This is a genomic window from Streptomyces sp. NBC_01689, assembly GCF_036250675.1.
GTDB lineage: Bacteria > Actinomycetota > Actinomycetes > Streptomycetales > Streptomycetaceae > Streptomyces.
Genome location: NZ_CP109592.1, coordinates 2,992,747 through 3,049,939, shown reverse-complemented (window position 1 = coordinate 3,049,939; position 57,193 = coordinate 2,992,747). Strand labels below are relative to the sequence as shown.

The 57,193-nt window shown below is 72.6% G+C and carries 51 protein-coding genes (1 of these 51 cut by a window edge); 21 read left to right on the top strand and 30 right to left on the bottom strand.

Features of this window, described 5'->3' with window-relative positions:
- The first annotated feature begins 69 nt into the window (after window positions 1–69).
- The 7 genes from OG776_RS12895 (at window position 70) to OG776_RS12865 (ending at window position 10,128) form a co-directional block, all read left to right on the top strand.
- Window positions 70–1,269: an ROK family transcriptional regulator gene (locus OG776_RS12895; protein ID WP_148013248.1), complete on the top strand. Its 1,200-nt coding sequence runs from the start codon at window positions 70–72 to the stop codon at window positions 1,267–1,269.
- Between the two features lie 133 nt (window positions 1,270–1,402).
- On the top strand, window positions 1,403–2,500 hold the full coding sequence (locus OG776_RS12890; RefSeq protein ID WP_187285967.1) for a substrate-binding domain-containing protein: 1,098 nt from the start codon (window positions 1,403–1,405) through the stop codon (window positions 2,498–2,500).
- A 181-nt stretch (window positions 2,501–2,681) separates the two neighbouring features.
- Window positions 2,682–3,473, top strand: a complete 792-nt coding sequence (locus OG776_RS12885) for an ATP-binding cassette domain-containing protein (protein WP_187285960.1) — start codon at window positions 2,682–2,684, stop codon at window positions 3,471–3,473.
- A complete protein-coding gene (locus tag OG776_RS12880; RefSeq protein WP_148013245.1) occupies window positions 3,470–4,762 on the top strand; it encodes a sugar ABC transporter permease in 1,293 nt (430 codons plus the stop codon). The genes OG776_RS12885 and OG776_RS12880 overlap by 4 nt, the downstream gene beginning before the upstream one ends.
- 224 nt (window positions 4,763–4,986) lie before the next feature.
- Complete coding sequence (dxs, locus tag OG776_RS12875; protein ID WP_148013244.1) at window positions 4,987–6,918, top strand: 1-deoxy-D-xylulose-5-phosphate synthase; 1,932 nt, start codon at window positions 4,987–4,989, stop codon at window positions 6,916–6,918.
- Between the two features lie 147 nt (window positions 6,919–7,065).
- Window positions 7,066–8,574, top strand: a complete 1,509-nt coding sequence (locus OG776_RS12870) for an amino acid permease (protein WP_148013243.1) — start codon at window positions 7,066–7,068, stop codon at window positions 8,572–8,574.
- 87 nt (window positions 8,575–8,661) lie between these two features.
- Window positions 8,662–10,128, top strand: a complete 1,467-nt coding sequence (locus OG776_RS12865) for an ArnT family glycosyltransferase (protein ID WP_148013242.1) — start codon at window positions 8,662–8,664, stop codon at window positions 10,126–10,128.
- Between the two features lie 329 nt (window positions 10,129–10,457).
- Here OG776_RS12865 and OG776_RS12860 read toward each other — a convergent pair whose 3' ends face one another.
- Window positions 10,458–10,865 carry an NTP pyrophosphohydrolase gene (locus OG776_RS12860; protein ID WP_329320717.1) on the bottom strand — a complete coding sequence of 136 codons (408 nt, stop codon included), beginning with the start codon at window positions 10,863–10,865 and terminating at the stop codon, window positions 10,458–10,460.
- 88 nt (window positions 10,866–10,953) lie between these two features.
- Between OG776_RS12860 and OG776_RS12855 the strand changes: the two genes are divergently transcribed.
- Window positions 10,954–11,970, top strand: coding sequence for a hypothetical protein (locus OG776_RS12855; protein WP_148013240.1), 1,017 nt, complete (start codon window positions 10,954–10,956; stop codon window positions 11,968–11,970).
- Between the two features lie 193 nt (window positions 11,971–12,163).
- Here OG776_RS12855 and OG776_RS12850 read toward each other — a convergent pair whose 3' ends face one another.
- The 5 genes from OG776_RS12850 to OG776_RS12830 form a co-directional block, all read right to left on the bottom strand.
- The gene (locus tag OG776_RS12850; RefSeq protein WP_329320715.1) at window positions 12,164–14,302 is read right to left on the bottom strand and encodes a 3-hydroxyacyl-CoA dehydrogenase NAD-binding domain-containing protein; all 2,139 of its coding nucleotides are present in this window, start codon (window positions 14,300–14,302) and stop codon (window positions 12,164–12,166) included.
- Window positions 14,299–15,516 (bottom strand): thiolase family protein, encoded by a 1,218-nt coding sequence (locus tag OG776_RS12845; protein WP_329320712.1) that lies wholly within the window; start codon window positions 15,514–15,516, stop codon window positions 14,299–14,301. The genes OG776_RS12850 and OG776_RS12845 overlap by 4 nt, the downstream gene beginning before the upstream one ends.
- Before the next feature lie 530 nt (window positions 15,517–16,046).
- Entirely contained in the window at window positions 16,047–17,321 is a 1,275-nt protein-coding gene (locus tag OG776_RS12840) for a ribonuclease D (protein WP_148013237.1), read from the bottom strand.
- A 147-nt stretch (window positions 17,322–17,468) separates the two neighbouring features.
- Window positions 17,469–18,131 (bottom strand): response regulator transcription factor, encoded by a 663-nt coding sequence (locus OG776_RS12835; RefSeq protein ID WP_019073943.1) that lies wholly within the window; start codon window positions 18,129–18,131, stop codon window positions 17,469–17,471.
- Window positions 18,132–18,526: 395 nt separating this feature from the next.
- On the bottom strand, window positions 18,527–19,153 hold the full coding sequence (locus tag OG776_RS12830) for a DUF3000 domain-containing protein (RefSeq protein ID WP_187285959.1): 627 nt from the start codon (window positions 19,151–19,153) through the stop codon (window positions 18,527–18,529).
- Between the two features lie 213 nt (window positions 19,154–19,366).
- Here OG776_RS12830 and hemE point away from each other — a divergent pair, with 213 nt between their 5' ends.
- Window positions 19,367–20,437, top strand: coding sequence for a uroporphyrinogen decarboxylase (gene hemE / locus OG776_RS12825; RefSeq protein ID WP_148013235.1), 1,071 nt, complete (start codon window positions 19,367–19,369; stop codon window positions 20,435–20,437).
- An 18-nt stretch (window positions 20,438–20,455) separates the two neighbouring features.
- Here the strand turns inward: hemE and OG776_RS12820 are convergent, their stop codons facing one another.
- Complete coding sequence (locus tag OG776_RS12820) at window positions 20,456–21,274, bottom strand: rhomboid family intramembrane serine protease (protein WP_148013234.1); 819 nt, start codon at window positions 21,272–21,274, stop codon at window positions 20,456–20,458.
- A gap of 201 nt (window positions 21,275–21,475) precedes the next feature.
- Between OG776_RS12820 and OG776_RS12815 the strand changes: the two genes are divergently transcribed.
- Window positions 21,476–21,811 (top strand): hypothetical protein, encoded by a 336-nt coding sequence (locus tag OG776_RS12815; protein WP_148013233.1) that lies wholly within the window; start codon window positions 21,476–21,478, stop codon window positions 21,809–21,811.
- Window positions 21,812–21,950: 139 nt separating this feature from the next.
- Here OG776_RS12815 and OG776_RS12810 read toward each other — a convergent pair whose 3' ends face one another.
- Window positions 21,951–23,378, bottom strand: a complete 1,428-nt coding sequence (locus OG776_RS12810; RefSeq protein WP_148013319.1) for an FAD-dependent oxidoreductase — start codon at window positions 23,376–23,378, stop codon at window positions 21,951–21,953.
- A 33-nt stretch (window positions 23,379–23,411) separates the two neighbouring features.
- Window positions 23,412–24,407: a DUF4349 domain-containing protein gene (locus tag OG776_RS12805; protein WP_329320707.1), complete on the bottom strand. Its 996-nt coding sequence runs from the start codon at window positions 24,405–24,407 to the stop codon at window positions 23,412–23,414.
- Window positions 24,408–24,566: 159 nt separating this feature from the next.
- Between OG776_RS12805 and hemG the strand changes: the two genes are divergently transcribed.
- Together hemG and hemQ are read left to right on the top strand one after the other, a co-directional pair.
- Window positions 24,567–26,036 carry a protoporphyrinogen oxidase gene (gene hemG, locus OG776_RS12800; RefSeq protein WP_329320705.1) on the top strand — a complete coding sequence of 490 codons (1,470 nt, stop codon included), beginning with the start codon at window positions 24,567–24,569 and terminating at the stop codon, window positions 26,034–26,036.
- 4 nt (window positions 26,037–26,040) lie between these two features.
- A complete protein-coding gene (hemQ, locus tag OG776_RS12795) occupies window positions 26,041–26,760 on the top strand; it encodes a hydrogen peroxide-dependent heme synthase (RefSeq protein WP_148013230.1) in 720 nt (239 codons plus the stop codon).
- Window positions 26,761–26,785: 25 nt separating this feature from the next.
- Here hemQ and OG776_RS12790 read toward each other — a convergent pair whose 3' ends face one another.
- The 8 genes from OG776_RS12790 to OG776_RS12755 all read right to left on the bottom strand — a co-directional run bounded on the left by OG776_RS12790 (window position 26,786) and on the right by OG776_RS12755 (window position 35,262).
- Complete coding sequence (locus OG776_RS12790; protein ID WP_148013229.1) at window positions 26,786–28,438, bottom strand: alpha/beta hydrolase; 1,653 nt, start codon at window positions 28,436–28,438, stop codon at window positions 26,786–26,788.
- Window positions 28,439–28,558: 120 nt separating this feature from the next.
- On the bottom strand, window positions 28,559–29,341 hold the full coding sequence (locus OG776_RS12785; protein WP_148013228.1) for a TIGR04222 domain-containing membrane protein: 783 nt from the start codon (window positions 29,339–29,341) through the stop codon (window positions 28,559–28,561).
- Window positions 29,342–29,516: 175 nt separating this feature from the next.
- The gene (locus tag OG776_RS12780; RefSeq protein ID WP_329320701.1) at window positions 29,517–30,977 is read right to left on the bottom strand and encodes a DUF692 domain-containing protein; all 1,461 of its coding nucleotides are present in this window, start codon (window positions 30,975–30,977) and stop codon (window positions 29,517–29,519) included.
- 179 nt (window positions 30,978–31,156) lie between these two features.
- The gene (locus OG776_RS12775; protein ID WP_148013227.1) at window positions 31,157–31,885 is read right to left on the bottom strand and encodes a peptidyl-tRNA hydrolase; all 729 of its coding nucleotides are present in this window, start codon (window positions 31,883–31,885) and stop codon (window positions 31,157–31,159) included.
- Window positions 31,886–32,072: 187 nt separating this feature from the next.
- A complete protein-coding gene (locus OG776_RS12770) occupies window positions 32,073–32,252 on the bottom strand; it encodes a hypothetical protein (RefSeq protein WP_148013226.1) in 180 nt (59 codons plus the stop codon).
- A 30-nt stretch (window positions 32,253–32,282) separates the two neighbouring features.
- Complete coding sequence (locus OG776_RS12765; protein ID WP_329320699.1) at window positions 32,283–33,149, bottom strand: polysaccharide deacetylase family protein; 867 nt, start codon at window positions 33,147–33,149, stop codon at window positions 32,283–32,285.
- A gap of 245 nt (window positions 33,150–33,394) precedes the next feature.
- On the bottom strand, window positions 33,395–34,219 hold the full coding sequence (locus OG776_RS12760) for an SDR family oxidoreductase (RefSeq protein WP_148013225.1): 825 nt from the start codon (window positions 34,217–34,219) through the stop codon (window positions 33,395–33,397).
- 143 nt (window positions 34,220–34,362) lie between these two features.
- Entirely contained in the window at window positions 34,363–35,262 is a 900-nt protein-coding gene (locus OG776_RS12755; RefSeq protein ID WP_410093334.1) for a PPK2 family polyphosphate kinase, read from the bottom strand.
- Between the two features lie 724 nt (window positions 35,263–35,986).
- On the opposite strand from OG776_RS12755, the gene OG776_RS12750 reads away from it, so the two are divergent.
- On the top strand, window positions 35,987–36,292 hold the full coding sequence (locus tag OG776_RS12750; protein WP_329320697.1) for a hypothetical protein: 306 nt from the start codon (window positions 35,987–35,989) through the stop codon (window positions 36,290–36,292).
- Window positions 36,293–36,409: 117 nt separating this feature from the next.
- On the opposite strand, the gene OG776_RS12745 is transcribed toward OG776_RS12750, so the two are convergent.
- Together OG776_RS12745 and zapE are read right to left on the bottom strand one after the other, a co-directional pair.
- Window positions 36,410–37,306, bottom strand: coding sequence for a slipin family protein (locus OG776_RS12745; protein WP_148013224.1), 897 nt, complete (start codon window positions 37,304–37,306; stop codon window positions 36,410–36,412).
- A gap of 163 nt (window positions 37,307–37,469) precedes the next feature.
- Complete coding sequence (gene zapE, locus OG776_RS12740) at window positions 37,470–38,573, bottom strand: cell division protein ZapE (RefSeq protein ID WP_148013223.1); 1,104 nt, start codon at window positions 38,571–38,573, stop codon at window positions 37,470–37,472.
- A 37-nt stretch (window positions 38,574–38,610) separates the two neighbouring features.
- Between zapE and OG776_RS12735 the strand changes: the two genes are divergently transcribed.
- The 4 genes from OG776_RS12735 (at window position 38,611) to msrB (ending at window position 41,982) form a co-directional block, all read left to right on the top strand.
- Entirely contained in the window at window positions 38,611–39,456 is an 846-nt protein-coding gene (locus tag OG776_RS12735; protein WP_148013222.1) for a pyrimidine reductase family protein, read from the top strand.
- 132 nt (window positions 39,457–39,588) lie between these two features.
- Complete coding sequence (locus OG776_RS12730) at window positions 39,589–40,062, top strand: indole-3-glycerol phosphate synthase (protein WP_148013221.1); 474 nt, start codon at window positions 39,589–39,591, stop codon at window positions 40,060–40,062.
- 98 nt (window positions 40,063–40,160) lie between these two features.
- Entirely contained in the window at window positions 40,161–41,546 is a 1,386-nt protein-coding gene (gene murC / locus OG776_RS12725; protein ID WP_148013220.1) for a UDP-N-acetylmuramate--L-alanine ligase, read from the top strand.
- 28 nt (window positions 41,547–41,574) lie between these two features.
- On the top strand, window positions 41,575–41,982 hold the full coding sequence (gene msrB / locus OG776_RS12720) for a peptide-methionine (R)-S-oxide reductase MsrB (RefSeq protein WP_148013219.1): 408 nt from the start codon (window positions 41,575–41,577) through the stop codon (window positions 41,980–41,982).
- A gap of 55 nt (window positions 41,983–42,037) precedes the next feature.
- Here msrB and OG776_RS12715 read toward each other — a convergent pair whose 3' ends face one another.
- The 3 genes from OG776_RS12715 to OG776_RS12705 are packed head-to-tail and all read right to left on the bottom strand — an operon-like array spanning window position 42,038 to window position 46,064.
- A complete protein-coding gene (locus OG776_RS12715; protein WP_187285957.1) occupies window positions 42,038–42,964 on the bottom strand; it encodes a hypothetical protein in 927 nt (308 codons plus the stop codon).
- Between the two features lie 5 nt (window positions 42,965–42,969).
- The gene (locus OG776_RS12710) at window positions 42,970–45,420 is read right to left on the bottom strand and encodes a CHAT domain-containing protein (RefSeq protein ID WP_329320692.1); all 2,451 of its coding nucleotides are present in this window, start codon (window positions 45,418–45,420) and stop codon (window positions 42,970–42,972) included.
- On the bottom strand, window positions 45,414–46,064 hold the full coding sequence (locus OG776_RS12705) for a hypothetical protein (RefSeq protein WP_329320690.1): 651 nt from the start codon (window positions 46,062–46,064) through the stop codon (window positions 45,414–45,416). The genes OG776_RS12710 and OG776_RS12705 overlap by 7 nt, the downstream gene beginning before the upstream one ends.
- Window positions 46,065–46,303: 239 nt before the next feature.
- On the opposite strand from OG776_RS12705, the gene OG776_RS12700 reads away from it, so the two are divergent.
- On the top strand, window positions 46,304–46,861 hold the full coding sequence (locus OG776_RS12700; protein WP_148013215.1) for a cysteine hydrolase family protein: 558 nt from the start codon (window positions 46,304–46,306) through the stop codon (window positions 46,859–46,861).
- A 28-nt stretch (window positions 46,862–46,889) separates the two neighbouring features.
- Here OG776_RS12700 and OG776_RS12695 read toward each other — a convergent pair whose 3' ends face one another.
- From OG776_RS12695 to OG776_RS12675, 5 genes are all read right to left on the bottom strand, one after another.
- A complete protein-coding gene (locus OG776_RS12695; RefSeq protein WP_148013316.1) occupies window positions 46,890–47,426 on the bottom strand; it encodes a GTP-binding protein in 537 nt (178 codons plus the stop codon).
- Between the two features lie 157 nt (window positions 47,427–47,583).
- Complete coding sequence (locus OG776_RS12690; RefSeq protein WP_148013214.1) at window positions 47,584–47,940, bottom strand: DUF742 domain-containing protein; 357 nt, start codon at window positions 47,938–47,940, stop codon at window positions 47,584–47,586.
- Between the two features lies 1 nt (window position 47,941).
- On the bottom strand, window positions 47,942–48,370 hold the full coding sequence (locus tag OG776_RS12685) for a roadblock/LC7 domain-containing protein (RefSeq protein WP_148013213.1): 429 nt from the start codon (window positions 48,368–48,370) through the stop codon (window positions 47,942–47,944).
- An 11-nt stretch (window positions 48,371–48,381) separates the two neighbouring features.
- Complete coding sequence (locus OG776_RS12680) at window positions 48,382–50,943, bottom strand: sensor histidine kinase (RefSeq protein ID WP_329320687.1); 2,562 nt, start codon at window positions 50,941–50,943, stop codon at window positions 48,382–48,384.
- Window positions 50,944–51,132: 189 nt separating this feature from the next.
- Complete coding sequence (locus tag OG776_RS12675) at window positions 51,133–52,146, bottom strand: substrate-binding domain-containing protein (protein WP_148013211.1); 1,014 nt, start codon at window positions 52,144–52,146, stop codon at window positions 51,133–51,135.
- Window positions 52,147–52,413: 267 nt separating this feature from the next.
- Between OG776_RS12675 and OG776_RS12670 the strand changes: the two genes are divergently transcribed.
- Complete coding sequence (locus OG776_RS12670; RefSeq protein ID WP_148013210.1) at window positions 52,414–52,599, top strand: hypothetical protein; 186 nt, start codon at window positions 52,414–52,416, stop codon at window positions 52,597–52,599.
- Between the two features lie 297 nt (window positions 52,600–52,896).
- Here the strand turns inward: OG776_RS12670 and OG776_RS12665 are convergent, their stop codons facing one another.
- Together OG776_RS12665 and OG776_RS12660 are read right to left on the bottom strand one after the other, a co-directional pair.
- Entirely contained in the window at window positions 52,897–53,316 is a 420-nt protein-coding gene (locus OG776_RS12665) for a DUF6114 domain-containing protein (protein WP_148013209.1), read from the bottom strand.
- On the bottom strand, window positions 53,316–53,975 hold the full coding sequence (locus OG776_RS12660) for a DUF6230 family protein (protein ID WP_148013208.1): 660 nt from the start codon (window positions 53,973–53,975) through the stop codon (window positions 53,316–53,318). Before OG776_RS12660 ends, OG776_RS12665 begins: the two co-directional genes overlap by 1 nt.
- A 654-nt stretch (window positions 53,976–54,629) precedes the next feature.
- Between OG776_RS12660 and OG776_RS12655 the strand changes: the two genes are divergently transcribed.
- Window positions 54,630–55,280 carry a Tat pathway signal sequence domain protein gene (locus OG776_RS12655; RefSeq protein ID WP_329320683.1) on the top strand — a complete coding sequence of 217 codons (651 nt, stop codon included), beginning with the start codon at window positions 54,630–54,632 and terminating at the stop codon, window positions 55,278–55,280.
- A gap of 34 nt (window positions 55,281–55,314) precedes the next feature.
- On the opposite strand, the gene OG776_RS12650 is transcribed toward OG776_RS12655, so the two are convergent.
- The gene (locus OG776_RS12650; RefSeq protein ID WP_329320681.1) at window positions 55,315–56,256 is read right to left on the bottom strand and encodes a lytic polysaccharide monooxygenase; all 942 of its coding nucleotides are present in this window, start codon (window positions 56,254–56,256) and stop codon (window positions 55,315–55,317) included.
- A gap of 213 nt (window positions 56,257–56,469) precedes the next feature.
- On the opposite strand from OG776_RS12650, the gene OG776_RS12645 reads away from it, so the two are divergent.
- Window positions 56,470–57,193, top strand: partial view of a damage-control phosphatase ARMT1 family protein gene (locus OG776_RS12645; protein WP_329320679.1) — the 5' portion only. 470 nt of this gene lie beyond the right edge of the window; 724 of the gene's 1,194 nt are visible here — the first part of the coding sequence; its start codon is at window positions 56,470–56,472; its stop codon lies off the right edge, out of view.

The following is a 57,193-nucleotide window of genomic DNA, read 5'->3' as shown; positions in this document are numbered from 1 at the left end:
CGCTGCTGTGACCCGGATCACACGGGCGGCATCGGGGCCGTCCGGCTGAGGGCAGGAGTGGATGAGTCGATGGAGACTCCGGGGTCGCAGTCGTCGCTGCACCGAGCCAATCTGGAGCGCGTCGTGCGAGCGGTGCGCCTTGCCGGATCGCTCACGCAGGCGGAGATCGCGAGGACGACGGGCCTGTCCGCCGCGACCGTTTCCAATATCGTCCGGGAGCTGAAGGACAGCGGAACGGTCGAGGTCACACCCACTTCGGCGGGTGGCCGCAGGGCCCGCAGCGTGTCCTTGAGCGGTGACGCCGGCATCGTCATCGGCGTGGACTTCGGTCATACGCATCTGCGCGTCGCGGTCGGCAACCTCGCCCACCAGGTGCTGGCCGAGGAGTCCGAACCGCTGGACGTCGACGCGTCGGCCGCCCAGGGGTTCGACCGGGCGGAAGAGCTGGTCAGCCGCCTGATCGCGGTGACCGGAGTGGACCGTACCAAGATCGCCGGCGTGGGGCTCGGGGTACCCGGCCCGATCGACGTCGAGTCGGGGACCCTGGGGTCCACCTCGATCCTGCCGGGCTGGACCGGCGCACGGCCCGCCGAGGAGCTGCGGGGGCGGCTCGGCGTGCCCGTGCACGTGGACAACGACGCCAATCTGGGCGCGCTCGGGGAGCTGGTCTGGGGCAGCGGCCGCGGGGTCAGGGACCTCGCGTACATCAAGGTCGCGAGCGGTGTCGGGGCCGGTCTGGTGATCAGCGGGAAGATCTACCGGGGGCCGGGGGGCACGGCGGGTGAGATAGGGCACATCACGCTGGACGAGTCCGGTCCCGTCTGCCGATGCGGCAACCGCGGCTGCCTGGAGACCTTCGCGGCGGCCCGTTACGTGCTGCCGCTCCTGCAGTCCAGTCACGGCACCGATCTGACCATGGAAGGCGTGGTCAGGCTGGCGCGGGACGGCGACCCCGGCTGCCGTCGGGTGATCGCCGACGTCGGACGTCACATCGGGAGCGGTGTGGCGAATCTCTGCAATCTGCTCAACCCGAGCAGAGTGGTGCTCGGCGGCGATCTCGCCGAGGCCGGGGAACTCGTCCTGGGGCCCATCAGGGAGTCCGTGGGACGCTATGCGATCCCCAGTGCCGCCCGTCAACTGTCGGTGCTTCCAGGGGCACTTGGCGGCCGCGCGGAGGTCCTCGGGGCGCTCGCGCTCGCGCTCAGCGAGATGGGCGATTCAACCCTTTTGGATGGATCGCTGTCCGCCGTTACCCCTGCCTTCACTTAGAGAACGCATGGCACCGTTGCCATCTCGTTAAGTATTTACTTCTTGACGTCGCACGTGTGGCCGAGTTGACTTCCAGCCACCTCGGCCGCAACGACGCGGCCTCGTCAGGGAGGTTTCTGAAGTGAACACGCGTATGCGTCGTGCCGCCGTTGCCGTTGCCGCTGGTGCGATGGCCGTCTCGCTGGCCGCCTGTGGCAGTGCCAAGGAGTCCAGCGACAAGAGCGACAGCTCAAGCTCCGCCAAGAAGGGCGACGCGATCAAGGTCGGTCTGCTGCTTCCCGAGAACCAGACCGCGCGTTACGAGAAGTTCGACAAGCCCCTGATCGAGAAGAAGATCAAGGAGCTCACGAACAACAAGGGCGAGGTCGTCTACGCCAACGCCAAGCAGGACGCCAGCACGCAGAACCAGCAGGTCGACACGATGGTCACCAACAAGGTGGACGTCCTGATCGTCGACGCTGTGGACGCCGCTGCCATCAAGAGCTCGGTCCAGAAGGCCAAGGACGCCGGCATCCCGGTCGTGGCCTACGACCGCCTCGCGCAGGGCCCGATCGACGCCTACACCTCGTTCGACAACACGACGGTCGGCAAGACCCAGGGCCAGGCGCTTCTCGACGCCCTCGGCGCCAAGGCCAAGTCCGGCAAGATCGTGATGATGAACGGCTCGTCCACCGACCCGAACGCCGCCCAGTTCAAGGCCGGAGCCCACTCCGTCCTCGACGGCAAGGTGAACGTCGGCAAGGAGTACGACACCAAGGACTGGAAGCCGGAGAACGCCAACGCCAACATGGAGGGCGCCATCACCGCCCTTGGCAAGAAGAACATCGTCGGCGTCTACTCCGCCAACGACGGCATGGCCGGCGGTATCATCACCGCCCTCAAGGCCGCCGGCATCTCCGTCCCGGTCACCGGCCAGGACGCCGAGCTCGCGGGTGTGCAGCGCATCCTCGCGGGTGAGCAGTTCATGAGCGTCTACAAGCCGTACGCCCCCGAGGCCGACGCCGCCGCCGAGATGGCCGTCGCGCTCGCCCAGGGCAAGTCGCTCTCCACGGTCGCCAAGGACAAGGTCGACAGCCCCACCACGAAGGCCGTCCCCTCGGTGCTCGTCCCGGTCACCTCGCTGACCAAGGACAACATCAAGGACACCGTCATCAAGGACGGCGTCTACACGGTCGACGAGATCTGCACGGGCGCCTACAAGGCCAAGTGCGACGCTCTCGGCATCAAGTAAGCCGCCGCAGGTCTCCAACCGCGCAAGGGAATTCGGACCTGAATTCCCTTGCCGGACCTGCGTGACCGAAAGCCCCTCCGGCGCCCCGCATCCATCAGCCCCGCAAAGCTAGGGCGGGGCGCCGGACGGAACACTCCACAAACTTCTGCACAACCTCCCGCCGGGTCAGGCGGCGAAGGAGATGGTTCACGTGTCCGCTACGCCTGTTCTGGCGTTGCGCGGGGTCTCCAAGCGATTCGGTGCCGTCCAGGCGCTCACCGATGTCGAGCTTGAGGTCCACGCCGGCGAAGTGGTCGCCCTGGTGGGCGACAACGGTGCTGGAAAGTCCACGCTGGTGAAGACGATCGCCGGTGTGCACCCCATCGATGAAGGCGCCATCGAGTGGGACGGCAAGGCCGTCCAGATCAACAAGCCGCAGGACGCCCAGGGTCTCGGTATCGCGACCGTTTACCAGGACCTCGCGCTCTGCGACAACATCGACGTCGTCGGCAACCTCTACCTGGGCCGCGAGCTGAAGAAGCGCGGCATCCTGGACGAGGTCGAGATGGAGCGCCGCTCGCGCGAGCTGCTGGACACGCTGTCCATCCGCATTCCCAGCGTCCGTATCCCGATCGCCTCGCTCTCCGGCGGTCAGCGCCAGACGGTGGCGATCGCCCGTTCGATGCTCGGTGAGCCCAAGCTCGTCATCCTCGACGAGCCCACCGCGGCTCTCGGCGTCGAGCAGACCGCCCAGGTCCTCGACCTGGTCGAGCGGCTGCGCGAGCGCGGCCACGCGGTCATCCTCATCAGCCACAACATGGCGGACGTCAAGGCCGTGGCCGACAAGGTCGCCGTCCTGCGCCTCGGGCGCAACAACGGCATCTTCGAGGTCAAGTCGACCTCGCAGGAAGAGATCATCTCCGCCATCACGGGCGCCACGGAGAACGCCGTGACCCGTCGTGCGGCGCGCAGCAATGGGGAGGCTCAGAAGTGAGCATCGACAAGACCTCTGAGACCCCCGAGGACCACGCCGTGGAGAACCCGGAGGCGGCCGCCGCGGCGGTCACCGTGGTGGACCCCCGGCTCCTCGTCCGCGAGCAGGGCCTCGCGGGTTACGTGTCCGAGTTCAAGCGCAAGATGAAGGCCGGTGACCTCGGCTCGATGCCGGTCGTCGTCGGTCTGATCATCATCTGGATCATCTTCCAGAGCCTGAACTCCAACTTCCTCACCGCGGGCAACCTGTCCGACATCTCCGTCGCCATGGTCGGCACGGGCATGATCGCGGTCGGTATCGTCTTCGTCCTGCTGCTCGGTGAGATCGACCTGTCGGTCGGCTCGGTCTCCGGTGTCGCGGGCGCCGCCTTCGCGGTGCTGAACGTGACGCACGGCATGAACGAATGGCTGGCCTTCGTGCTCGCCATCCTCACCGGCACGGTGGCCGGCGCGATCCACGGCTTCGTGTTCGCGCGCATCGGTGTGCCGGCCTTCGCCGTCACCCTGGCGGGTCTGCTGTTCTGGAACGGCTTCATGCTCCAGATCCTCGGCAGCAGCGGCACCATCAACCTGGACAGCGAAGGCCTCGTGGCCAAGCTGACCAGCTACTACTTCACCGACGTGGCCGCCGCCTACGTGCTCGCCATCGCCGTGACCGTGGTGTTCTTCCTGTCCTCGTTCTACGGCAACAAGCGCCGCGAGGCCGCGGGCGTCCCGTCCCGGCCGCTGAGCGAGACGATCCTGCGCACCGTGCTGCTGGCGATCGTCGCCTTCGCCGTGGCGATCATCTACAACCAGTACAAGGGTCTCCCGCTGGCCGTGGTGATCTTCATCGCGGTGCTCCTGATCACGGACTTCGTGCTGCGCCGCACCGCGTACGGCCGGAAGATCTTCGCGCTCGGTGGCAGCGTCGAGGCCTCCCGCCGTGCCGGTATCAACGTCGAGATGGTCCGGATCTCGGTCTTCGCGATCTCCGGCACCTTCGCCGCCGTCGGCGGTCTGTTCATCGCCTCCAAGATCGCCTCCGCCAACCAGGGCGCGGGCGGCGGTGACCTGCTGATGAACGCCATCGCGGCGGCCGTCATCGGTGGCACCAGCCTCTTCGGCGGCCGTGGCCGCACCTGGAACGCGCTGCTCGGTGTGCTGGTCATCGTCTCGATCCAGTACGGCCTGGCCCTGCAGGGCATCGCCTCGCCGGTCCAGTACATGATCACCGGTGGTGTGCTGCTCGCCACCGTCGTCATCGACGCGGTGACCCGCAAGACCCAGAAGTCGGCCGGTCGCGCGTAACGGCTGACGGGGCGGGCCCGTCACCGCGGCCCTCCTCGGCCTGTGCCCGGCACCAGCGATGGTGCCGGGCACAGCCGTGTCCTCACCCGCGTACCGTGTCCCCCGCCCGGATACGCCGAACGGGTGACATGGACCCCCGGGGCCGGGCGCCGGGCGAAAAGGCGGAACATTAGACTCGACAGGCCCGGCAAAGCTCGAACAGCTCTACCTGCAAGGAGGCACGGGTGCCGCTGCTGACCCGCATCACGGGACCGCGCGATCTGGACCGGCTCAGCCTGGAGCAGCTGGATCAGCTGGCCGGCGAGATCAGGACCTTCCTCGTCGACGCGGTCTCCAAGACCGGCGGCCACCTCGGCCCCAACCTCGGTGTCGTGGAGCTCACCATCGCGCTGCACCGCGTCTTCGAGTCGCCCAAGGACAGGGTGCTGTGGGACACGGGTCACCAGTCCTACGTCCACAAGCTGCTCACCGGCCGGCAGGACTTCTCGAAGCTGAAGATGAAGGGCGGCCTGTCCGGCTACCCCTCGCAGGGAGAGTCCGAGCACGACGTGATCGAGAACTCGCACGCCTCGACGGTCCTCGGCTGGGCCGACGGCCTGGCGAAGGCCAACGAGGTACTCGGCAGGAACGACCACGTGGTCGCCGTCATCGGCGACGGCGCGCTCACCGGCGGCATGGCCTGGGAGGCCCTGAACAACATCGCGGACGCCAAGGACCGCCCGCTGGTGATCGTCGTCAACGACAACGAGCGGTCGTACGCCCCCACGATCGGCGGCCTCGCCAACCACCTGGCCACCCTGCGCACCACGGACGGCTACGAGCGCTTCCTCGCCCGCGGCAAGGACCTCCTGGAGCGCACCCCGGTCGTCGGCAAGCCGCTCTACGAGACCCTGCACGGTGCCAAGAAGGGCCTCAAGGACTTCATCGCCCCGCAGGGCATGTTCGAGGACCTCGGCCTGAAGTACGTCGGGCCGATCGACGGCCACGACATCGAGGCCCTGGAGTCGGCGCTCGCCCGCGCCAAGCGCTTCGGCGGCCCGGTCATCGTGCACTGCCTCACCGAGAAGGGCCGCGGTTACCAGCCCGCCCTCCAGGACGAGGCCGACCGTTTCCACGCCGTCGGCAAGATCCACCCCGACACGGGGCTGCCCATCGCCTCCTCCGGCGCCGACTGGACCTCCGTCTTCGGCGAGGAGATGGTCAGGCTCGGCCAGGAGCGCAAGGACATCGTCGCCATCACGGCCGCCATGCTCCAGCCGGTCGGCCTCGACAAGTTCGCCAAGGCCTTCCCCAAGCGGGTGTACGACGTCGGCATCGCCGAGCAGCACGCCGCGGTCTCCGCGGCCGGCCTCGCCACCGGCGGCCTGCACCCCGTCTTCGCCGTCTACGCGACCTTCCTCAACCGCGCCTTCGACCAGGTCCTGATGGACGTGGCGCTGCACAAGTGCGGGGTCACCTTCGTCCTGGACCGCGCGGGCGTCACCGGCACCGACGGCGCCTCGCACAACGGCATGTGGGACATGTCGATCCTCCAGGTCGTCCCCGGCCTGCGGCTCGCCGCGCCGCGCGACGCCGACCAGGTCCGGGCCCAGCTGCGCGAGGCCGTCGAGGTCGACGACGCGCCGACGGTGGTCCGCTTCTCCAAGGGCGCGGTCGGCCCGGCCGTCCCCGCCGTCGGCCGGATCGGCGGCATGGACGTCCTGCGCGAGTCCGGCACCGACATCCCGGACGTCCTGCTCGTCTCGGTCGGCGCGCTCGCGCCGATGTGCCTGGAGATCGCCGGCCTCCTCGACAAGCAGGGCATCACCACGACCGTGGTCGACCCGCGCTGGGTCAAGCCCGTCGACGAGGCCATGGCCCCGCTCGCCGAGCAGCACCGGGTGGTCGTCACCGTCGAGGACAACTCGCGCGTCGGGGGCGTCGGTTCGGCCGTCGCGCAGGCCCTGCGCGACGCGGGCGTCGACGTCCCGCTGCGCGACTTCGGCATCCCGCCGCGCTTCCTCGACCACGCCTCGCGCGCCGAGGTCATGACGGAGATCGGCCTGACCGCCCCGGACATCGCCCGCCAGGTCACCGGCCTCGTCTCCAAGCTCGACGGGCGCTTCGAGCGCACGGCCGCGCACGCCGTGGACTCGGTCGAGCCCGCGCGCGACTGACGGCCGGACCGCAGGCCCATCGGGCCGGTTCCAGCACCCTGTACGGGTGGTGGAACCGGCCCGTTCGCGTGAACCCGTCCGCGCCGGGGCATGCGCGGTACACGCCCCCTCGATCATGTCGAGGACGTCAAGCGTGGAGGTAGGCCCGTGAGCAGCAACCTCTTCAGGACCAAGAGGATCGAACAGTCGATCCTGGACACCGAGGAGCCGGAACACGCACTCAAGAAGTCGCTGTCCGCTCTGGACCTCACCGTCTTCGGCGTCGGTGTCATCATCGGCACCGGCATCTTCGTCCTCACCGGCAAGGTCGCCAAGGAGAACGCCGGCCCCGGGGTGTCACTCGCGTTCGTGATCGCGGGCGTCGTCTGCGGCCTGGCCGCGCTGTGCTACGCCGAGTTCGCGTCCACGGTCCCGGTGGCGGGGTCCGCGTACACCTTCTCGTACGCCTCCCTCGGCGAACTGCCCGCCTGGATCATCGGCTGGGACCTGGTGCTGGAGTTCGCGCTCGGCACGGCGGTGGTGGCGGTCGGCTGGTCGGGTTACGTGCGCTCGCTCCTGGACAACGCCGGCTGGCATCTGCCCGACTACCTCAGCGGGCGGGACGGCGCGACCGGGTTCGGGTTCGACATCCTCGCTGCCGCGCTGGTGCTGGTGCTCACCGCCATCCTGGTCATCGGCGTGAAACTGTCCGCCCGGGTCACCACCGTCGTCGTCGCCCTCAAGGTCACCGTGGTGCTGATCGTGATCGTCGCGGGCGCGTTCTTCGTCGTCGGCGACAACTACGAGCCCTTCATCCCCAAGGCGCAGGCCCAGCCCGCGGGCAGCAACCTCCAGGCCCCCCTCATCCAGCTGCTGTTCGGCTACACCCCCACCAACTTCGGGGTGATGGGCATCTTCACCGCGGCCTCCGTGGTGTTCTTCGCCTTCATCGGCTTCGACGTCGTGGCCACCGCCGCCGAGGAGACCAGGAACCCCCAGCGGGACATGCCGCGCGGCATCCTCGGCTCCCTGTTCATCTGCACCGCGCTCTACGTCGCCGTGTCGATCGTCGTCACGGGCATGCAGAAGTACACCGCGCTGTCCATCGACGCCCCGCTCGCCGACGCCTTCAAGGCGACCGGACACCCCTGGTACGCGGGCGTGATCAGCTTCGGCGCCGCCGTCGGACTGACCACGGTCTGCATGATCCTGCTGCTCGGCCAGACCCGGGTCTTCTTCGCGATGAGCCGCGACGGGCTGCTGCCGCGGTTCTTCTCCCACGTCCACCCGAGGTTCCGCACGCCGCACCGGCCGACCATCCTGCTCGGTGTGATCATCGCGATCCTCGCGGGCTTCACGAGCCTGAGCGAACTGGCCGAACTGGTCAACATCGGCACGCTCTTCGCCTTCGTCGTCGTCGCGAGCGGCGTCATCATCCTCCGCCACACCCGCCCCGACCTGCACCGCGCCTTCCGCACCCCGCTGGTCCCACTGGTCCCCGCGCTGTCGGTGCTCGCCTCGCTGTGGCTGATGGTCAACCTGCCGGCGGAGACCTGGCTGCGGTTCCTGATCTGGATGGCGGTCGGCTGCGTCGTCTACTTCCTGTACGGACGCTCGCACAGCCGTCTCGCGCCGGCCCGGAAGGACACGGAGGGCGGCGCGCGGAAGACGCCGTGACCTTGCCGACCGTGACCGGCGGTTCGGTGGCTCCCGCCCCGTATGTCCCACCCGGTGGGCGATGCGGGGCCGGATAACGTGCACGGTATGCGCGCCGGGCTCCTGGTCACACCACGCACCGTCACCGGGTCCCGGGCAGCGGACGACGGGTACTGGAGACGGCTGCTGCCCGTCCTCGCGGTGCTCGTCGCCCTCACCCGGGTCCCTTCGTTCGTACGACCCCTGTGGAGCCCGGACGAGGGCTATCTCGCCGTGCAGGCACGGATACTGGCGGCCGGGGGAGAGCTGTACCGGACCGTCGTGGACCGCAAGCCGCCGCTCGTGCCGTGGCTGTACGAGGGCGCGTTCGCGGTGTTCGGCTCCGGGTCGCTGACACCGGTCAGGGTGCTGGCGGTGCTGGCCCAGCTGTCGACCGCCGTGCTGCTCGCCTCCCTGGCCCGGCGCCGCTGGGGCGACCGGTCCGGGCGGACCGCCGGCGTGCTGTACGCGCTGGTGTCGATCGGGCTCAACCCCGAGGACGCGCAGGCCGCCACGTTCGAGGTGTTCATACTGCCCTGCACGGCGGCCGCGGTGTGGTGTGCCGACCGGCGCCGCTGGGGCGCGGCCGGCACCGCCGTCGCGTGCTCCTTCCTGGTCAAGCAGACCGGCGCGGCCGTCCTCGTGCCGGTGCTCTGGCTGCTGTGGCGCCACGCGGGGTCACCCCGAAGAGACCTGCTGCGGACGGGAGTCGGGGCGCTCGCCCCGGTGGCGGCGGTGGCCCTGCTCACCGATCCGGCCGGCCTGCTGTTCTGGACCGTCACCGGCTCGGGCTCGTACGCCTCCTTCACCGGTTCGGCACTCCACGTCCTGGGCCGGGGGCTGGCCAACGCCGCGATCCTGGCGGTGGCCTGCGCCGGGCTGATCCCGCCGGTCCTGCGCGGGCTGCGGGTCGCCCGCACGGGCTCGGCCGACCTGTGGCTGTGGTTCGGCTCCTCGGCGGCGGCCGTCATCACCGGCTTCCACTTCTTCGGCCACTACTACCTGCAACTCCTGCCTCCCGCCGTGCTGTTGGCGACCGCCGCGCTGCGGGTCCTGCCCCGCGGGCGGCTGCTGACCGCGGCCCGCACCTCGGCCTGCTGCTGCGTGCTGTTCCTGGCCTGGGGCCTGCTCGCCCCGCGCCCCGAACTCGCCCACTCCCAGCGCCTGGCCGCCGCCGTGGCGCACCGCACCCGGCCCGGGGACCACGTGCTCGTCTGGGGCATGCACCCGGAGACGTACTGGCTCGCGGGCCGCGCCCCCGCCACCCGCTATCTCACGGCGGGCCTCCTCACCAACTACAGCGGGGGCCGCGACGGACCCCGGGTGGGCGAGAAGTACGCCGTCGAGGGCACCTGGCCGGTGTTCCGGGCGGAGTTGACGGCCCGGCCGCCGGTCCTCGTCGTCGACGACTCCCGCGGCCGTCCGTACGCGCCGGACCGGGTGCCCTCGCTGCGCCGGCTCCTGGCCGCGGGCTACGCGGAGGCGGGAACGGTCGACGGAGCGGTCCTGTACACACGGAGGGACGCCCAGGACTGACCGTGCGGCGCGCGGCGGGGGCGCGTCGGGCGGGAACGGCCGCCGACGGCCCGCCCACGGGCCCCGGGAGCCGCCGGGACGGGAGCGCGACGCCAGGGTGTCACCCCGGGCCCGGAGGGGGGCGCCAGGGCGTCAGGAGGCCGCCCAGGGCCTCGGGCGGGGAGTCTCCGGCTCGTGGCTCGGACGCCCCACGCGGTCAACGGCCCCCGTGCGCCGGGGGCGGGAGACGGCGAGCACCGGCCCGGCGCCGTCGGACCGCGCCCCGCTCCCGCCGACGGCGAGGTGCCGGGCCGTCCCGTGCCCTGCCGGGCCGCGCCCGGTCGTACGGCTCACCCCCCGTCCGCTCCCGCGCCGTTCGCGCCGGCCCCTCGCACCGCCCGTGGCCCCGTCACCCGGGCGCCCGCCGCGGTGACCCTGTGCCGCAGTCCACGGTCCGCCGTGACGACCAGACGGGGGCGGCCCCGCGTCTCCTCCACCAGTTCCACGATGCGGTCGTCGCCACTGCCGGGAGCCGACTCGACCCGTACGCCCGCCACCGGCTCCACGCCCCTGGCCGCGCCCTCGACCACGAGGACGATCTCCACCGGCCCGTCGTGGCCCGGCAGTCCGTCCAGGGCGAGCCGGTCCCGCAACCGCTCCGCGGCGCCCCGGCGGTCGCGCCACCAGCCGTCGGGCACGGAGCCGACGACGTTGGCACCGTCGATGATCACGAGCAGGGGGCCGTCGGGGTCGTCCATGGGGCCAGGGTCGCACGCGCCGCCGTCGCCCGAGGACGGAGGCCGGGCCCCTGGCGGAGGCCACGGGGGCCCGGCTTAGAGTGAACCGGTGAACGGCGAATGGCTCAGACGCGGTCGCGACGGCAGGCTCAGTGCGTACCTGCTGTCGGACACCGCGGTCCTCTGCCGGGCGGAGCGCGGGCCCGGCGGTTCCTGGGAACCCGCGCGCACCGTGGGCGGCGACCAGCGCCTGCACCCCGTGCTCGCGGTCGGGCAGGGCGCCGACGGCTACACCCACCTCGTCTCGTGGCGTCCCACGGTGACCGGGGAGTCGGGGCTCGTCCACTCGACGCACTTCCGGCCGCGGCTGTCCGCCCTCGACTGGAACCCGATAGGTCACCCGGACAAGAAGGGCGACCGGACCGGCGTCCCGGCCGTGGCGGTCGACGCCAGGGGCCGCGCCCATGTGTTCGTACGGAACAAGGCCGGCGGGGTCGGCATGGTCGCCCAGAAGGAGAAGGGCGGCTGGGATCCGTGGCGCGATCTCGGGGGAAGCGCGGTGCGGGAGGATCTGGCGGCCGTGACGGGGGAGTCGGGGCTCGTCGAGCTGTTCGCCGCGGTGCCGGACGGGATTCTGCACTGGCGCCAGCCGGAGCCGGGCGCGCGACCGGTCATGGAGGAGGTCCTGGAGGCGTCGGTGCGCCCCGGCACCCTCCGGGCGCTGGCCACGTCCCCCGGGGCCAGCACGCTCTTCTACACCGACGAGGCCGGTGAGGTCTCCGCCTGGCGGCCGGGCGGCAAGCCCGTACCGCTGCTGACGTCGGCCGGACCCGGCCCCGTGTCCGTGATCCGGTGCGAACTCGAGGGCTTCGACTGCACGTTGCTCGCGCAGCGCTCGGCGAGCGGCCGGATCGCGTTCGCCGCGTATCCGACCGAGCAGGAGTCGGCGGGGGCCTGGTGGACCGAGTCCGGCCCCCGGCTGCCCGCCGACGCGACGGTGTCGACGGCACAGGACGAGGACGGCCGCGTGGTCGCGGCGGTCCTCACCCCCGGCACGGACGAACTCCTCCTGACCCGCCGCAAGGACGAGCCGGGCCTGGCCCTGGAGGCCTGGCAACCGATCTGACCACCACCCGCCCCCGAAACGGCGCCGCCGGGCGCCCGTCCGGGGGCGCGGGCAACGGCACGCTCAGCCACGTACGACCCGCACCGCACCGCAACAAAGAACCGCACCGCAGCAAAGAACCCCACCCCCGAACGCCGGATGCCCCGTACGCCGGTCACGGCATACGGGGCACCCGGTACGACCGGCGGTGCGCCTACGACGGGACGGAAGCCACTCCGGGCTCCAGGAACCGCTTCCCGTTCACTCGCTCGGAGACACCCTCGCGGTCCAGGTACGGAGTGATCCCGCCCAGGTGGAAGGGCCAGCCCGCGCCCGTGATCAGGCAGAGGTCGATGTCCTGCGCCTCGGCGACGACACCCTCGTCGAGCATGAGCCCGATCTCCTGGGCGACGGCGTCCAGGACGCGGTCACGGACCTGCTCCTCGTCGAGGACGATCTCGCCCTGCTGGAGGAGCGCGGCGACCTCGGGGTCGAGCTCCGGCTTGAAGCCGTTCTCGGCGGAGTACACGTAGAAGCCGCGCTTGCCCGCCTTGACGACGGCCGCGAGGTTCGCGGAGACCGTGAACCGGTCCGGGAAGGCCCGGTTGAGGGTCTCCGAGACGTGCAGGCCGATCGCGGGACCGACCAGTTCGAGCAGGACCAGCGGCGACATCGGCAGACCGAGGGGCTCCACCGCCTTCTCCGCGACCGCGACCGGCGTGCCCTCGTCGATGACGTTCTGGATCTCGCCCATGAAGCGGGTGAGGATGCGGTTCACGACGAACGCCGGGGCGTCCTTCACCAGAACGGCGGTCTTCTTCAGCTTCTTGGCGACGGCGAACGCGGTGGCGAGCGAGGCGTCGTCCGTCTGCTCGCCGCGCACGATCTCCAGGAGCGGAAGGATCGCGACCGGGTTGAAGAAGTGGAAGCCCACGACCCGCTCGGGGTTCTTGAGCTTCGACGCCATCTCGGTCACCGACAGCGAGGAGGTGTTGGTGGCGAGGATCGCGTGCGCCGGGGCGACCGCCTCGACCTCCGCGAACACCTGCTGCTTGACGCCGATCTCCTCGAAGACCGCCTCGATGATGAAGTCCGCGTCGGAGAAGCCCTCCGCCTTGTCCAGCACACCGGAGACCAGGGCCTTGAGGCGGTTGGCCTTGTCCTGGTTGATGCGGGACTTCGACAGCAGCTTGTCGATCTCCGCGTGGACGTAGCCCACACCCTTGTCGACGCGCTCCTGGTCGATGTCCGTGAGGACGACCGGTACCTCGAGGCGGCGCAGGAAGAGCAGGGCGAGCTGCGAGGCCATCAGGCCCGCGCCCACGACGCCGACCTTGGTGACCGGACGGGCCAGGGACTTGTCCGGGGCGCCGGCCGGGCGCTTGCCCCGCTTCTGGACCAGATTGAACGCGTAGATGCCGGAACGCAGTTCGCCGCCCATGATCAGGTCGGCGAGCGCCGTGTCCTCGGCGTCGTACCCCTTCTGGAGGTCGCCGTCCTTGGCCGCCTCGATGATCTCCAGCGCGCGGTACGCGGCCGGAGCCGCCCCGTGCACCTTGCCGTCGGCGATGGCACGGCCCCGGGCGACGGCCTGGTCCCAGGTCTCGCCGCGGTCGATCTCCGGACGCTCGACGACGATCTCGCCCTTGAGGACGGCGGCCGTCCACAGCAGCGACTGCTCCAGGAAGTCCGCACCCTCGAACAGGGCGTCGGCGATGCCCAGTTCGTAGACCTGCGCGCCCTTGAGCTGCTTGTTCTGGTTCAGCGAGTTCTCGATGACGACCGAGACGGCCTTGTCGGCGCCGATCAGGTTGGGCAGCAGCGTGCAGCCGCCCCAGCCCGGGACCAGGCCGAGGAAGACCTCGGGCAGCGAGAAGGCCGGCAGGGCCGCGGAGACCGTGCGGTACGAGCAGTGCAGACCGACCTCGACGCCACCGCCCATCGCCGCGCCGTTGTAGTACGCGAAGGTCGGTACCCCGAGCGCGGACAGCCGCTTGAAGACCTCGTGGCCGCCCTTGCCGATGGCGAGCGCGTCCTCGTGCCTCTTCAGCAGCTCGACGCCCTTGAGGTCGGCGCCGACCGCGAAGATGAACGGCTTGCCGGTGACGCCGGCACCGACGATCTCGCCGGCCGCGGCCTCCTTCTCGACCTGGTCGATCGCGGCGTTCAGGTTCGCCAGCGAGGCCGGGCCGAAGGTGGTCGGCTTGGTGTGGTCGAAGCCGTTGTCGAGGGTGATGAGCGCGAAGCGGCCCGCCCCGAACGGCAGGTCCAGATGACGGACGTTCGCGGACGTCACGACCTCGTCGGGGAACAGCTCGGCCGCACCCTTCAAAAGCTCAGCGGTGGTGCTCACTTGTCCCCCTCGAAGTGCGGGTTCTCCCAGATGACCGTCGCGCCCATGCCGAAGCCGACGCACATGGTGGTCAGGCCGTAGCGGACGTGCGGCTGCTCCTCGAACTGGCGGGCCAGCTGCGTCATCAGGCGGACGCCGGAGGAGGCGAGCGGGTGGCCGTACGCGATGGCGCCGCCGTACTGGTTGACGCGCGCGTCGTCGTCGGCGATGCCGTAGTGCTCCAGGAAGGCGAGCACCTGGACGGCGAAGGCCTCGTTGATCTCGAAGAGGTTGATGTCCTCGATCGTCAGGCCGGCCTGGGCGAGGGCCTTCTCGGTCGCGGGGATCGGACCGTAGCCCATGACCTCGGGCTCGACGCCCGCGAAGGCGTAGGAGACCAGGCGCATCCGCACCGGCAGGTCGTGCTCGCGGGCGAAGTCCTCGGAGGCGATGATCGAGGCGGTCGCGCCGTCGTTGAGACCGGCCGCGTTGCCCGCGGTGACCCGGCCGTGGACGCGGAAGGGCGTCTTGAGGTTCGCCAGGTTCTCCAGCGTCGTCCCCGGGCGCATCGGCTCGTCGGCGGTGACCAGGCCCCAGCCCGTCTCACCGACCTCCGCGTTGGTGTTGCGGACCGAGACCGGCACCAGGTCCTGCTGGATCTTGCCGTTGGCGTACGCCTTCGCGGCCTTCTCCTGCGAGCGGACCGCGTACTCGTCGGCGCGCTGCTTGGTGATCGTGGGGTAGCGGTCGTGCAGGTTCTCGGCGGTCATGCCCATGAAGAGGGCCGACTCGTCGACCAGCTTCTCGCTGACGAACCGGGGGTTCGGGTCCACGCCCTCGCCCATCGGGTGGCGGCCCATGTGTTCCACGCCACCGGCGATGACGGCGTCGTACGCGCCGAAGGCGATGGAGCCCGCGGTGGTGGTGACGGCGGTCAGCGCGCCCGCGCACATGCGGTCGATGGAGTAGCCGGGGACCGACTGGGGAAGCCCGGCGAGGATGCCGGCCGTGCGGCCCAGCGTCAGACCCTGGTCGCCGATCTGCGTGGTCGCCGCGATGGCGACCTCGTCGATCTTCTTCGGGTCGAGGCCCGGGTTGCGGCGCAGCAGCTCCCGGATGGCCTTCACGACGAGGTCGTCGGCGCGGGTCTCGTGGTAGATGCCCTTCGGGCCCGCCTTGCCGAACGGGGTGCGGACGCCGTCGACGAAGACGACGTCCCTGACGGTACGAGGCACGATGGCTCTCCTCCAGATGCGGGATGGCACTGCTGCGCGGCGCACACGCCTGAGCGCGCGCTCACCGCCCCATGCTACTTACGAGTAACCACCCTGCCCAGTCCCGGCGGCGGGAGCGGCGAACGTCACACGGGAACCGCGGTGCGCGGGAGCGGGATGTGAGCGGCCGGTGCCCGGCCACGGCCGGCGCGCTGCCGCGGGAGCCGTCCGTCGTGACGAGGGGTTCGCCCCATTTCTCCGTGCGCTCTCCGGAGATCTTGGCCTGATTTCGACGTCGCTCTGCCGGTGTCGGCTCCGTCCGGCCCCGACCCCTTCGGGCACGGAGGGCGGGTGTGGCGGCAAGAAGGAGGTCTTGGGGGGAGTGGGGCGCCTGTGGTGGGTGTGGCGCCCGCCCCCGCCGGCGGGGGCGGCAGGATCGGGCCGCCCGGGCACCTGGCGGAGCAGGCGGAGGGTGGAGGGGCGAACCCGGCGAGGGGGCGGGCCCGCGTCACGGGGAAGCGCGGGCCCGTCCCTCCTGGGGATGCGGGGCGTCAGTGGTCGGCGGACAGGGAGGTCACCAGGACCGGTGTCACCTGTTCGACCTGCCAGGGCCGGGCGCCGTACCCGGCGAGCGCGGCGGCCACGGACCCCGCGTCGGCGGGGGCCGGCGGCTCCCAGCACACCCGCCGCACGGTGTCCGGAGTGATCAGGTTCTCCTGCGGCATGTTGAGCTGCTCGGCCAGCGCGGACACGGCGGCGCGCGCGGCGGAGAGCCGGGCGGCGGCGGCCGGGTCCTTGTCCGCCCAGGCCCGCGGCGGGGGCGGGCCGGTCACCGGCTGCCCCGGCTGCGGGAGCTCGGCGTCGGGCAGCGCCTTGGCGCGGTCGACCGCGGCCTGCCACTGCTCCAGCTGGCGCCGCCCCATGCGGTGCCCGTAGCCGTTCAGCGCGGACAGGGCGTGCACATTGGGAGGCAGGGAGAGGGCGGCCTCGACGATCGCCGCGTCCCCGAGGACCTTGCCGGGTGAGATGTCGCGGCGCTGGGCGACCCGGTCCCGGGTCTCCCACAGCTCCCGTACGACCGCCATCTGACGGCGGCGGCGCACCTTGTGCATGCCCGACGTACGGCGCCAGGGGTCCTTGCGCGGCGGCGCGGGCTCGGCCTGCGCGATCGCGTCGAACTCCTGCTGGGCCCATTCCAGCTTGCCCTGCCGGTCGAGCTCCTTCTCCAGGGCGTCGCGCAGGTCCACGAGCAGTTCCACGTCGAGCGCGGCGTAGCGCAGCCAGGGCTCGGGCAGGGGGCGGGTGGACCAGTCGACCGCGGAGTGTCCCTTCTCCAGGACGAAACCGAGGACGCTCTCCACCATGGCGCCGAGGCCCACCCGGGGGAACCCGGCGAGACGGCCGGCCAGCTCGGTGTCGAACAGCCGCGTCGGCACCATGCCTATCTCCCGCAGGCAGGGCAGGTCCTGGGTGGCCGCGTGCAGCACCCACTCCACGCCGGAGATCGCCTCACCGAGCCCCGACAGGTCGGGACAGGCGACGGGGTCGATCAATGCGCTGCCCGCCCCCGCGCGGCGCAGCTGCACCAGGTAGGCGCGCTGGCCGTAGCGGTAGCCGGACGCGCGTTCGGCGTCGACGGCCACGGGGCCGGTTCCGGCGGCGAACGCGGCGATCACCTCGGCGAGCGAGGACTCGTCCGCCACGACGGGCGGAATGCCCTCCCGGGGCTCGAGCAAAGGGATCGGCGCCGATTCGACGTCGTCCGGAGGGCCGCCTCCGGTGGTTCGCAGTGAGCTGTCTTCTGCGGTCTCTTGGGCGTCGGTCACCTGTCAAGGGTATCCGTGGATGGACTACGCCCGCCGACGGAACGTTCCGTCGACGGGCGTATGAGGGTCGTAAACCAGTCAGGTCGGTGAAAGATCGCGTTCACGAACGGGTGGACGGGGTGCGGCCGGGTGTTCTCGTGGGCGTGGTCAGTGGATGATCCCCGTCCGCAGGGCCACCGCCACCATCCCGGCGCGGTCGCCCGTGCCGAGCTTGCGGGCGATGCGGGCGAGGTGGCTCTTGACGGTCAGCGCGGACAGGCCCATCGAGACGCCGATGGCCTTGTTCGACTGGCCCTCCGCGACCAGCCGGAGCACCTCGACCTCACGGCCGGAGAGCTCGCGGTAGCCGCCCGGGTGGCTCGGGGCACCCGGGGGGCGGCGGTGCATACGGGCGGCGGCCGAGCCGATGGGCGCCGCGCCGGGCCGGGTGGGGAGCCCGACGTTGGTGCGGGTGCCGGTGACGACATAGCCCTTGACGCCGCCCGCCAGGGCGTTGCGTACGGCGCCGATGTCGTCGGCGGCGGACAGGGCGAGGCCGTTGGGCCAGCCGGCGGCCCGGGTCTCGGACAGCAGGGTGAGCCCGCTGCCGTCGGGAAGGTGGACGTCGGCGACACAGATGTCGCGCGGGTTGCCGATTCGGGGACGGGCCTCCGCGACGGACGACGCCTCGATGACGTCGCGCACTCCGAGCGCCCAGAGGTGGCGTGTGACGGTGGAACGGACCCGTGGGTCGGCCACGACCACCATGGCGGTCGGCTTGTTCGGGCGGTAGGCGACCAGGCTTGCGGGCTGCTCGAGGAGAACGGACACCAGGCCTCCTGGGGTGCGGGACGGGACCGGCTCTGGGGATGAAGCCGGGACGAACCGTGCTTTCAAGGTCACAGTCGTCTTCGGCACCAAACCCGTTCTCCTTTAGAGAATGATCACGATTTGGTGAGTAACAATCCGTGCAATTCGGACACGCGATCGATCATCCGAAGATCGAACCGAGTCGTTCCGTGTCGCGACACGGCTGAAAGTGGCCGTATCGACAAAGCCTCGGTAAGAACCCCGACCGGCTGTCCGGTACTCGTACGTCCGTTCGTGCGGGGTGGCGCGCGGTCCGCGCGGAGGGGGCGGACAAGAAAGTGCCGCCCGGCTCGGGGCGGCGAGGAGGCTGCGGTGAGCGGCTCGGTGAGTGCCTCGGCGCGCTCACCGCCGGGTGCTCAGCGCGACTGGGGCCCCCGCCGCTGCGGCAGCGTCACCACCGAGGCGTCGCCCGGCCCGGCCGGCGGCAGGCCCGCGATCTGACAGAGCAGGTCGCACCAGGCGGCCAGATGCGCGGCCGTGTCCGGGACGCCGCCCAGCCCCTCGCGCGGTGTCCAGGAGGCGCGGATCTCGATCTGCGACGCGGCCGGGCGCTCGGCCAGCCCCCCGAAGTAGTGCGAACTCGCCCGGGTCACGGTGCCGCTCGGCTCGCCGTACGACAGACCGCGGGCCTGCAGGGCGCCGGTCAGCCACGACCAGGAGACGTCGGGCAGCAGCGGATCGGCGGCCATCTCCGGCTCCAGCTCGGCGCGGATCAGGGTCACCAGGCGGAAGGCGCCCTGCCAGGCCTCGTGGCCCGCGGGGTCGTGCAGCAGGACCAGCCGGCCGTCCGCGAGATCCTCGTCCTCGGCGACGACCGCGGCCTCCAGCGCGTACGAGTACGGGGCCAGGCGCTGCGGCGGACGCGTCGGGTCGATCTCGATCTCCGGCCGCAGGCGGGCCCCCTTCAGCGCGTCGACGGCGGCCCGGAACGGCAACGGAGCAGTCTCCTTCGCATCTTGGTCCCCCTCCTTGGCATCGTCCATTCCCCCAGCGCCGTCCGACAGTCGTCCCTGAGCCGCAGCCATGCGGGGAAGATTAAGGGGAACTGGGCCCGCGCGCAGGGAGAGACACCCGTGCGTGGGACCACTGTCCGGTTCGCGCCGCGCGAACGAGCCGGTCCGGGCGCCGGGCCGGGGTGCGCGTGCGCCCCGGTGCCCGGCACCGGAGGCCCCGCGGGGCGTGGGAGACTTTCCGTCGTGAGTGCCAATGACCGCCCCGCCGCGGGCCAGCCGCCGACAGCCACGTACGAGTCCGCCTTCCTGAAGGCGTGCAGGCGCGAGCCCGTGCCGCACACGCCGGTGTGGTTCATGCGGCAGGCCGGTCGCTCGCTGCCCGAGTACCTCAAGGTGCGCGAGGGCATCCCGATGCTGGAGTCCTGCATGCGGCCGGAGCTGGTCGCCGAGATCACCCTCCAGCCGGTGCGCCGGCACGGCGTGGACGCGGCGATCTACTTCAGCGACATCGTCGTCCCGCTGAAGGCCATCGGCATCGACCTCGACATCAAGCCGGGCGTCGGCCCGGTCGTCGAGAAGCCGATCCGCACCCGCGCCGACCTGGCGCAGCTGCGCGACCTCACCCCGGACGACGTCTCGTACGTCACCGACGCGATCAAGCTCCTGACGGCCGAGCTGGGCGAGACGCCCCTCATCGGCTTCGCGGGCGCGCCGTTCACCCTCGCGAGCTATCTCGTGGAGGGCGGCCCGTCCAAGAACCACGAGCACACCAAGGCGCTGATGTACGGCGACCCGCGGCTCTGGGCCGATCTGCTCGACCGCCTCGCCGAGATCACCTCCACCTTCCTCAAGGTGCAGATCGAGGCGGGCGCGAGCGCCGTGCAGCTCTTCGACTCCTGGGTCGGCGCGCTGGCTCCCGCCGACTACCGTCGCTCGGTGATGCCCGCGTCCACCAAGGTGTTCGAGTCCGTGGCCGGGTACGGCGTCCCGCGCATCCACTTCGGCGTCGGCACCGGCGAACTGCTCGGCCTGATGGGGGAGGCGGGCGCGGACGTGGTCGGTGTCGACTGGCGGGTGCCGCTCGACGAGGCCGCACGCCGGGTCGGCCCCGGCAAGGCGCTCCAGGGCAACCTCGACCCGGCCGTCCTCTTCTCCACCACGGAGGCGGTGGAGGCCAAGACCCGTGAGGTGCTCGACGCCGCCGCCGGTCTGGAGGGCCACATCTTCAACCTCGGCCACGGCGTCCTGCCGAGCATGGACCCCGACGCGCTGACCCGGCTCGTGGAGGACGTCCACACCCGGACGGCGCGCTGACGCCTCACCGGCGGTGCCTCACCAGCCGTGCCGCGCCTGCCTGCCCCACAGCAGGCTGCGCGGCTCCGGCGGTGGCGGGGTGCCCCGGCGCAGCGGCCAGGCCAGCACCATGCCCGCCAGGAAGCCGGCCACGTGCGCCTCGTACGCGACGGTCCCGGCGGTGGAGACACCGCCGCCCGACGAGTAGACCGCCTGCAGCGCGAACCAGAAGCCGAGCACCAGCCAGGCGGGCAGCCGCAGCGGCAGGAAGACCAGGAACGGGACCAGCACCCACACCCTGACCCTCGGATAGAGCACCAGGTAGGCGCCGAGCACCCCGGCGATCGCCCCGGAGGCGCCGAGCAGCGGGTCCGTCGAGGTGTCGTTGAGGAGCGCGAAGCCGTAGCCGGCCGCGTAACCGCACGCCACGTAGAACAGCACGAACCGCACGTGTCCCAGGCGGTCCTCGATGTTGTTGCCGAAGATGAGCAGGAAGAGCATGTTGCCGAGCAGGTGCAGCCAGCTGCCGTGCAGGAACATCGCGGTGAGCACCGAGAGCGGCGGCGACTTGTCGTAGTCCGGCGGGCTCACCAGACAGCCGGGCCCGTGGGTGCCCGCACCGACCTCGCCGGTGGGCACCAGCCGTGGCATCTGGTGGTGGATCAGCTCCTGCGGCACCGCGGCGTAGTGGTCCAGGAACGCCTGCAGATGGCACAGCTGGGAGAGTCCGCTGTCGCCCGCCACCGATCCGGCGAGGCCGGGGGTGTAGAGGAACACCAGGACATTGGCGGCGATGAGGGCGTACGTCACATAGGGCGTGCCGCGCACCGGGTTCACGTCATGGACGGGTATGACCACAAGGAAGTAGTGCCCGGGATCGCCGCGGGTATCCGCACGTCCGCGGGGGGCACGCACGCTTTCCGCGGCGGGGCGCGCGACCCGGCCCGCGCTCCTCCCCGCGCCTCTGAACGCTGCCGCGCTCCGGTGCGTATGTCTCCTCGACCGCCCGCCCGCGCCGCGACGAATACGCGACACGAGGAAGACGTGAGGACACAGGCGATGAACGACCGAGTTACTCCTCCGATGCACGCCCTGCCCGACGGCGAGGCGGAGATCTCCCTGGTGGTGCACCTCCCCTGGGAGGACGTGGCCGCGCTCGGCCAGGAGGCCGGACGGCTCGCGGCGCGCCTCCAGCGTCCGGTGACCCTCGACGAGGCCGTGAGCCACCGGCTGCGCTCCGTACGGTCGGCCGCGCACGCGAAGCCGCCCACCACGCCGCCCGCGGCCGTCACCGCCTCGGGCTCCGTCTCCTCGCTGCCCGCCCGGCCGCCCGCCGAACAGGCCCGGCAGGCGATCGACCGGATCAACGGCAACGCCGGTCACGAATCCGCGTAGAGGCGTAGAGGCATGAAGGCTGCAGACGTGTAGGTGCGCGGCGGAGCGGCGGGGGCGCGCGACAGGGCGGCGCCGGGTACGACGGCCGGTCACGCCCGCGACCGCCCGGGGGACCCGGCCGCGACCGGGTCCCGCGGCCCTACGCCGCGCCTCGCCGTACCGCCGTGACCGCCTTGCGGGCCGCCACCAGGATCGGGTCCCACACCGGTGAGAACGGCGGGGCGTAACCCAGGTCGAGGGCCGTCATCTGTTCCACCGTCATGCCCGCGGTCAGCGCCACCGCCGCGATGTCGACGCGCTTCGCGGCCCCCTCCCGGCCGACGATCTGCACACCCAGCAGCCGCCCGGTGCGGCGCTCCGCGAGCATCTTCACCGTCATCAGGGCCGCGCTCGGGTAGTAGCCCGCGCGGCTGGTCGACTCGATGGTGACGGTCTCGAACTGCAGGCCCGCCCGGCGCGCGTCCTTCTCACGCAGCCCGGTGCGTGCGATCTCCAGGTCGCAGACCTTGCTCACGGCGGTGCCCACCACACCGGGGAAGGTGGCGTACCCGCCGCCCACGTTGCTGCCGATGACCTGCCCGTGCTTGTTGGCGTGGGTGCCCAGCGCGATGTGCCGCTCGCTCCCCGAGACCAGGTCGAGGACCTCGACGCAGTCACCGCCCGCCCAGATGTTCTCGTGTCCGCGCACCCGCATCGCCAGATCCGTGAGCAGGCCGCCGTGGTCGCCCAGCGGCAGCCCGGCCGCCGCGGCGAGCGTGGTCTCGGGGCGCACCCCGATGCCGAGCACGACCACGTCCGCCGGGTACTCCGCGCGCTCGGTGGCGACCGCCCGGACCCCGTCGGGACCGGTGACGATGCCGGTCACCGTGGCGTCGTCGACCATGGTGATGCCCAGGTCCGACATGGCCCGGCGCACCAGCCTGCCCATGTCCGGGTCGAGCGTGGCCATCGGCTCGGCACCCCGGTTGACGACCGTCACCCGGTACCCCCGGTTGATGAGCGCCTCGGCCATCTCCACGCCGATGTAACCGGCGCCGACCACCACCGCGCGCCGGCCCCGCGTCGCCGCCAGCGTGTCCAGCAGGGCCTGGCCGTCGTCGAGGGTCTGCACCCCGTGCACGCCGGGGGCGTCCATGCCCGGCAGGTCCGGGCGGACCGGACGGGCGCCGGTGGCGATCACGAGCTTGTCGTACGACGTCCAGGCCTCCGCCCCGGACTCCAGGTCGCGCGAACGCACCCGGGCGCCCGCGACATCGATCTCCGTGACCTCGGTGCGCATCCGCAGGTCGATGCCGCGTTCCCGGTGCTCCTGCGGCGAACGCGCGATCAGCCGGTCCGGCCCGGACACGTCGCCGCCCACCCAGTACGGGATGCCGCAGGCCGAATAGGAGGTGAAGTGGCCGCGCTCGAACGCCACGATCTCCAGCTCGTCCGGGCCCCGCATCCGGCGCGCCTGCGACGCGGCGGACATGCCCGCCGCGTCGCCGCCGATGACGACCAGTCGCTCGGCCGCCCCGCCCGTCCCGTCTGCACTGCCGGCGACGTCCGTCGCGCTCGTACGGTTCATGCTCATGCGAACACGCTACGGTGGCCCGCCATTTCAGGCGTCCTCGGCATCCTTCCCGCGCACCGGCGGAGCCACCGGGAGCGCACCGGCGCCCGGCACGGACGGCGCCGGCCGCGGGCGGCGCGACAGCCGGGACCGTCCGAACCGCAGCCACAGCACCACGAGCACCGCCGCGCAGACGGCGAACGGGAGCACCGCGCCCAGCACCATCGCGATCCAGCGCAGCGTCGTGACGAACGCGTCCCAGCCGCCCGCGAGGGCGTCCGTGAAGCCGGGCTCCCCGGCCTTCGCCGCGGTGGTGCGCACCGGCGTCTCGGAGAGGGAGAGCGTGATGGTCGCCAGGTCGGTGCGGTCCTTCAGCGACGCCCGACGCGCGAGCAGTGCCTCCAGATCGGCCTCACGGCTGCTCAACTCCCCTTCCAGCGCCACCACGTCACTGAGCTTGGCCGCCCGGTCCATCAGTTCACGGACCCGGGCCACACTGGCGCGCTGCGAGGTGATGCGGCTCTCCACGTCGACGACCTGGTCGGTGACGTCCTGCGCCTTCGCGGTCCGCTCCAGTACCTTCCCCGTACCGCCCAGGTCGGCGAGGACCCGGTCGTAGCGGTCCGTGGGCACGCGCAGCACGACACGGGTGCGCTCGTGGCCCCGGCCGTCCCGGGTGGTCGTCTCGTCACCGACGAAGCCGCCCGCGTCGGTGGCCGCGGCGCGGGCCTCGTCCAGCGCCTTGGGCACGTCCTCGACCTGCACGGTCAGGGACGCGGTACGGATGATGCCGCCGGTGCGCGGCGAGGGCGCCGCGGTGGCACGGGAACCGCCCGCGCCCGAGGCGGCGCCGTCCGCGGCACCCGGAACGGCCTTGCCGTCGGCCGCGCCGGCCTTCCGGTCCTCCGACGCCGCCTTGTCGGCGCTCGACGAGCCGGAGTCGCCCCCGGCGCCGCACCCCGCCAGCGCGAGCGAGGAGACGAGCAGAACCCCGGCCAGGGCCCGGCCTGTTCGTGTGCCGCGTACGGAACGTGATGTGTGCATGTGGGCGTACCCCCGGGGTGTCGCGACGGATGCTGTCTCTTCGACGCCCGGACCGGTCCGGACGTTGGGGTGCTCCGGTCCCGATGCGGTCACGGTCGGGACTCGCACCGGACACCGGGGCCCGGCGGACGGCCCGGCGGGGTCTGAGAAAGTGGAGGCATGCACGCACAGGACAGTCGTACGGATACGGGACACGTCGTCGTCGTCGGAGGAGGGATCGCCGGTCTGGCCGCCGCCCACCGCCTTCTCGGCCGCGGCGCCCGGGTGACCGTCCTGGAGGCCTCCGACCGCGTCGGCGGCAAGCTGCTCACCGGCGAGATCGCGGGCGCGCGCGTCGACCTCGGCGCCGAGTCGATGCTCGCCCGGCGCCCCGAAGCGGTCGAGCTCGCCCGCGAGGTGGGCCTCGCCGACCACCTCCAGCCCCCCGCCACCGCGACCGCCTCCCTGTGGACCCGCGGCGCCCTGCGGCCCATGCCCAAGGGACACGTCATGGGCGTCCCCGGCACCGCCGCCGCCCTCCACGGAGTCCTCTCCGACGAGGGCCTGCGCCGCATCGAGCGCGACGCCGAACTGCCCCGTACGGAGATCGGCGACGACGTGGCGGTCGGCGAGTACGTGGCGGCCCGGCTCGGCCGCGAGGTCGTCGACCGGCTCGTCGAGCCCCTCCTCGGCGGCGTCTACGCCGGCGACGCCTACCGCATCTCCCTGCGCGCCGCCGTCCCCCAGCTCTTCGAAGCCGCCCGCACCCACACCTCCCTCACGGAGGCGGTGCGCGCGATCCAGGCGAAGGCCGCCGCACAGCAGCAGACCGGCCCCGTGTTCATGGGCATCGCCGGCGGGGTCGGACGGCTCCCGCTCGCGGTCGCCGAGTCGGTGCGCGCGCGGGGCGGCGAGATCGTCACCGGCGCGCGCGTCAGAGAGCTGCGCCGGACCGGGGACGCCGGCCCCGGCCGCTGGCGCGTGGTGGCGGGCGACCGAGTGCTGCGCCCCGACGCCGTCGTCCTCGCGCTGCCCGCACCCGCCGCCGCCGTCCTGCTGCGCGCCGAGTCACCCGCCGCGGCCGCCGAGCTCGCCGCCGTCGAGTACGCCTCGATGGCCCTGGTCACCCTCGCCTACCGGCGCGCGGACGTCACCCTCCCCGAGGGGAGCGGCTTCCTGGTCCCGCCCGTCGACGGACACACCGTCAAGGCGTCCACCTTCGCCTCCCGCAAGTGGGGCTGGATCGACGAGGAGAACCCCGGCCTGCTCGTCCTGCGCACCTCCGTCGGCCGGTACGGCGACAGCGAGGTGCTCCGACGCGACGACGCCGGACTCGTCGACGTCTCCCGCCACGACCTGCGCGAGGCGGCCGGCCTCACGGCCGCACCCGTCGCCACCCGCGTCACCCGCTGGGACGACGGACTGCCGCAGTACCCCGTCGGACACCACACACGGGTGGCGAGGATCCGCGCGCACGTCGCCGCGCTCCCCGGGCTCGCGGTCTGCGGCGCCGCCTACGACGGGGTCGGCATCCCCGCCTGCGTCGCGAGCGCCCACGCCGCCGTGGACCGGCTCGGCGGCGACCCCGCCGGACTCGACGCGCTGATCAGGAACCCGGTGCAGAGCCTGCACGGCGGCGCGGGAGAATAGGGTCATGAGTGACGACGCCCCCGCGAAGATCCCGAACATCGGCAAGAAGGCCAAGGACCTCAACGAGGTCATCCGCTACACCCTGTGGTCCGTCTTCCGGCTGCGCGACGTGCTCCCCGAGGACCGGGCCGGATACGCCGACGAGGTCCAGGAGCTCTTCGACCAGCTCGCCGCGAAGGACGTCACCGTCCGCGGCACGTACGACGTGTCGGGGCTGCGTGCCGACGCGGACCTGATGATCTGGTGGCACGCCGAGACCGCCGACCAGCTCCAGGAGGCGTACAACCTCTTCCGCCGCACCCGGCTCGGCCGCGCCCTGGAGCCGGTCTGGTCGAACATGGCGCTGCACCGCCCGGCCGAGTTCAACCGCTCGCACATCCCGGCGTTCCTCGCCGACGAGACGCCCCGCGACTACATCAGCGTCTACCCGTTCGTACGGTCCTACGACTGGTACCTGCTGCCCGACGAGGACCGCCGGCGCATGCTCGCCGACCACGGCAAGATGGCCCGCGGCTACCCGGACGTGCGCGCCAACACGGTCGCCTCCTTCTCCCTCGGCGACTACGAGTGGATCCTCGCCTTCGAGGCCGACGAGCTGTACCGCATCGTCGACCTCATGCGTCACCTGCGCGCCTCCGAGGCCCGGCTGCACGTCCGCGAGGAGGTCCCGTTCTACACGGGCCGCCGCAAGGACGTCGCCGACCTGGTCGCCGGTCTCGCCTGACCCGTCCGACGCGAGGGCGGGCGGCCTACGAGGTCCGCGCGCCCCTCGCGTGCGGGGCCGCCCCCGGCTTCGTACGGGGCTTCTTGGCGGCGGCCGGTCGCGGTTCCGCGCGCGGCGCGCAGCGCGCGCCGCCCTCCGGGAGGTCACCGGTCAGCAGATACGTGTCGAGGTAGCCGTTGACGCAGGCGTTGGGGCCGCCGCCGATCCCGTGCGTCCCGGCCCCGGTCTCGGTCACCAGGACGGAACCGGACAGCCTGCGCCGCAGTTCCAGCGCTCCCGCGTACGGCGTCGCCGCGTCCCGCTCGGCCGCCAGGATCAGGGCCGGCGCCAGCGCGCCGGGCGGCGTCCGTACGTCGAGCGGCCGCTGCCGGGGCACCGGCCAGTACGCGCACGGCAGGTTCATCCACACGTTGTCCCAGGTCTCGAAGGGCGCCCTGCGCGCGAGCCGGGTGTTGTCGCGGTCCCAGGTGCGCCAGCGGGTCGGCCAGGACGCGTCGTTGCACTCCACCGCCGTGTAGACCGCGGCCGCGTTCTCCGCCGCGACCGACGCCTCCGGACGCGCCGCCTGCGCGATCAGCGGCTTCGGGTCACCCTTCAGATAGGCGGAGAGCGCCTGCGCCCGACGCGGCCAGTAGTCGTCGTAGTACCCGGCCTCCAGGAACGCGCTCTGCAACTGCGCCGGACCCACCTTGCCGCCCGCGGGTGACGCGGCAAGCTGCGCCCGCGCCTTCTCGTAGCTGTGCAGGACCTCCGCTGCCGTGCCGCCGAGCCCGTACACGTCGTCGTGCCGGGCGGTCCACGCGCGGAAGTCCGCCCAGCGGCCCTCGAAGGCCGCCGACTGGTCGAGGTTGTTGCGGTACCAGATCTGGCCCGGGGCGGGGTTCACCACCGAGTCGAAGACCATCCGGCGCACGTGCGACGGGAAGAGCGTCGCGTAGAGGGCGCCGTAGTAGGTGCCGTACGAGGCGCCCATGAAGGTCAGCCTCCGCTCGCCGAGGGCGGCGCGCAACACGTCGAGGTCGCGGGCGTTGTCGAGCGAGGTGTAGTGGCGGAGCGCCTGGCCGGAGCGGCGCAGGCAGCCGCGCGCGTACGCCTGCGCCTCCGCGATGCGCTCCTTCTTGTACGACTCCGAGGGATGCGTCGGCGCCTGCGAGGGTCCCTTCACGGAGCGCTTCGGGTCCTTGCAGGACAGCGGCGCCGAACGGCCGACCCCGCGCGGGGCGTAGCCCACCAGGTCGTACGCCGCGGCGATCCGCTTCCACTCGGGCAGGGTGCCGAACAGCGGGAAGGCCATGCCGGAGGCGCCCGGACCGCCGGGGTTGTAGACCAGGGCGCCCTGCCGGGGCACTCGGTGCTTCGCGTTCCGGGTGTCCTTGCCGGTGGCCTGTGCCCGGCTGACGGTCAGTCTGATCCGCGCGCCGTCGGGACGCGCGTAGTCGAGCGGCACCTCGACCGTGCCGCAGCGCACACCGGAGGGGAGCCCCGTCTCCTTGGCGCAGGTCCCGAAGCGGATCCCCGTGGCGGCCGCGCGCGCGGCGGCGACCGCGGTGCCGCGGGCCAGGCCCGGGGCCGTGAGACCCGCGGGGTCCGGACGGGCCGGGGCACCGCCGGCCGGTGCGCCGGTGAGGGCGGTCAGGAGCAAGGACCCGGCGGTTCCGCAGAGGACGGCAGCTCTCATCGCGTATCCCTTCAGCGCACGGCAGCGACAAAGGGGATGTTTCGTTCGGCGGCCGGTGAAGTAAAGCACCGGGTGCCGGTGTCGGCGTCAATGACCCCTGTGCGCCCCCTCGGGCGCCCGTCAGCGCTGCCGTCCGGCCGTCCGGTCGCGGTGGGCGAAGGCCGCGCGCAGGCCGGGTTCGCCGACCGCGCGGATGCCGCGTACGGCGACTGAGGTGAGGTACGTGCGGTCGTCGGCGTCCGCGTCGGTGTGCCGGGCGAGGGTGCCGAGCAGCCGCTGGCCGGCCGGCGAGGCCCAGCGCGTGTACGGGTGGACCTCGACGCGGGCGATGGCCAGGCAGCTGAGGGTGAGCACGAGCGGGAGCGCGAACCAGACGGCGACCGGCACCTGGTCGGCGCGCGGCTGGGCGGGCATCAGGACGGCCACCGTGCCGAGCGCGAGAACGGCCGCCGAGGCCGCCTGGACCTGACGGACGGCGCCCGCGACGGTGGTGCGCGCGCCGTCGGGCACGGCGAGGCCGGCGGCGACGAGCCGGTCCGCGAGCCGGCGCACCGAGTCCGCGGCGGCGGCCGCGGCCCGCACGGGCGCTATCCGGGACTGCCCCTCCGGGCCTATCGCGCCGATCACCGAACGCTCCATGTCGTCCCGTCCGCGTGGGTCCACCACCGTCGCCCAGCCCGTGTGCGCGAGCAGCAGACGGCGCTGACGGGCCATCGACACCAGGGTCAGCTCGGCGACCCGGGACGGGCCGCCGGACAGGAACGCCGCCTCGTAGAGCGTCAGATGGTGTCCGGGCGCCGCGTCGGCGTCGACCGCGGCGGCGCGCACGGCGGCCAGGCACAGCCGGACGCACGACGTGCCGGCCGCGGCCCAGGCCAGGAGCAGGAGAAGGACCCAGAACATGGCGTGTTTCTATGCGACCAGGGCGGCCCGGCGCCACGGTCTGTTCACGATGTGGACGGAGCGTTGTGGGTCTGTGACGTTCGGGTGCCGCCCGCGCCGGGGCCGCGCGTCCGAGGGCCGGCGCCCGGCGCGAGCCCGGCCCGGGATGGTGCGCCGGAGCGGGGTGAAGGTGGGCTCAGTGGCGCAGCAGCACCCGGCGGGTGGCGCGGGCCAGCCGGGCCGCCGGCCGCCGCGAGCGGGGCGCCGGACCGGAGCGCTCCAGCCACCACTCGCGCAGCAGATGCCGTGTCCGGGCGTCGCGCGGGTCTCCGGTGAGCAGCAGGTGCTCGGCGAAGTCCAGCGCGTCGCGCCGGTATCCGCCGGTCAAGGGGCGGCCCTGGGCGTACCCGAGGAAGGCGGCCCGGTAGCCGTCGCCCAGCAGCTCCGGCAGTTCCGCCGCGACCTTCGCCACGACGTCCGCGCGCTTGGCCGCGAGGGCCCGGGCCTGGACTCGCGTCCGTACCCGGTCGAACCCCTCGGGCACCGGGGTCCCCGCGACGAGCGCGGAGAGCAGGGCGGCCTGCGCGAGGGCGAGACGCTGGCGGGCCCGCGCGGGCGCGGGGTCGAGGCCGGACGCGGGGTCGGAAGAGGGGGCGGGCGCGGCCGGGTCGGGGTCGGCAGGAGGGGGTGACGGCCGGACGGCCGGGGCCTTCACGCCCGCCGCCGGACGCGCCTCCGGTCCGGCTTCGGTTACCGCCTCCGGTCGCGCCGCCGGTTCCGCGTCCCCTCGTGTCTTCGGTCCCGTGGCCCGTCCCGCTGCCCCGCCCGCCTCCGCCAGCGTCGCCCTGATCGCCGCCAGTTCCTTCTCCAGCTCGCCCGGCTCGGGAAAGTTGTCGTCGCGTTCCAGGAGGACCCCCGGGGGAGTCACCCGGGAGGCGAGGTCGGCCAGGATGCCGAGGACCGGGCGCGGTACCGGGTGGGCGTGACTGTCGTGCCAGACGCCGTCGCGTTCGAAGCCGCCGGCCACGTGCACGTAGGCGATGGCCTCGACGGGCAGTTCGTCCAGGGCCCGCGACGGGTCCTCGCCGCGGTTGACGTGGTTGGTGTGGAGGTTGGCGACGTCGATGAGCAGACGGACGCCGGTGCGGTCCGCCAGGTCGTACAGGAACTGCCCCTCGGTCATCTCCTCGCCCGGCCAGCGGAGCAGCGCGGCGATGTTCTCCACGGCCAGCGGGACGGGAAGCGCGGCCTGCGCGATCCGCACGTTCTCGCACAGCACGTCCAGCGCGTCCCGGGTGCGCGGCACCGGCAGCAGATGCCCCGCCTCCAGTGACGGCGACGCGGTGAGGTCGCCGCCGGCCCGTACGAACGCGATGTGTTCCGTGACCAGCGGCGCACTCAGCGCCTCGGCGCGCTCGGCGAGGGCGGCGAGGCGTGACTCGTCGGGACGGTCGGCGCCGCCGAGACCGAGCGAGACGCCGTGCGGCACCACCGTGACGCCACGCTCCCGCAGCCGTCGCAGCGATTCGGGAAGGTGGCCGGGGCACAGGTTCTCCGACACGGCCTCGACCCAGTCGATGCCGGGCATGTGCTCCACGGCCTCGGCGATCTCCGGCCGCCATCCGATTCCCGTTCCCAGCCGTCCCGGTTGCGTCATGACCCCTCCTCCGTCACGCCCTGCCCGGTCCCGCCCGTCGTCTCCCCACGACGGACCGGTCCGGTGGTGTGACGGGGTCATGGCCCCGGGACCGCGAACCCAACCCGACGGGGCGGACGTTCAGAGCAACATTTGAGGTTCCGCCGGGGCCGCCGCGGGCGGACCGCCGGCCCGGGGCGTCAGCGCGGGAGGGACCTGACGCGGTCCACTCCCTCGACCACGACGGTCTCCCCGGGCGCGATCTCCGTGAAGCCCGCGTCGCGGACCAACGGCATCCCGGAGACGACGAGTTCACCCCAGCGGCCCTTTTCCGCGGTGCGGACGGCGAGCGGGAGACCGGCGTCGCGCCAGGCGGCCCGCTCCTCGTCCGACAGCTCCCACCAGGCCAGTTGGGCGCCGTGCCCGGCCTGCGCCATCGTCTTGCCGGCGGACATGTCGAGATGGGGGTTGAGCCACAGCGTCGGTGCGGTGGTGTCGGCGTCCACCGGCGGCTCCGGATCGTCCAGGTCGGTACCGGAGACCTGGAGCCGGGCGAGATCCTTCGGCCAGCCGTCCAGCGGGACCGGCGGGAAGACCCGTACCTCGGCCGACTTCCCGGTCACGGTGATGCCGGGCAGCGCCTCGGCCCGCCGCCACTCCGCGCCCCGGGCCCGCCGGACGACCTTGCGGATCCGGGCGTCCTGCCAGTCCCGCATGGCCTGGGCCCACTCGCCGTCCCCCAGCGACCGCTCGTCGCCGAGGATCGTCAGCACGGCGCGGGCCGCGGTCTCCAGCGCGTCGGTCCGCGCCGGGGGAGCGGCCCTCTCGATGCGTACGACCAGGGGCAGCACGAACTGCGGTGCCTCGTCGCGCGCGACGCGCTCGTCGCGGAAGGGACTGTCGTCGGATGGGGTGGGGTCGCTGCTCACGTCACCAGTGTGCCAGGCGGAAGATCCGTTCCCCGGCGGCCGGGAACGGCCAGGAACGCCAGTAGCGGTCAGGAACGCGAGGAACGCCAGGAACGCCAGGAACGGACGGACGCCGGCGGGCGCGGTCGGACGCGGGAGCCGGGGCCGCGGGCTTGTCCAGGGCTGCCGGGCCCGCGCGGCCCGACCGTCACCCGGAGCAGGCCGTCCGCTGGGCCTCCTGCCAGGCGCACACCGGGCACAGCGTGATCCCCCTGTGCGACTCCGGGTACTCCGTCGGCTTCCGGCACAGCACGCACGCGGCGTACGGCGGGCCGGTCTCGGCTGGGACGCCCGGGGTCTCCGGTGCGCCGCGGTGGTCCTCGCTCATGGGCCCAGCGTACGGCGGGCCGCCGGTCGGCTACCGGTGCCGGTCCGCCGCCGCGATCAGGTCGGACACCCGCACGAAGCGGAAACCCCTCTTCCGCAGCTCGGGGACGATCGTCCGCAGAGCCCGTACAGTCGCCGGAGCCGCGCTGCGGGTGCAGTGCATGACGACGACGGAGCCGGGCCTCACGCCCTTCAGCACCTGCCGTGCCACGGCGCCGGAGTCGGTGGCGAAGGCGTCCCCGCTCACCACGTCCCACTGCACGGCGGTCACCCCGAGCCCGCTCAGGGCCCGCAGCGCCCGCCGGTCGTAGCACCCGCCGGGGAAGCGGAAGTAGGGCACCGGGTGGGGCACGCCCGCCTTCCTGAAGGCGGTGTTCGCCCTCTCCACGTCGGCCCGCATCCGGTCCTCGGGCAGGGTCGGCAGTCCGTAGCAGTCCTTGGTGAAGGCGTGGTGACTGTACGAGTGGTTCGCGACTTCGAAGAGAGGGTCCCGCCCGATGGCCCGCGCCTGCGCCGGGTACTGGTCGGCCCAGCGGCCCGTCATGAACACGGTCGCCGGCACGTGGAACGCCCGCAGTGCGCCGATCAACGGCGGATTGTCGAAGTGCTCGCCGCGCGCGGCCCGGGTCCCCTGGTCGGAGGTCATGTCCGCGTCGAAGGTCAGGGCGACGGTCCTGCCCCGGGTGCGCGGCCCGTGCGTGAAGACCGGGGTCAGCCCGCCTGGGCCCGGGATCAGTGCGGTCGGCCGGGACGGTGCGGTGGCACCGGAGGCCGATGCCGCGGAGCCGGGCGGGGCCGGTCGCGGACTCACGGGGGCCACGGAGGTCCCGCACGCGGCGAGCGCGGCTCCCAGGACACCGAGGGTGCAGGCCACGACGATACGTCGCACGGGAACCATCACAGAACAAGAATATCGTCGTAAATCCGACCATCGTGCCGATGGGGGGCGAGTCGGACGGTGGCGGCGGTGAAGCCACCCGTCCGGCTGCCCGGACGGGTCTGCCCCCGACCGCCCCGGACCACGGACCGCTTGTCCCACGGGCCGGGACCGGGGCCGGGACCGGGGCCGCGTGCGGCCGTCCGCCTCCGGCCGTGAGGCGGCCGGCCCCGGACCGCCGTCCTCCCGCACCCGCCGGGCGGTGCTCAGCCCTGGGCCAGCTCCGCCACGTGCTGCCACTTCTCCCAGGTCGCCAGGCGCTGCTCGTAGTCCGCCTTGGCGATGCCCAGCGGCGCCGTACCGAAGAAGCAGCGCAGGGGCGGCTCGTCGGAGTCCACGAGTTCCAGCACGGCCGCGGCCGACGCCTGCGGGTCGCCCGGGGTGCCCACGCGAGCGCGGCGCTGTGCCTGGACCTGCTCGTGGTACTCGGCGTACACCGGCAACTGCTGCGACGTGCTCGACGAGGAGCCGGCCCAGTCCGTGGCGAACCCGCCGGGTTCGATCAGGGTGACCTTGATGCCGAACGGCGCCACCTCCTGGGCCAGTGACTGGCTGATCCCTTCGAGCGCCCACTTCGACGCGTGGTAGATGCCCACCAGTGGGAACGCGCTGATCCCGCCGATGGAGGAGACCTGCAGGATGTGGCCGCCGCCCTGCTCGCGCAGGAACGGCAGGGCCGCCTGCGTGACCCACAGGGCCCCGAACAGGTTCGTCTCCAGCTGGGCGCGTGCCTCCGCCTCGGTGATCTCCTCGACCATTCCGAAGTGCCCGTACCCGGCGTTGTTGACCACCACGTCGAGGCGTCCGAACCGCTCGTGCGCCTGGCGCACCGCGGCGAAGTCGGCGTCCCGGTCCGTGACGTCGAGCCGCAGCGGCAGGAACCGCTCGCCGTGGGCCGCGGCGAGATCGTCCAGGGTGGAGAGGTCGCGGGCCGTCGCGGCCACCGAGTCCCCGCGCTCGAGTGCCGCGATCGCCCATTCCCGGCCGAAGCCCCGTGAGGCACCGGTGATGAACCAGGTCTTCTGCGTCATGGTGTGCTCCTCGTGAAACCCGGCGCCCGCTCCGTCGGGACGCCGAAGTGTTTTCCGCGCCAGCGAACACCTTGGAGTGCGCTCCATGGCAACTCCGGCCGCGGCCTACGGTCGCGGAACGTGCCGTCCCCCGCGGACGGGGATCACACGCTCTTCAGCAGCAGCCTCCGGCACTCCGCCACGTCGAAGTCGGCCTCGGGATACCGCGGATCCAGCGCTTCGAGGTGTTCCAGGAGCAGCGTGCCGACCGCCCAGTTCCGGTACCACTTGCGGTCGGCGGGCACCATGAACCAGGGCGAGCGGGGAGTGGAGCAGCGTTCGAGGGCGCTCTCGTACGCCGTGCGGTACTCGGGCCACAGCGCGCGGTCCTCGATGTCGCCGGTGCTGAACTTCCAGTGCTTGGCCGGATCGTCGAGGCGGCGCAGCAGGCGGCGGCGCTGCTCGTCGTGGGAGAGGTGCAGAAAGCACTTCACGACGGTGACGCCGTCGTCGGCGAGAGACTCCTCGAAGCGGTTGATCTCCCGGTAGCGGCGGGCGATCTCCTTGTGCGGAGCCAGTCCCCGGACGCGGGCGGCGAGGACGTCCTCGTAGTGGGAACGGTCGAAGACGCCGATCTCGCCCGCTTCGGGCAGGGCCCGCCTGATCCGCCACAGGAAGGAGTGCTTGCGCTCCTCGTGGGTCGGCGCCTTGAAGGCGCGGATGCGGCAGCCCGCCGGATCGAACATCCCGGCGACGTGCTTCACGGTGCCGCCCTTGCCGCTGGTGTCCATGCCCTGCAGGATCAGCAGCACCCGCCGCCGGTCTCCCGCGGTGCCTGCCGCCCACAGGCGTTCCTGCAGGCCGGCGAGGCCCGCGCGCATGTCCGCGATGGCGGCCAGACCCGCGGCCTTGCCGTCCTCCCAGGCGGGGGTGGACCGGGTGTCGTACGAGGTCAGGTCGACGGCGTCGCCGTCCGGGAGCCGCAGGAGAGTACGGAGACGGGCGGGCTCCCGGCCCTTGTGGTTCTTCGGGCCGCCACCCTGTGTGCCGTCCTTCTCGCTCACCGCGCACCCCTTCCGGCCGTGTCCCTCTCGATGGTGCGTCGGGACCCGGGGCCCCGCTACTCGCGGCCGGGTTCCGGGGGCGCGCCCGCACGGCGGCCGACCGGTCGCGCGCATCCGGCGCGCGGTCCGGTGGCTGGTGCGGAACGGCATCCGTCATCCAACTCGGCTCAGGGAAGGGGAAGTCGGCACGAGCGGGTCGCCTGGAAGCGGTGGCGGACGGCCGGCGGCGGCCGCCGCCGGTGCGCCCGCCCGGGCGGGTCGCCAGGGGGCGGCGCGGACCGGGTCCGGGTCCCGGCGGGCGCTCCTCAAGTGTGCGAAGGCGCAGCTGAATTAGGTGCGCCGGGCGGGCCCGGTTCCCGGGCGGGAGTCACCCGTTCGCTCGGTTTGACTTCCATGTCCCGTATGTCTAGGTTAGATGGAGATCGAACGAGATAAGCGCCTTTCACCTGGTATGAGGCGGACAATTTCATCTCCAGATCGACGGCCGGACGGTCGCCGAATTGTTCGACGGACGGGTGCTCAGCCGCAGGGACCTGCTGACGCGGGAGCCTCGGTGGGCCGATGTCACGCCTGTCGCGCGTGAGTCGACGACGGCAACTCCCGTTCATTCCATGGCCGATATACCGGGCCCTTATCGCGGACGCGGTCAGCGCCTCTCCGGCGTCGGCGTCATCGCGGTCACCAGGACACGGACCCGTCAACGCCCCCTGGAAGGGAAAGCACCATGCGGGTAAGCAAAGTAACGATCTTCAGGCTCCTCGCCGGTCTGTTCGCCACGCTGGCCCTGGCCATCGGTGGAGCCGGCATCGCGAGTGCAGCGACCCCCGCCAGTCACACCCAAGCAGTGGCATCCGACTTCAGCTACGGCGGCCACGGTGGCGGCGGCTGGGGCGGCGGCCATGGAGGCGGCGGCTGGGGCGGCGGCTACGGCGGCTACGGCGGCGGCGGCTGGGGCGGCGGCTGGGGTGGCGGCGGCTGGGGCGGCGGCCACGGCGGCTGGGGCGGCGGTGGCTGGGGCGGTGGCTGCTGACACCTGAGAGACAACGCACCGGGAGCCGGAGTCGGCGACGACTCCGGCTCCTTCATGTGCTCATGCGTCCGCCGGTCCGCGGCTCCCGACAGAGCGTCCGCGGCTCCCGACGGGGAGTCATTCCTCCAGGGGTTCGTCCGGATCCTCGTGAAGTCCGGGATTCGGAGCCGGAGTTGACGTCGAAGGTGAGGCCGGTTCCGGTGACGGCGATGGTTCCGGTGACGGCGGTGGCGTCTCCGGTGAGGTCCCGGACTGGGTCTGGGCCCGTTCCAGGAAGCGCAGCAGTTCGACGGGGAAGGGCAGGACGAGGGTGGAGTTCTTCTCCGCGGCGACCGCCACCACCGTCTGCAGCAGCCTCAGCTGCAGCGCGGCCGGCTGCTCGGACATCACCCCGGCGGCCTCCGCCAGCTTCTTCGACGCCTGGAGTTCCGCGTCCGCGTTGATGATCCGCGCCCGCCGCTCACGGTCGGCCTCGGCCTGCCGGGCCATCGACCGCTTCATCGTCTCCGGCAGTGATACGTCCTTGATCTCCACCCGGTCGATCTGCACGCCCCATCCCATGGCCGGACTGTCGATCATCAGCTCCAGGCCCTGGTTGAGCTTCTCCCGGTTGGAGAGCAGGTCGTCCAGGTCGCTCTTGCCGATGATCGAACGGAGCGAGGTCTGCGCCATCTGGGAGACCGCGAAGCGGTAGTCCTCGACCTGGATGACCGCGTCGGCCGCGTCCACCACCTTGAAGTAGATGACCGCGTCCACCCGCACCGTGACGTTGTCCCGGGTGATGCCGTCCTGCGCGGGCACCGGCATCGTGACGATCTGCATGTTGACCTTGCGCAGCCTGTCCACGCCCGGGACGACCATCGTGAACCCCGGCGGGCGCACACCGCCCCGGAGCCGTCCGAGGCGGAGGACCACTCCGCGTTCGTACTGCTTGACGACCCGGGCCGCCGCCGCGACGTACACCACACCCGCGGAACCGACCGCCACCCCGGCCACCAGGAACTCCTCGAGCATGACGACCCCCTTTCGAGTCGCCGGCTGGGCCTGGGCGCACCAAGCCCGATACCCGAATTTTACGCCGGTGGGGCCGGGGAGCGATCACGCCCGCGCATGCCGCCTGACCCGTACCGGCGCGGACGGCGGCGACAGCGCCCCGCGCCTCGGACGGAGCCGGGAGCTACGCCTCCACGAGCCCCTTGGCGTCCCGTGCGAGGGCGGTGAGCCGCGAGATGGCGCGGAAGTACTTCTTGCGGTAACCGCCGTTCAGCATCTCCTCGCTGAAGAGCGTGTCGAAGGGCTTGCCGGAGGCGAGGACGGGCACCTCGCGGTCGTAGAGCCGGTCCGCGAGCACGACCAGTCGCAGCGCCGTCGACTGGTCCTTCACCGGCTGGACGTCCGTGAGGCAGACGGCCCGGAGGTCGCCGGTGAGGGCGCCGTAGCGGCTGGGGTGCACGCGCGCGAGGTGGTCGAGCAGATGCGGGAAGTCGTCGAGGGACGCGCCGACGGTGGCGTACGCGGCCTTCGTGACCTGCTCGTCGGTGAAGGGCGCCGGCGCCTCGGGCAGGCCCCGGTGCCGGTAGTCCTCGCCGTCGATGCGCAGCGGCCGGAAGTGTGCGGACAGTCCCTGGATCTCCCGCAGGAAGTCGGCCGCGGCGAACCGGCCCTCGCCGAGCTTGCCCGGGAGGGTGTTCGAGGTGGCCGCGAGCGCGACCCCGGCCTCGACCAGCTTGCCGAGCAGCGTGGAGACCAGGACGGTGTCGCCCGGATCGTCGAGCTCGAACTCGTCGATGCACAGGAGCCGGTGGCCGGAGAGGGTCTGCACGGTCTTCTGGAAGCCGAGCGCGCCGACCAGGTTCGTCAGCTCCACGAAGGTGCCGAAGGCCTTGAGCGAGGGCTCCGCCGGGGTCGCGTGCCACAGGGAGGCGAGCAGGTGGGTCTTGCCGACCCCGTAGCCGCCGTCGAGGTAGACACCGCGGGGACCGGCGGGGGCCTTCGGCGCCCTGCTCCTGCCGAGGCCGAAGAGACCCCGTTTCGTCCCTCCCACGGCGTGTGCCCCGCCGAGCCCGGCCGCGAACTCCGAAAGGACGCGGACGGCCTCGGTCTGGCTCGGCTGGTTCGGGTCCGGGAGGTACGTCGCGAAGCGCACCGAGTCGAAGCGCGGCGGCGGCACCATTTCGGCGACGAGCCGGTCCGCGGGCACGTGCGGCTCGCGGGCGCACAGGGACAGAGGGGCTGCTTCGGGTATCGGATCGATCCCGGAGGCGGCGGTGGAGGACGACACGGTCACCCACTCTAAGCGCCGTGCCACACTGCACGTCATGCGACGCCTGTTCCCTGTGACCTACGAAACAGCAGCCCAGGGCCCGGCCGGGGCCGCTGTTGTCCCTGGTGAGCGCGGTGCGCCCGGTGTGCGCGGGGCTGATGTGACGGACCGCGAGTGGGGACTCCCGGAACTCGCGGAGGCGTACGCCTACCCGGACGCCGGGGACGACGGCGTCCGCGCCCCCTGGCTGCGGGCCAACATGGTCTCCACGCTCGACGGCGCGGCCCAGCACGAGGGGAAGTCGCAGGGCATCTCCAGCGCCGCCGACATGCGGGTCTTCGGGGTGCTGAGGGCGCTCGCGGACGTCGTGGTCGTCGGTGCGGAGACAGTACGCCAGGAGGGTTACCGGCCGGCCCGTGCGCGGGCCGAGTTCGCCGCTTCGCGGGAGGCGTCCGGGCAGGGTCCCGCGCCCGCGATCGCCGTCGTCACCGCGGGCCTGGAGCTGGACTTCTCGCTTCCGCTCTTCACCGCGCCCCTGGTGCCCACGCTGATCCTGACGGGGGCCGGGGCGGCCGCGGACCGGGTGGCGGCCGCGGCGAAGGCGGGCGCCGAGGTGGTGTTCGCCGGGGAGGGTACCGGGGTCGACCCGAATCGGGCCGTACGGGCCCTCGCCGACCGGGGGCTGACCCGGCTGCTCACGGAGGGCGGCCCGCGGCTGCTGGGCCAGATCGTGGCGGCCGGGGCACTGGACGAGCTCTGCCTGACGATGTCCCCGACCCTCACCGCCGGCGGTGCGCAGCGGATCGCCGGCGGACCTCCGACGGAGGTTCCGACGCGCTTCGAACTGGTGTCCTTGCTGGAAGAGGCCGGGTTCCTGTTCTCCCGATACCGTCGATCCTGACAAGTCGTCGGAAGATCCAGTTCCGTTCATCTTCCGCTGGGCACACTAAAACTCGCAGACCCCGTGCGATCACGGGGCAGGATGGTTTCCGCAGGGGGCCAGTGAGTCCCACGGAGGAGAAGGGCGTCTGTCGTGTTCACAAGCGTTTTGATGATCGAGAAGGCCCTGACGTCCGCCGATGTCGAGTTCGTCACCACCTTGCACGGTGATGAAGCGGTCACCTTCCATGTGCTGCTCCAGCCGCGGGGCGACCAGGCCGACCGGCTGCTGCGCGCCATCGACGACGTGGCGATGGGCGAGCTGGACGAAGCGGCCCACGAACGCGAGACCCCCGAGGGCGAGGAGGCGGCCGGCCAGGGTCAGCAGGCGCTGGAGGTGTCCCTGGTGGCACTGCGCGCCACCGGCAGCGAGGCCGAGGGCCGGCTCATCGAGGACCACCCGCTGGACGCCCTGAAGGGGCTGGTCGACGAGATCGACGCCGACGAGGTCATCGTGCTGACCGACCCGCACTACGTGGAGGAGTTCTTCCACCGCGACTGGGCCTCGCGCGCCCGTCACAAGGTCGGTGTGCCGGTGCTGAAACTGTTCTCGCACAGCAAGGCATAGGCTGGGCCCCCACCGGCGTACCGCGCCGGACGCACCGCGGCGCCGGTCGGACGACCCGTCGCACCACTTCTTGTCGCACCACCTGGGGAGAGACACGCATGGCACCCGGCCTTCCTACCGCCATGGACCGACCGCACTTCATCGGGATCGGCGGAGCCGGGATGTCGGGCATCGCCAAGATCCTGGCGCAGCGCGGGGCGAAGGTGGCGGGCAGCGACGCGAAGGAGTCGGCCACCGCCGAGGCCCTGCGCGCGCTGGGCGCGACGGTGCACATCGGGCACGCCGCGGACCACCTGGCCTCCGACGCCACCTGCGTGGTCGTCTCCTCCGCGATCCGCGCCGACAACCCCGAGCTGGCCCGCGCCGCCGAGCTGGGCATCCCGGTGGTCCACCGTTCCGACGCCCTCGCCCGGCTGATGGACGGCCTGCGTCCGATCGCGGTCGCCGGCACCCACGGCAAGACCACGACGACGTCGATGCTCGCGGTGTCGCTCTCGGAGCTGGGGCTGCGGCCCTCGTACGCGATCGGCGGTGACCTGGACGCCCCGGGCTCCAACGCGCTGCACGGCGTGGGCGAGATCTTCGTCGCCGAGGCCGACGAGTCGGACCGCAGCTTCCACAAGTACGCGCCCGAGGTGGCGATCGTCCTCAACGTGGAGCTGGACCACCACGCCAACTACGCCTCCATGGACGAGATCTACGAGTCCTTCGAGACGTTCGCGGGCCGGATCGTCCCCGGCGGCACCCTGGTGGTCTCGGCGGACAACGAGGGCGCGCGCGAGCTGGTGCGGCGGCTGCCGGCCGGGGTGCGCGTGGTGACGTACGGCGACTCGGCGGACGCGGACGTCCGTGTCCTGTCCGTCGTCCCGCACGGCCTGAAGAGCGAGGTGACGGTGGACCTCGACGGCACCGAGCTCACCTTCACCGTCTCCGTCCCCGGCCGCCACTACGCGCACAACGCGGTGGCCGCGCTGGCCGCGGGCGTCGCGCTGGGCGTCCCGGCGGCCGAGCTGGCCCCCGCGCTCGCCGCCTACACCGGCGTGAAGCGACGCCTGCAGCTCAAGGGCGAGGCGGCGGGTGTGCAGGTCGTCGACTCCTACGCGCACCACCCGACGGAGATGACGGCGGACCTGGAGGCGATGCGCGCGAGCGTCTCCGGCCGCATCCTGGTCCTGTTCCAGCCGCACCTGTTCTCCCGCACCCAGGAACTGGCCAAGGAGATGGGCGAGGCCCTGTCGCTGGCGGACGCCTCCGTGGTCCTCGACATCTACCCGGCCCGCGAGGACCCGATCCCGGGCGTCACCAGCGAGCTGATCGTCGAGGCGGCGCGGGCGGCGGGCGCGGACGTGACACCCGTCCACGACAAGACGGAGGCCCCGTCGGTCGTCGCGGGAATGGCGGGGCCCGGTGATCTCGTTCTCACCATGGGCGCGGGTGACGTGACCGATCTCGGACCCGGGATCCTGGCCCGCCTGTCGAAGTAGTCACAGCGTTGGTAAGGGGTTGAGCTTCATGTCGTACGACATCGAAAAGCCGGACGAGCAGTGGCGCGCGGAGCTGACCCCGGCCGAGTACACCGTGCTGCGCCGCGCGGGCACGGAACCGGCGTTCACCGGGGAGTACACCGACACCAAGACCAAGGGCGTGTACTCCTGTCGCGCCTGCGGTGCCGAGCTGTTCACCTCGGGCGAGAAGTTCGAGTCGCACTGCGGCTGGCCGTCCTTCTACGACCCGAAGGACTCCGAGTCGGTCGAGCTGATCGAGGACCGCTCGCACGGGATGGTGCGCACCGAGGTGCGCTGCTCCCGCTGCGGATCGCACCTCGGGCACGTCTTCGAGGGTGAGGGGTACGCGACCCCCACCGACCAGCGGTACTGCATCAACAGCATCTCGCTGCGGCTGACGGAGGACGAGGGCTGAGTCAGGGGCTCCGCGCCGCCCGCCGTCCGGGCGGGCGTGCGCGCCGGGGGCCGGTTCAGCCGGCCGCCGGCAGCTCCACGCGGAACGCGGCCGGCGGGGTCCGCGGCAGGGCCCTGCGCGGCTCGTAGATCCCCGCCACCCGGCGCGCCACGAGGGCCTCCGCGTCGAAGGTGCCGTCCAGACCGGTGGCGTCCGGGGGGAGCTCGACGACCACGACGGTCTGCGTCCGCTGCGGTACGAGCGGTGCGCCGTCCTGGGCCTGGAAGGTCCAGCCGAAGCCCGCCGGGCCCTCGTCGACGCCCGTGACGACGGGCAGACGGTCGACGCGGCTGACACTGCCGGAGCGCGTGTGCCGGACGCCCAGCCGCAGGAGCCCGGTCAGCATGGGCCGGAACTCCGAGCTGAAACCCCGCGTCGCGTGGGAATCGGTGAAGGCCAGATGCGGGCGCAGCAGCATGAGGGGCGGCTGCGGGTGCAGCAGAATCCGTACCCGGACCGTCTCGTAGCGGCGTCCCGCGGGCAGCTCGCGCAGCATGAAGGTGAACTTGAGCAGTTCGAGCCGCCGGTGCCCGGAGCCGGCCCGGCGGGCCGCCATCGCGGGGAAGTCGGCCGCGCTGACGCGGTAGTTGTCCACCTTCAGCAGCAGCACCCCGCCCTCCTGCACGAAGCGGCTGCGGTCGCCGAGCAGCGGCTCGCTGACGAACAGGTCCCGTGCGGCGACCGCCGGGCCGTCGGCGAGGAGCCCCGCGGCCCCGGACGACTCCGGGGACCCGCGGCTCCCGTCGGACCGGGAGGGCTCGGACGGCCGCTCGGACGGGGGCGGCTCGGACGGTGGCGGCTCGGACGGTGGCGGCTCGGACGGTGGCGGCTCGGACGGAGCGCTCTCCTCGCGCAGGAACCGCAGCCACGGCGGGGAGTCCGCCCCCGTGGGGCCCGTGGGGCCCGTGGGGCCGGTGGAACTTGTGGAGCGCTCTTCGGGCACCGTGCTCACCCCAGTCCGTACAGCAGGAACGGCGACCATTCGTGCGGCCGGTGTCCTTCGGCGGCCAGTTCCCGCTGCGCCCGGCACAGGGCGAGCGCGGGCGGGCATCCACCGGCCGCGAGATGGCGGTGGAACCCGTAGGAGACCTCGAAGCCGGCCGTCTCCTCCACCTCGCACAGGGTGAGGACGAGCGTCGTCGGCCCGGCCGCGAGGAAGGACCGGGACAGTCCGGTCACGCTGTCCGCGCCGACCCGCCCGGCGCCGGTCCGGCACGCGGACAGCACCGCGACGTCCCCCGGGACCCGCAGGTCCAGGACGTCCCGGGCCCGCAGTCTGCCGTCGTGCCCGCCGGTCGCGGCGAGCGCCACGAAGGAGTCGAGGGCGGCGTCGTCCAGGACCACCGCGTGGGTCCCGAAGTGCACGACGGAAGGCGTCGGGCCATGACCGTCGAGCGCGGTGACGGCCGCCGCCCCGCCGGAGCGCACCTCGGCCCGCGGATACAGGTCCGCGATGGCGGGGAAGCGACGCCGGGTCCAGCTCAGCGGCCCGAAGGCGCTACCGCCGCCGGGCGGGTCCGGCAGCGGCTCGGGGTCGACCAGCGCGAGCAGTCCCGGCGACGGCCGCGGCCCGCACGTCCGTCGCGCGTGCAGTGCCGGGAGCAGGGCCAGCGCGGGGAGCAGCGCCACCGGGTGCCGCTCCACCAGGTGACGTCCGTCCGCCGTCCGCAACGCCGGGAACGGCACCCGCAGGAGGTCCCCGTGCGCCACCACCGTCACCGTCTCGTCGGGGGAGGACGGCAGCAGGGAGACGGGCAGGGGGTCCCACAGCAGTGCGCCGAGGCCGCGGAGCACCTCGTCCAGTTCACGGACGGACCGGTCGTCGACCGCGCCCGGCGCGAGGGCGAGGTAGCGCGCCGTGAGCGCTCCGAGCCCCGCGGCGGACAGCGGCCCGAGGGCGTGCAGGGTGCCGTCAGGACGGGCGACCCAGATCAGCAGGAGGTCGCCGTGCACGGCGTACTCGACGACCGTGCGGCCGTGGTCGGCCAGTACCGACCGCAGCGTGGCGCGGGTCAGCCGCGGCGCCGCGGACGCCCCGGCCCGCGACGGCCACCGCGCGCCGGACGCGCCGAGCAGGTCGGCGAAGGCACGGGCCCGGCCGGCCTCGGACGCGACCAGGGCGTCCTCGTGCGCGCCCTGGTCGAAGAGGTACCGGGTGAGGGCGGCGTAGAACGGGCGGCTCGCGTCGACGGCGTCGATCCGGGCGGTGTCCTCCGCCAGCCGGGACCGCCAGGCCTCCACGAACCCGGGCAGGACGCGGGCACCGGCGCGCAGCTCCTCCGCGTACTCCGGGCCGTACCCGCGGGCCGCCGCCGTCAGCACCCGGCGCACCTCCACGGCCGCGAGGAGACAGTCCAGCAGGCCTTCGTAGTCGCCGAGTTCGAGGGCGCACAGGGCCTGGTAGGGGGTCATGAAGACCAGGCTCGTCAGATCGGACACGACCATGCCCGACCAGGCGTCCGGGCGGCTCGCGGACGCCGCGTACAGCGCGGCCGCGCGAGCCAGCAGGGGCCGTGCCTCGGCGTACCGGCGCTCCAGGACCAGCGACTGGGCCAGCGACCGCAGCTCCGCACGGTCGTCGGTGGGGACCGGGGAGGCGCCGGGGACGCCGGTACCTCCCGTGGCCGCGGGTCCGGTCGTGGGGGAGGGGCCGGCCGGGGCGACGGGACCGGCCGGGGCGCCCGGCGCGGCGCGGTTCGACGGGGCGGTGTCCGCGCCCGCGATGTCCGACGGTGCGATGCGGCTCGACGGGGCGGTGTCCGTGCCCGCGGTGTCCAACGCTGCGATGCGGTTCGACGGGGTGGTGTCCGTGCCCGCGGTGTCCGACGGTGCGGCGGGGTCCGACGGGGCGGTGACGGAGCCCGCGGTGCTCGACGGTGCGGCGGGGCCCGTGCCGGAGGCCGCGGTGGTCGGTGCGCGGTCCGGCGGGGTGCGGCTTCCGGTGACGGTCGCCGTGTACCGGCGCGGCCGCGGCCACCCCGCCCTCGGGTTCGCCCACAGCCGTACGGTCCCGGTCACTGTGTCGCCGTGCAGCCGGAACTCGGCGGTGCCCGCGTCGGCCTCGCGGGGCAGCAGCAGGCGCGGCACGGGGTCCGGACCGGGCCACGCCCCGGCCTCCGGCCACATCATCCAGTGCGGCAGCACACCGTCCTGGTGTTCGGGGCCGACCCGGACACCGACCGCGCCGGGCGTGTACCGCACCTCCCCGTCGCCGGCCCCCGCCACGATCCAGAACGGTGCCCCGGGCCGGGCCTCGCCCTCCGCGGCGAGGGCGAACACCTCTCCCAGGACCAGCGTGCCGGGGAGTTCCGGCAGCGCCGTCCCGTCCAGCTCCGGCCGGATCAGGACCGCGTACGACACCTCGTGCCCGGCCGGCCCGGTCCCGTACGGCGTCACCACAGGTCGTAGGGACGGTCGCCGTCGAGCGTGTCGGCGAGCGACGAGGCGGAAGGGGTGTCCGGGCTCTCCCCGTCCGCGCGGGCGGGGCCGCTGTCGCCGCCCGGCACGAAGAGCCAGCCGTGGGCCTCGAAGAGCTTCACCCGGAGCAGATGACGGACGAAGGAGTCGCCGGGAATGCCGTGATGGCCGTGGCGCAGGACGTCCTGGTAGATCCGGTCGGCGGCCACCAGGACCAGGTCCGCCCCGGGATTGCGGCGCAGCGCGTCCCGGACCGGTCCGGCGTCGCACATCCGGAACGCCTCCACGACCGCGTCCCCCACGTAGCCGTGGTCCGCCCGGTAGATCACACCCTCGTGCAGGGCCATCCGCAGTCTGATCCGGGTTCCCGCGTCCCGCAGGCCGTTCACGCCGCCCAGTCCGGCCGTCACCGCCCGCAGGAACGAGGCGATAAGACGGGGCTCGTCCACCTTGCCGCCGGTCGGCAGCAGCGCGAGGCCGCCGTCCCCCTGCGGCTGCGTCTCGTACTCGCCGGGCGACAGTCCCGCTCGGGCACAGGCGCCGTCGACGAGCGCCCGCAGCCGGCGCTGCACGTCGAACTGCGCCTCCTGACCGAGCCCGCTGTACCCCTCCACGTCGTACGCCACGCACACACGGCGGTTCCCCGGCGCTTCCAACCCCACTGCCCCCCAGGTCCGGTGGTGGAGCCACGGTAGCCCAACGCTACGCGCGCACAGGGGAGTTGGTGAAGTCACGGCTGCCGGTACGCGGTGCCCGGGCGACGGGGCCGGGCCGCTGCCGGGCCGTTGCCGGTGCCGGGCCGTTGTCAGTGGTGCGTCCTACTGTGGTGGCGCCGGAGATCCACGACGAGAGACAGGAAGTTCTCATGACGAACCTGCCCGATCGGCCGCACACCGCACTGCTCGTCATCGACGTCCAGAACGGGGCGATGGCGGGCACGCACGGGCGCGACGAGGTGATCGCGAACATCAACACGCTGGTGGACCGGGCCCGGGCGGAGGACGTGCCGGTGGTCTGGGTGCAGCACGCCGACGACAACCTCGTGCGGGGCAGCGAGAGCTGGCGGTACGTGCCGGAGCTGGTCCGGCGGGACGGGGAGCCCCTCGTCCACAAGACCTACGGCGACTCCTTCGAGAGCACCGAGCTGGAGAAGCTGCTCGCCGAGCGCGGCGTGGGACGGATCGTGGTCACCGGCGCGCAGACCGACGCGTGCATCCGCGCGACGCTGCACGGAGGCCTGGTCCGCGGGTACGACGTGACGCTGGTCGGCGACGCGCACACCACGGAGGACCTCACGGCGTACGGCGCGCCGTCCCCGGACCAGGTGATCGCGCACACCAATCTCTACTGGCGCGAGGAGTGCGCGCCCGGCCGTCGCGGCGGGACGGTCGACACGGCGGAGGTGACGTTCGCGGCGTACTGAGCGGCGGTGTCCGGCGTCCGACCGGCCGTCACCGCCCTTCGCGTGTGGAGGAGGCGATCAACTCGTCGATCAGGGTGATCAACACGTCCCGGCACGACCCCCGCTCCCGTGCGTCGCAGAGCAGCACCGGCGTTCCTTCCGGCAGGGCCAGGGCGTCCCGGATCTCCTCGGGGGTGTACGGATGCCGCCCGTGGAAGCCGTTGACACCCACGACGAACGGGATACCCCGGCGCTCGAAGAAGTCGACGGCGGCGAAGCTGGACTCGGGCCGGCGCACGTCGATGAGGACCACGGCCCCGAGGGCTCCGATCGCGAGGTCGTTCCACATGAACCAGAACCGCTGCTGGCCCGGGGTGCCGAAGAGGTACAGGACCAGTTCGGGGCTGAGGGTGATGCGGCCGAAGTCCAGGGCGACGGTGGTGGCCCGCTTCGCCTCGATCCCGTCGAGGTCGTCGACGTCCAGGCCGGCGGAGGTGAGGGGCTCCTCGGTGCGCAGCGGGGCGATCTCGCTGACCGATCCGACCAGGGTGGTCTTGCCGACGCCGAATCCTCCGGCGACCAGGATCTTGACGGCTTCGGGTGCCCCGGCCGCGCGCGGTGCCCGTGGTGTGCGCGGGGCCGGCCGGGTCTCCGGGGGCCCGGCCGCCTCCGGCGGCTCGGGTGCGTCCGGTGGCTCGGGTGTGTCCGTCGGCTCGGGTGCCGAAGTCCCCCGTGTGGCGGGGTCAGAGCCGGCCAAGGCCGTCCCTCACTTTCTGCAGCAGGTCGAGATCCGGGGTACGGGAGACGAGGCGCGGGGCCTGGACCGTGATCCGGCCCGCCTCCAGCAGATCGCAGAGCAGGATGACGACGACGCTCACCGGCAGGTCGAGCTGGGCGGCGAGTTCCGCCACCACGACCGGCCGGGCGCACAGCCGCACGATCCGCTGGTGCTCGGGCTGCGACCGGGCCGCCCCGTCGGGCTGCGGATCCACGGCGGTCACCGACGTGATGAGGGTGAAGTCGGCGCGGCTGGGCCGGGTTCGGCCCCCGGTCAGCGTGAAGGGCCGCACCAGCCGGCCGGCCGCGTCGCCTTCGCTCACCTCACTCGCCGTTGTCGACGGCTGCGACGCCCGCGCGCGGCGCGGCCCGGAGGTGCTCGCCGATCTTCTTCACCAGCATGTTCATCTGGTAGGCCACCACGCCGACGTCCGCGCCCTTGTTGGTGAGCACGGCGAGATGGGCGCCGGGGCCCGCGGCGGTGAGGATCAGAAAGCTGTCGCGCATCTCGATGAGCGCCTGCCGCACCGGTCCACCGCGGAAGTCCAGGCTGACCCCCTTGCTCAGGCTCATCAGTCCGGACGCGGTCGCCGCCAGCCGCTCGGCGTCGTCGCGGACGAACGCCGTGGACTTGCTGACGACCAGTCCGTCCTCGGACAGCACGACGGCGTGGTTCACGTCGGCCACCCGTTCCACCAGGCCGGTGAGCAGCTGGTCGAGCTGGCTGTGTGTGGCGGGGCTGGGGCGTGTCATTTCTCAGTCCTTCACGAGCGGTCTGCGGGCGGGGTCGACGAGCGGTCTGCGGGCGGGCCCGACGAGTGACCCGCGGGCGGGGGCGACGAGCGGTCCGCGGGCGTGGTCCGGGAGCGTTCCGCGGCGGGGCCCCGCGCACCCGGCCCGTCGGGCGTGTCCTCCTCCTTCCGCGCGTCCTGCTCACCCGGGTCGTAGAGCTCCTCGTCGTCGTGGGCGTCACGGGCGCGGAGGGTGCCGCGCTGGAAGCCGGCGAGCGAGGAGGCCGCCCGTTCCGCGGTGAACTCGGCGAGGTCGGTGAAGTCGGAGAGCCCGTCCGTGTCCTGGCCGCCGTTCGCCGGTCCGGCGTCCTCCCTCAGCTCGGTGGCCAGGCTGGTCTGCGGCACCCGGCGCGGCAGCGGGGTGAGGCCGTCCCGCCGCGCGGCGGGACGGGAGGCGGCGGACCGGGAGGCGGCCGGATCGGCCGTGCGGGCGCGGGCGGCAGGCCGTGCCTCTCCGGTGCGTTCGTGTGCCGGCCGGGCCTCGGCCGCGGCGGTGTCAGGACCCGTCCCGGCCGTGGCCTGCCCGGGTGCGTCGGCGTTCATGGGGTCGGCGTCCATGGGGTCGGTGTCCATGGGGTCGGTGTCCGGGGCGGACGGGCCGGGTGTCTCGCACACCACGATCTCGTGCGGGATCAGCACGATCGCGGTGGTCCCGCCGTACGGGGACGACCGCAGGGTGACGGTGATGCCGTGCCGGGTGGCGAGGCGGGCGATCACGAACATGCCGAGCCGCAGGTCGTCGGCGAGCGCCACGACGTCGAACTGCGGAGACACCGCCAGCTGGGAGTTGAAGGCCGCGTAGTCCTCCTCGGACAGGCCCAGTCCCCGGTCCTCGATCTCCACCGCCAGCCCCTTGGCCACCATCGCGGCCCGCACGCCGACCGGACTGGGCGCGGGGGAGTAGGCGGTGGCGTTGTCGATGAGCTCGGCCAGCAGGTGGATGACGTCCGCGACGGCGGGCGGGGTGAGGCAGACCTCGTCGTCGGCGTGCACCTCGACCCGCTGGTACTGGGCGACCTCACCGACGGCGCTGCGCAGGATGTCGATCAGCGCGACCGGTTCGGTCCAGCTGCGCCGGGGCTGCTCCCCGCTGATGATGACCAGGTTCTCCTCGTAGCGGCGCAACTGGCTCGCCGTGGAGTCGAGTTCGTACAGTCCCTTGAGGATCCGCGGGTCCTGGTGCTCGCGTTCCATCGCGTCGAGTCTGCTGAGCTGCAGGTTGACCAGGTTCTGGCTCTGCCGGGCGATGCCCAGGATCACCTTCTGGAAACCCCGTCTGGTGTCGGCGAGTTCCACCGCGGTATGCACCGCCGTGCGCTGCGCGGTGTTGAAGGCCTGTGCCACCTGGCCGAGTTCGTCCCCGCCGTAGTCCAGCGGCGGGGTGGCGAGGTCCACGTCCACCTTCTCGCCCCGGTCCAGCCGGGAGACCACGTCGGGCAGCCGCTCCTCGGCCAGGCTGAGTGTGGCCAGCCGTAGACCGCGCAGCCGCCGGGAGAGCGAGCGCGTGATGCGCCACGACATCACGACGCACAGCAGCAGGGCGACGAGTCCGCCCGCGCTCAGCGCCGCGGCCTTGACCAGCAGCCCGTCCGCCTTGTCGGCGCTGCGGTCGAGCAGTCCCGCGGTCTGCTGCCGGATCAGGTCCGAGTACTGGCCGGAGATCCTGGCGAGGGCGGCGTTCCAGCGCCGGCCCGCGTCCGGCAGCCGGACCGTGCGGGCCACCGTGCCGTGGGCCGTCCGGGACGCGATCACCTGGTCCTCGACGTCCTCCAGCGTCTTGAAGTCCGGGCTCTGCAGGATCCGTTCGACCCGCGACTTCACGGTGCCGTCCAGCGAGGAGAGGACCTGGCCCCGGAAGACCCAGCGCCGTACGTCGACGAGCTGGGCGAACCGCGTCCAGGCCTTCTCGTCGAGCTTCCCCGAGGGCCAGGCCAGCGCGAGTTCGGCGTCCTCCTGGGCGACCAGCTCCGCGGCGCTGCCCAGTGTGATCAGCGGGCCGGCCTGGGAGGTGAGGTCGCCGTCGTCGACCTGGGAGAGCTCCTGGAAGGCGTTGATCTGGCCATCGATGATCGCGGTGTACTGGTCCAGCGCCTGCTGGGCGGTGATGTCGGTGGGGTGGTCCACCTGACCCCGGTAGTACTCCAGGCTGCCCACCGACGCGAGGACCGAGTAGAGCCGGTCGCCGATCCGGGCGGGCGCGCTCTTGATGTCGTCGGAGCGGCGCACCAGTTTCGCGACGGCCGCGTCCGTCGTCCGGCGCTGCCGGTCCAGCGCGGTCCGCGAACCGTGCGGAGAGGCCAGCCACGCCGCCGACAGGCTGCGCTCCTGCTGCAGTGCGAGCGTCGCCTCGGTACCCATCGCACCGGTGGACCTGCTCAGTTCGGTCTGGGCCCGCAGCCGCAGCCCCTCCGAGAAGATCTGCGTGGTCGTCACGCCCCACATGGCGGCGAGGGTGACGCTGGGCACCAGCGCCAGCAGGATCAGGGAGAGACGTATGGAGCCGAGACGGCGCCGGGCACCTGTCCGTGGAGACATCGTCGTCCTAGTGCGATCAGCGGGGGAGGAGCGGTTCGGCGGACGGGCGGTGGGTGACCGCGTGTCCGGTGGGGCACCGGGGGTGCGCAGGATGCTATCCGTACAAGTGCCCGTACGCACCGTGAGTGTCCGAAAAGCTTGGGGCCCGCGGCGTCGCCCACGGGGCCGCGGACGAGCCGCGGGACCGGCTCAACGGGTGCCGTCGGCGGCGAACTCGGCGACCGAGGCGACGTTCTCCTTGGTGACGAACGCCGGTCCGGTGAGCACCGGTGCCGTTCCACCGCCACTGAAGTTGCCGTTGGAGCGGTAGAGCCAGAGCGAGTCGACGGCGAGATAGCCCTGCAGATAGGGCTGTTGGTCCACCGCGAACTGCACGTCCCCGCGCTGCACCGCCTTCACCAGGCTGCTGTTGAGGTCGAAGGTGGCGACCGCGGCCCTGCTGCCCGCCTCCTTCACCGACTTCACCGCCCCGAGCGCGAACTGCGCGCCCATCGCCACGACTTCGTCGATGCTCGGGTCCTGCCGCAGTCTGGCGGTGACGGAGGCGGTGACCGCTTTCATGTCGGTGCCGTCGACATAGAGCAGGTCGGTGTCGCCGGCGAAGGCCTTCTTCACCCCGGCGCAGCGCGCCTCCAGGGCGACGTTGCCCTGCTCGTGGATGACGCACAGGGCGTGCTTGGCCTTGAGCTCGTCCAGCTTGTCGCCCAGTGCCCGGCCCGCGACGCTCTCGTCCTGCCCGAAATACTCCAGCAGACCTTCGGACCGCCAGGCGTCGATACCGGAGTTGAGGCCGACCACCGGTATGCCCGCGGCCTTGGCCGCGGTGACGGCGCCCTTCATCGCCTCCGGCTTGGCCAGGGTCACCGCGATGCCGTCGACCCGGTCGCGGACGGCGTCCCGCACCAGGCTCGCCTGTCCCGCAGCGTCGGAGTCGCTCGCGTAGGTGAGGTCGATGTCGTCCTTGGCGGCCGCCGCCTGCGCGCCCTTCTGGACCAGCTCCCAGAAGGCGTCCCCGTTCGCGCCGTGGGTGATCAGAGCGACCTTGAGGTGACCGGCGCCCGCCCTGCCCGCCGCCGAGGTGGTCCCGCCCGAGTCCGGTCCGCCGGAGCACCCGGAGAGAAGCAGGGCGCCGGCGACGGCGAGGACGAGGACCGTGCCGTGCGTGGATCCGGGGGAGTGGGGAGGTGTGGGGGACGTGTTCATGGGAGTGCGGCACCTCGCTGTGCGGCCCGGCAGCAGGACGGGGGGAGAGGCAAGTCGGCGCGGTCGCCGGGCTGTTGTGCACCGACCGTCGGACTCGTTGGGCCGGAGCCAATCGTGTGTGACGCGCGGCCGTCAAGTGAGCGGTGATGAGCGGTGAGTGCGCACGGTCGACTCCCGGCCTTCGGTGGATCGCGGATCGTCACCGTCTTGACAGGTGACGCCCTCTCTGTGACGATCGGACGAGAGGACCGGGACGAGGAGGACGGGATGACGAGGACGAGTGACGAGCAGGGTCCGGACGCGGCCGAGGCGGCGGTCCGGCGGGCTCGGTTCGGCGCGCTTCCGGAGCGGATCCGGCTGGAGGACACGGTCGAGGAACGGCCGGCCACGGCGCCGGACCCGGCGAGGGACGCCTACAGCGAGGACGAGTGGCTCGTCCGTACGTGTCTGTGAGGCCGTGCGGCTGTGGGGCCGCGGGTCCGTACATGTGCTGCGAGGCCGTGACGCCCGCGGGTCCGTACGTGTCTGTGAGGCCTTGAGGTCGTGAGCCCGTGAGCCCGTGGGCACGTGCGGCCGTGGGTCCGTACGGCCGTGTGCCCGACGCGGACCGGCCGCCCCCCGGCCGCCGCGATCCCGACCGCCACCCGTCGGAACGGACGGGGGCGGTGCGGGTGTCCCGCGCTGTGCGCCGCCGCGCGGTGCACAGCGCGGTTGCCGGGCGGACGCCCGTGCCGCGCGCGGTGTACGGGGTTAGGCCTTCGTCGGCGTGGTCTGCCGCTGTCGGCGCCCGCGCAGCAGACGCCTGCGCGGTTCCTGGTCGGGAAGCCAGCCGAAGGCCATGCAGCTGCCGACCGCGCCGAGGAGCAGGCCGACGAAGAAGCCGCCGAGGTTGGACGTGAGCCAGGTGCCGAGCGAGAGAAGGATCCCGAGCACCGAGTAGAACAGGCGCTGCGAGGGGTTGAAGAGGATCAGCAGTCCGCACAGGAGCATGACCGTCGGCAGCAGATAGCCCGCGAGGCCCTGCATGCCGATGTGCATGACGACCTTGAGGGACGCCTTCTCGGTCAGGAGGATCTCCGCCCCGCCCAGGGTGAGCAGCAGCCCGCCCCAGAAGGGGCGGCGCGCACGCCACCGCCGGAATTCCGCCCTCGGATCCCGGAGCCGGGACATCAGCAACCCGTGCCGCTGAAGCGGAGCTTGAGGCCCGGCAGCTTGAACACCGCAGCGGTGGTCGCGTAGTTGGTCTGCCGCAGGTTGCCGATGTGGACGGTGTCGGCCTGCTGGCTGAAGACACCCTTGTTCCCCTGGACGCCGGCCTTGTCGAGGGTGCTCGCGTCGTTGCCGATCTCGATGTTCCCGAAGGAAGCGTCGCCCGACAGCTCGGTCGAGTCGGTGGTCAGGTTCGTCGCCTGCACCTTGTCCGAGCCGCCGCCCGCGGTGATGACCAGGTTGGTGCCGCCCAGGTCGACGCTCTGGCACAGCTTGGTGAGCGTCGCGCTCTTGATGGCGGAGGTGACGACCAGGACCTGGCCGCCGGTGTCACCGGCGTTCGGGCTGTCCTCGGCCATGTTGTCGAGGTTCCCGAACTGCTCGAAGCCGGTGCCGTTCAGCTCCGTCGCCGTCACGACGAACGGCATGCCGGAGATGGCGAACTGCACGCCCAGGGCGCCCTGGGCGGTGAGGATCATCAGTCCCGCGGCGATCGCGGTGGCGGGCACCGCCATCACCGCGGCGCGACGCAGACGGACCCGCCCGCGTCGGTCGGAACCGCTTTCGGGGTTCACGGGGGTGGGACCGGTGGACGCCGTGGCGTCCGAGGACGAGGCCATGTTCTGCTCCCTGGACATAGTCAACGCAGGTGCGGCTTGAGCGGCACGTGTCCTGGCGCGGACAGGGCTGCGGCGCACGCCTCCTCGCGACTCCCGGCGATCGCAAGGGCTTTCTCGTTACGCAGCAGTAGCCTTCCTGGAAGTTACCGGGGGTTACATTCGCGGGTCAAGGGACTTGTGGCAAGCGGATGTCGATTGTGTGGCATCTGTGTGCACGGCATCGCACGGGCAGCCCGCTGACCACCAACTTCCCTACGGCGTATTGACGTTGACAGTCCATCAGGTCTACAACTCAGCCTTGTTCCCGATGGATCCGTGGCGCCGGGTCCATCTGCACGGCGCATGTCACCCTCCCGGACCCCGCCCCCTGTGGCGGGGCGTGCGTGACACCTCCGAACGACCCGTGCGCATCCTCGTCACCGTCGTCACCCCCTCCACGGCACCGACACGGCCGCCTTCCTCTCTCGGGGCCGTGCCGGGCAGCCCGTCGCCGCTGCCGGTCCGTCGCGTACGGAGAAGACGTCACGGACCGGCAGCGGCCGCCGGCTCCGGCCCACCGGGACGGCCAGGACCATGCCCCCCCGGTGAACCGGGACCGCACCTCTCTCCTGAACCAGGCCCCGCACCCCCGTCAGATCAGAAAGAGGCACCCCCATGCGTACGCGATCCCTGTTCGCCCTCGTCGGTGTCGCCGCGGCCCTCTCGGTCTCCGCGATCTCCCCCGCCTCCGCGGACGACACCCCGGTGCTCACCGCGGGCGGCGCGGCCGTCGCCCCCGGCGACGTGCTCACGGCCTCGCTGGCGAGCGGCACCAAAGCCACCCTCTACTCCAGCAGCACCGGCACGAGCGGCGTCTCCTGCGCCGCGTCGGCCTTCACGGCGACCGCCACCGACAACCCGACGGCTCCCGGCACCGCCACCGAGTCGCTCACCGCCCACACCTTCGGAAGTTGCACCAGCAACGTGATCGGTGTGCTCGGTGTCACCAGCATCACGGTCAACAACCTGCCGTACACCACCACGGTCGCCTCCGACGGCACGGTCTTCGTCACCCCGCCCACCGGCTCGGCCGTCCAGACCACCGTCGTGCTGCGGACCCTGCTCGGCAGCATCACCTGTGTCTACCAGGCGCCCGGCCTGACCGGCACCGCGAGCAACACCGACAACAGCATCACCTTCACCAACCAGCAGTTCGCGAAGGCATCGGGCTCGTCCCTGTGCTTCAGCAACGGCTACTTCACCGCCAAGTACGCCCCCGTCACCGACACCACCCAGTCCGGCAGCCCGGTCGTCACCGTCAACTGACCGGCCACCGGACCGTACTTCACCGGGCCGCACGTCACCGTCGGCGCCGCAGCGTGAACGCGACGCCGACGGTGAGCAGCAGCGCCGCGGCTCCCCCCGCCCCCGCGACGAGCGGGAGCGAACCGCTGCCCCCGGACGAGCTGTCGGCGGCGGGGGCGAGGTCGTCGGGCGCGGACGCCCGCGAGGCGGAGGGGGTGGCCACCGCGGACGGCGTCGGTGACGGCGCGGCCGCGGACTTCGTCGGCGTGGCCTTCGCGGCCGCGCGGGCGGGCGCGGTCGTCCGCGCCGCCGGTGCCTTGGTCGGTGCCGTCCGGCCGCCGCCGCCCGCGCCACGGGCGGCGGCCGGGAAGACCACGTCCGAGCACGAGTAGTACGTGTCCGCCGTGCTCGTGTTCTGCCAGATCGTGTACAGCATCTGACGGCCCGTACGGTCGGACGGCAGGGTGGCCCTGATCCGGTACGCGCCGTTCACCAGCGCCGGGTCGGTGGCCGTGGCGAACGGCTTCGTCGGCAGGTCGGACCAGGTCAGGGGCTTGGACGGGTCGTAACCCGGCTTGCTCAGATACAGCTTGAAGGTCCCGGTGTGCGGGATCGTCGAGCTGTAGGAGAGGGTGAAGGACGCGCCCGGCCTCAGCCGGGTCGAGGGCCAGTCGGCGCGGGCGAGGTCGAGCCCCTTGTAGGCGGGCAGGTTCCCGCTGCACAGCTTCCCGTCGGGGATCACCTGCCGGTCCCTGCCGCCGACCCCGGCGACCCGGAGGTTGTCCCACGCGGTGAAGGGCGCGCCGTTCGCCGCGATCGCGGCCCTGCAGGCCGCGGTGCGGTTGTCGGCGCCGCCCTCGGGGGAGCAGGCCACCACCCGGCTGACCGGATCCGTGGGCGCTCCGTGCGCCTGGGCCGGTCCCGCGGCCCACGTCAGCAGGAGCAGCGGGGCCGCCGCGGCGACAGCGGCCGCGGTGGCGGTGCGGGTTGCGGTCATCCGGTGGGTCTCCTCGACGGCTGGGATGCGGGTACGGCCGTACCGCGTCTCACGGCGCCGGCCACAGCGCCGGACGGCGTGACGGCCGCGGGGGCGCGCTGCACGGTGGAGTACGGGGACGCGCGGCGGTGTGTTCAGATCCGGGACGCCGGGGCGCCGACGTGCCCTCGCGGCTCGGCCGGTACCGCGGACGCGGCCGGTACGGTGAGCCGCATGTCCGACCCCACCGATGCCACCGCACCCCTCACCCCCGCCGACGCGCCCGTGATCCTCGGTGACGTACCGGGCTCGTTCCCGTGGAGCGTGCTGACCGAACGGCACCCGGCGCTGATCCGGAAGGTGCGGGACGCCTTCCCGTACGGCCCCGAGCGGCAGCGCGCGCTCGACGCGCTGCTGAAGAGCTCCGCCGGGGGAGTCGTCGAACCGCTCGGCCCCGAAGCCCGGGACCGGCAGCGGTGGGAGGAGTGGGGCGGCCCCGAGTACTACGGCCGGCCCTGGCTCGACCTGCCCTTCCTCTGGTCCGAGAGCTACTTCTACCGCCGGCTCCTCGACGCCGTCGGCTACTTCGGCCCCGGCCCCTGGCAGGGCGTGGACCCCTTCCGGCCGTTCAAGCTCGCCGAACTCGACACTCCCGAGGCCGACGCGGAACTCGCCGCACTGGACGAGCTCGCCGGCCGGCCCGCCGCGGAACAGGAGGAGGCGCTGCTGCTGGGTTCGCTGTGGGGCAACCGCGCGGACCTCGGTTTCCGGCTCGGCGCCGGGGACGACGGGGCGGCCACCGACTCCCAACTGGTCGTGAACGACGGGGAGATGCTGCGCTCCCTGTTCGCGGGCGGCACTCTCTGCGTGGTCGCGGACAACTCCGGCCGGGAACTCGTTCCCGATCTGCTGCTCATCGACCACCTCCTGCGCGGTCGGCGCGTCGAGCGGGCCGTCC

Excerpts from the sequence above, each read along its gene's own strand:
- OG776_RS12895 (WP_148013248.1), top strand. The coding sequence starts at position 70 with ATGGAGACTCCGGGGTCGCAGTCGTCGCTGCACCGAGCCAATCTGGAG.
- OG776_RS12890 (WP_187285967.1), top strand. The coding sequence starts at position 1,403 with ATGCGTCGTGCCGCCGTTGCCGTTGCCGCTGGTGCGATGGCCGTCTCG.
- OG776_RS12885 (WP_187285960.1), top strand. The coding sequence starts at position 2,682 with ATGGTTCACGTGTCCGCTACGCCTGTTCTGGCGTTGCGCGGGGTCTCC.
- OG776_RS12865 (WP_148013242.1), top strand. The coding sequence starts at position 8,662 with ATGCGCGCCGGGCTCCTGGTCACACCACGCACCGTCACCGGGTCCCGG.
- OG776_RS12860 (WP_329320717.1), bottom strand. The coding sequence starts at position 10,865 with ATGGACGACCCCGACGGCCCCCTGCTCGTGATCATCGACGGTGCCAAC.
- OG776_RS12830 (WP_187285959.1), bottom strand. The coding sequence starts at position 19,153 with ATGGACGATGCCAAGGAGGGGGACCAAGATGCGAAGGAGACTGCTCCG.
- OG776_RS12815 (WP_148013233.1), top strand. The coding sequence starts at position 21,476 with ATGAACGACCGAGTTACTCCTCCGATGCACGCCCTGCCCGACGGCGAG.
- OG776_RS12810 (WP_148013319.1), bottom strand. The coding sequence starts at position 23,378 with ATGAACCGTACGAGCGCGACGGACGTCGCCGGCAGTGCAGACGGGACG.
- OG776_RS12805 (WP_329320707.1), bottom strand. The coding sequence starts at position 24,407 with ATGCACACATCACGTTCCGTACGCGGCACACGAACAGGCCGGGCCCTG.
- hemG (WP_329320705.1), top strand. The coding sequence starts at position 24,567 with ATGCACGCACAGGACAGTCGTACGGATACGGGACACGTCGTCGTCGTC.
- hemQ (WP_148013230.1), top strand. The coding sequence starts at position 26,041 with ATGAGTGACGACGCCCCCGCGAAGATCCCGAACATCGGCAAGAAGGCC.
- OG776_RS12790 (WP_148013229.1), bottom strand. The coding sequence starts at position 28,438 with ATGAGAGCTGCCGTCCTCTGCGGAACCGCCGGGTCCTTGCTCCTGACC.
- OG776_RS12785 (WP_148013228.1), bottom strand. The coding sequence starts at position 29,341 with ATGTTCTGGGTCCTTCTCCTGCTCCTGGCCTGGGCCGCGGCCGGCACG.
- OG776_RS12780 (WP_329320701.1), bottom strand. The coding sequence starts at position 30,977 with ATGACGCAACCGGGACGGCTGGGAACGGGAATCGGATGGCGGCCGGAG.
- OG776_RS12770 (WP_148013226.1), bottom strand. The coding sequence starts at position 32,252 with ATGAGCGAGGACCACCGCGGCGCACCGGAGACCCCGGGCGTCCCAGCC.
- OG776_RS12765 (WP_329320699.1), bottom strand. The coding sequence starts at position 33,149 with ATGGTTCCCGTGCGACGTATCGTCGTGGCCTGCACCCTCGGTGTCCTG.
- OG776_RS12760 (WP_148013225.1), bottom strand. The coding sequence starts at position 34,219 with ATGACGCAGAAGACCTGGTTCATCACCGGTGCCTCACGGGGCTTCGGC.
- OG776_RS12750 (WP_329320697.1), top strand. The coding sequence starts at position 35,987 with ATGCGGGTAAGCAAAGTAACGATCTTCAGGCTCCTCGCCGGTCTGTTC.
- OG776_RS12745 (WP_148013224.1), bottom strand. The coding sequence starts at position 37,306 with ATGCTCGAGGAGTTCCTGGTGGCCGGGGTGGCGGTCGGTTCCGCGGGT.
- OG776_RS12735 (WP_148013222.1), top strand. The coding sequence starts at position 38,611 with ATGCGACGCCTGTTCCCTGTGACCTACGAAACAGCAGCCCAGGGCCCG.
- murC (WP_148013220.1), top strand. The coding sequence starts at position 40,161 with ATGGCACCCGGCCTTCCTACCGCCATGGACCGACCGCACTTCATCGGG.
- msrB (WP_148013219.1), top strand. The coding sequence starts at position 41,575 with ATGTCGTACGACATCGAAAAGCCGGACGAGCAGTGGCGCGCGGAGCTG.
- OG776_RS12700 (WP_148013215.1), top strand. The coding sequence starts at position 46,304 with ATGACGAACCTGCCCGATCGGCCGCACACCGCACTGCTCGTCATCGAC.
- OG776_RS12685 (WP_148013213.1), bottom strand. The coding sequence starts at position 48,370 with ATGACACGCCCCAGCCCCGCCACACACAGCCAGCTCGACCAGCTGCTC.
- OG776_RS12680 (WP_329320687.1), bottom strand. The coding sequence starts at position 50,943 with ATGTCTCCACGGACAGGTGCCCGGCGCCGTCTCGGCTCCATACGTCTC.
- OG776_RS12675 (WP_148013211.1), bottom strand. The coding sequence starts at position 52,146 with ATGAACACGTCCCCCACACCTCCCCACTCCCCCGGATCCACGCACGGC.
- OG776_RS12670 (WP_148013210.1), top strand. The coding sequence starts at position 52,414 with ATGACGAGGACGAGTGACGAGCAGGGTCCGGACGCGGCCGAGGCGGCG.
- OG776_RS12665 (WP_148013209.1), bottom strand. The coding sequence starts at position 53,316 with ATGTCCCGGCTCCGGGATCCGAGGGCGGAATTCCGGCGGTGGCGTGCG.
- OG776_RS12660 (WP_148013208.1), bottom strand. The coding sequence starts at position 53,975 with ATGGCCTCGTCCTCGGACGCCACGGCGTCCACCGGTCCCACCCCCGTG.
- OG776_RS12655 (WP_329320683.1), top strand. The coding sequence starts at position 54,630 with ATGCGTACGCGATCCCTGTTCGCCCTCGTCGGTGTCGCCGCGGCCCTC.
- OG776_RS12650 (WP_329320681.1), bottom strand. The coding sequence starts at position 56,256 with ATGACCGCAACCCGCACCGCCACCGCGGCCGCTGTCGCCGCGGCGGCC.